Genomic DNA, 56,671 nt, shown 5'->3' with positions numbered 1-56,671 from the left:
TGCCGAGGATCTCGCCGCGGCGCAATTCCAGGCTGACCTGTTGGAAGGAGCGCGGGTCGGGCGAGCTGAGTGCGCTCACCTTCAGGCGTGTCGCGCCTGGCACACTGTCGAGCGGGGGAAAGCGCTGACTCGACTCGCGCCCGACCATCAGTTGGATCAATTGCTCCTCGTCGATCACGCCAGCGTCGTAGGTGCCGAGCATGCGCCCGTCGCGCATCACCGACACCTCGTCGGCGATCTGGAAAATTTCGTGCATCTTGTGTGAAATGTAGACCACCGCCACGCCGCGCTGGGTCAGCTCGCCAATGATGCGGAACAGCTGCGCGGCCTCCTTGTCGGTGAGCGACGAGGTCGGCTCGTCCATGACGACGACGGCGGCGTCGTAGGCGACCGCCTTGGCGATCTCGCACGCCTGCTGGTGTGAAATCGAGAGCTCGCCGATGATGGCGTCCGGATCGATGTCCATGCCTAGCTTGTGCATCAGCGCGGCGGTGTCCGAGCGCATCTTGCGGTGGTCCAGCAGGCGCAGCGGCCCGACCCGGCGGGTCGGTTCGCGGCCCAGCCACAGATTGCTGCGCACCGAGCGCGCCGGAGCGTTGGCCAGCTCCTGATGGATCATCGCCACCCCGGCGTCGAGGGCGTCGCGGGAATGCTGGAACTGCCGCACCTGGCCACGCAAGCGCACCTCGCCCTGATCCGGCCGATACATGCCGAACAGGCATTTCATCAGCGTCGACTTGCCGGCGCCGTTCTCCCCCATCAGCGCGTGCACCTTGCCCGGGCGCAGCCGCAGCGTAACGCCGTCGAGCGCCTGCACGCCGGGAAAGCGCTTGCTGATGTTGTTCATTTCAATAACGTAAGGCGTGCCATCCATGTTCGTCCCCTCCAGTGACACAGCGCGCGGCCGGCGTCGCGGCGCGCGCTGCTGGTCCGCATCACTTCTTCGTGAAGCTCTTGTAATTTTCCTGCGTCACGGCCTTGAAGGGCACCAGATAGACCTGCCCGACGATTGCCGCGTTGTTGGCGGGCGCTTCGTCGATGGCGACGGCCAGCGGCTTGTAGCCGCGCACCGTGGCGCCGCCGACGGCGCCCTTGGTGGCCATCAGGTAGGCAAGTTCAAAGGCCGTCGCCGACTGCTCGCCGGCGTCCTGCAACACGGTGGCGTAGAGTTTTTTCTCGGCCATCGAGCGCAGCGCCACCGGGGTGGCATCAACGCCGATCACCGGTACCTTCAGCGAGGTGCCGTCGCCGTCGACGTCCACGCCCGGCCGGGCCGGGTCATCGACATACTTGGCGGTGACCAGCGACTCGACCGCGCCCAGCGCCATCGAATCGTTATTGGCCAGCACCAGGTTGAACTTGCCGCGGTAGGCATTGAGCCAGGCGTCCATCTTTTGCTGCGCCTCCTCCGGCTGCCAGTTGGCGGTGTCCTTGGCCAGCACATTGACCTTGTAGCCCTTCTGCTGCAGCGACGCCAGCACCGCCTGGGTGCGGTAGATCTGCGCCGGATGCCCCAGCTGGCCGAGCAGCATCAGCAGGTTGATCGACTTGCCGGGACCCAGCTTGGCGGGAAACTTCTTGAAGTAGTCGTCGACGATGCCGGCCTGAATCTGCCCAGCCACCGATTCGGGCGAGGATGCGAGGAAGAAGTTGCGCCCCGTCTTGAGCGCCTTCACCGTCGGCGCCGTGTTGGAAAATGCTGCACCACCGCCCTTGGCCGCGATCGCCTGGGCGATCTGGTCGCTGCCTTCGGTCACCACCGGCACCACCACGAAATACTTGACGCCCTGACTAAGCAAGGTGTTGAGCTGGTCGAGCTGGGTCGCCATGTCGCCGTGGGCGTCCATCAGTTTCAGCTCTGCACCTTTGGCGGCAGCGATCTTTTTCAGGTTGCTGCCGTAGTCGCCGAGGAACTGGTCGTCGAGGTTGCGAATCAGGGCGCCGATCACCGGCTGGGCGGCCGCAGCGTTGCCGCCGAGCGCGGCCATTCCGGCCAGCGCCAAGGCGCTAAACAATGTTTTCATCTGTCTTGTCTCCATATAGGTAGTACTGGTCCGCCAAGTCGGCTGGTGCGGAGGCCGCGTCTGCGCGCGGTGCAATAAAACGGGCTCGCCGCGGTGCCGGCGGCCTTCCTCATTTCAAGCTCCGAATAGATAGTACGATACATACAAGCGCTTGCGCAAGCGCTTGCGCGGTGAAAAAACCACTATTTTTTGACACTTTGCAATTTTCCCCATCTCTACGCGCAAGCGCTTGCGCCTGGCCGTGCTATCCTGCACGACTGAACACAAAACAATGGAAGGGCCGCTCTTTGGCTAACATGAACGACGTCGCCCGGGTTGCCGGCGTATCCGTGTCCACCGTTTCCCACGTCATCAACGGGACCCGGCGGGTCGACCCGGAGACCGAGCAGGTGGTACGTCTGGCCATCGCCTCGGCCGGCTACATCCCCAACTCGCTGGCGCGCTCGCTGGCGCGCTCGACCACGAGCACGATAGGCGTGGCCATCTCGACGTTCGCCAACCACTATTTTTCGGAAATCGTCCGGGCCATCGACACCGCCTGCGGCAAGGCCGGCCTGATGATGCTGTTTGCAGACACCCACGACGACCCCGAGCAGGAACTGCGCGTGGTCCAGGCCTTCCACCAGCGACGGGTCGACGGCATCCTGATGGCGCCGACCAACGACGGCGCGCTGCGCTCGCTGAAGTATTTGGAGGCCAACCAGATCCCGGCGGTGCTGGTCGACCACCTGCTGCCGACACCATTCGACCAGGTCGGCGTCGAGAACACCGAGGCGATGCAGTCGCTGGTGGCGCACTTGACCGGACACGGCCACACCCGCATCGGCTACTTGTCCGGGGCGCAGTGGAACTCGACCAGCGGCGAGCGGCTGGAGGGCTACCGCAGGGCGCTGGCGGCGGCCGGGGTGGCCATTGACGAGCGCCTGGTGGCGTGCGGCGAATCGAGCGTCGAACCGGCGCGCCTGGCCGTGCACGCGCTGCTGGCCCTGCCCGACCGGCCCAGCGCCATCGTCTCCGGCAACAACCTGATGACGCTGGGTGCGATGCGCGCGCTGAAGGAAGCAGGCGTGGCGATACCGGGGGAAATAGCTTTCGCCGGTTTCGATGACCTCGACTGGGCCGACCTGTACAGCCCCAGCCTAACCGTCACCGCCCAGCCGCTGGAAGACATCGGCGCGCGCGCGGTGAGCTTGCTGATCCGGCGCATGAGGGAGCCGGACGCGGCGCGCAGCGTGGTGCGCATGCCCGCGGCCATGCGCATCCGCCGCTCATGCGGCTGCCCTTAGGGTGCGCCTGTAGCGGGACGGCCAGGCACCAGCACGTCGGCATCGCCCGTGCACTCATCGCCAACTCCAATATGCGGCTGATGGAGGGCTTCTTCAGGGCCGACGAGACCAAGCACGTGCGCGAGGTGGCGCTCGACCGGGGACGAAGCACTATCGACGACCTCTCACCCGCCAGCGTCACACGCTGGACGAACAGTGGGTAAGCCCTACAAGATTTTCTACGAAGCTTCGCGGCCGGTAGAGACGTATGCGATGCGCCAACAGCAGGGAGTGATATCAATGATCCCACGGCGCTTGCTGCCAGCGATCGAACAGAAAATCGCTGAACGCCGTCAGCCGACGCGGCACAGGCTCTCGCCGCGCCCGAACAATGCTGAATTTCGAGAGCGAGGCTTCCCATTCCGGCAACACGCGCACCAGTCGCCCATCGCGTAATTCCTCGTGAATGTCCCAGGTTTCGCGCAACGAGATGCCCAGCCCTGCCAGGCACCACGCATGCAGTACGTCGCCGCTGTCGCTGCACAGCGTACCGCTGACCGAGATAGGCATCTCCCGGCGGCCCTTGCGCAGCGGCCAGGTGCTTTGCAGCAGCCCCGGATAGGCGAATACCAGGCAGTTGTGCTGTTCCAGCTCTTCCGGCTGCGCGGGCTGTCCATGCAATTCTAGATAGGCAGGAGATGCCGCCAGGATGCGTCGATTGTCGGCTATGCGCCGCGCCACCAATCGCGAATCGGTCAGCTCACCCATGCGGATCGCCAGGTCCAGATCGTCGCTGTACAGATCCTGCACCTGGTCGGACAAGCGCAGGTCGAAGCCGACCCGGGGATGCAGGCGGCAGAAGTCGTGGATCGCCGGCGCCACGAACTTGCGGCCGAACGGCATGGGCGCCGTCAATCGGATGATGCCAATCAGTTCCTGGCTGGCGCCGGTCGCCAGTTCCTGCATTTCTTCCAGCACCGCCAAGGCGACCCGCGCCCGCTCGGCGATGGCGCGGCCTTCGCCGGTGACGCGCAGGTTACGCGTATTGCGCTCGAACAGTGTGGTACCCAGTGCTCGCTCCAGGCGGGCGATCTGCTTGCTGACCGTCTTGGGTGCGAGGTGCAAGTCGCGTGCGGCAGCAGAAAAACCGTGGCGTTCTACCACACGCACGAACACCGCGAGGTCATCCAGATTGCGCAAAGCCATTTGGGTCATTCCGTAGAAAGTGTTTGTCTATTTTGCTCATTTCAAGGATATATCAAAATCATCAGAATGACACTCCCAGCACTTCATGTCGCAATGCGCGCTCCCTCAGGAAGCCCATGACGACGTGCTCAATCCGCTTGCAGGAGCCTATGATGACTCAACGTATTCTTTTCGTCCCGATCGACCACGACCGCAGAGGACCGTCCTGCGCCCCCGGCACCGCACAGAGCGGCGTCTATCTCTCCGAAGCCACGCATCCATACCGGGTGCAGGCCCATGCCGGCGATGCAGTCGATTTCTTCACCCCCAAGGGCGTGACCGAAACGATGCTGTCACGGCTGGCGGCTACCTCAACGGATTGGGCCTGAGCCATGAACGAGCGCATGCCTTTCGTCATCTATGTGTTCGCACTCTGTGCGTTTGCTCTGGGTTTCACCGAGTTCGTCACCATCGGCCTGCTGTCCACCATTTCCGCTGACCTGCATGCCAGCGTCAGCCAGGTCGGCACGGCGGTCACGGCCTATGCACTTGGCGCGGTGATCGGTGCGCCGGGTCTGACGGCACTGGCCACACGCTGGCCGCGCAAGAGATTATTGTTGCTTGCAATGGCGCTGTTTACGCTGGGCAACATGGTGGTCAGCCAATCCGATGCACTAACGCCCATGTTGATCGCTCGCTTTGCGTCAGGACTGGGGCATGGCGTGTTCCTCGCCGTGGCCTCCAGCGTTGCCACGCAACTGGCGGGCCGGCAGCGTTCCGGCGCGGCGATTGCGGTGGTATTCGGTGGCCTGACCCTGGCTCTGGCGCTGGGCGTTCCGCTCGGCACCTACCTGGGCAGCACGTTGAGCTGGCAGGTCGTCTTCATGGCCGTGGCGGCGAGTGGCACTATCGGATTCATCGGCTTGCTAGCCCTGATGCCGACGGATCGCGACGATGGCTCAGTGCAGGCCAACGCGATGGATGGCCTCAACGCCATGTTCAATCCCCGCCTGCTGGCCGGGGCTGGCATCACGGTGCTGGCCTATGCAGGGTCTTTCACGCTCTACACCTACATCTCGCCGGTCCTGCTGCAAGTCACACGGATCAGCGAAAGCAACAGCAGCCTGCTGATGCTGGGTTACGGCGTGATGGCTGCGATCGGCAACGTGTGGGGCGGACGCTTGGCCGACCGCAAGGGCGCGGACTTTGCTGTGATGATTGTGTTGACAGGCCTGACCGCGGTACTGCTGCTGGTATGGTTTTCGGCGTCATCGCTGCCGTTGATGGTACTTCTGACAGGCCTGCTTGGTGCACTGACCTATGCAGCGGTGCCTGCTTTGCAAGCACGGGTAATCGGGCTGTCACACGTCCACGCGCCACAAGCGCCGGCAGTCGCGGCTGGCCTAAATATCGCAGGCTTCAATGGCGGCATCGCGCTGGGTTCGCTGCTGGGAGGCGCCAGCCTGGAAGCGATGGGCCTGACGAGTACGGCTTGGGTCGGCGCTATTGCGGTAGGTCTCGGTATCGTCTGGATGCTTTGGCAGATGCGAAAGGCATCCACGTATCGCGTCGAATTGTCGGGATAACCTCGCAGCCTGTCGCCTTTGTGAAGTCTTCTGTCCGCATTACGGCCGGAGATGTAACCTTAGCGCGCTACATCCGGCAGGTTGTGAAGAGAACGTTGCCAAGTCTGCTTTGAGGTTGGGTATTCCGGTAGCCTGACTGCGGTGCGCAGATTGCCCCGCTGCCGCTCTGAGTTGCTTGGCTCGTTACATTGGGGGCGAAACTGCCGGCCGAAATTGCCGCGGCGTCACTCCTGTCACTTTGCGCATCAGGCGCCGGAGTGCGCTCGTATCGACATAGCCCACGCGTTCAGCCACCTGCTCGACCGTCAACTTGCTCGTTTCGAGCAGCATGCGTGCCTTGTTGAGCCGTACGCTCTGCAGTAAGGCCGACGTACTGCGCCCCGTGGCGGCTCGTACGTGCCGAGAGAGCGTGCGTTCGGACATGCAAAATTCCGCCGCCAACGCTGAAACCCCGGGTGGATCAGGCAAGGCGGACTCGAAACGCGACACCAGCTTCGCGATCAATTCGTTGCCATTGGCGAGCATGGCGGGAACGATGAATTGTGCCTGGGATTGCCTGCCATCGATCAACAACGCGCGCGATACGGCGTCGGCGAGCGCCGGACTGAACTGGGTACTCAACAGGTGCAGCATCAAATCGGTCTGCGCGAGCGCCGCTCCGGCGGTCACGAGCGCTCCATCGCGTATCACCATGCGGTCGGCATCGACCACGCAGCCCGGCTCCAGCTGCTGCAATAGCGGCGCCAGCCACCATGACGTGGTGACCCGTCGCCCAGCCAGAAGGCCGGCGGACTGCAGCAGAAAAACGGCCGAGCATGACGCCGCCACGCTCCCCCCTGCTTGCGCATGCGCTTGCAAGGCCTGCACGGCGCGCAGCGCGTCGGGCTGCGCCAGGCGCTCCTTGATGGCGCGCGGACTCTCCATGCCGAGGCCGGGCACGACCCAGGTAGTACCATCCGGGCGGGCGGTTTTCGGCAGAATTTGGACGTCGATGCTCATGCCGTGCTTAAGCTGGACACTGCCCTGCATGGCAACCACGCGCCAACGCGGCGTGGCGCAAGCGACCGTTGCAGCCAGCGACGCCGCAGCCGATAAAATATCCAGGGTCAACGCGACACTCGACGCAAAAGCGCCTGGCAGGACAAGAACCGTGAAATCATGCATTGGCTGAAAAAGCTCGAAATATGTCAAAACAGACACTGTCATTCTGCATCAATCGAGGTTGTAATACAAGCTCCGATTCATACACAGAAAAGCTGACCATGCCTAACATTCTCGTCAAGATACCGAAAGATGCATTTCCAACCGAACATCGCGCCGCCTTGGTAAAAAAGCTGAACGACGCCGCCGCCGCCGCGGAGCAAATTCCCGACGACCCGCGGAAGCGGTCGATGTGCTGGGTGATCATCGACGAAGTGGAGCCAGGATCTTGGACCTGCGGCGCAAGCGACATGAGCGCAAAGCTACTGCCCTGCCTTGCCGTGATCTACGTTCCGGCTGGCGTCCTGGACGGTGCGTCCCAGGCCATGTACGTCGACCTGGTGCACACGGCCTTCAAGCAGTCTCTGCCAGAGACCGAGCAACGGCCGTTGGCGACGTCCGTCATCCTGCATCATGTGGCCGATGGCAGCTGGGGTGCCAACGGCGCCATCTGGCGGCTTCCCGACTTCGCGCAGGCTGCAGGCTTCGCGCATCTTCAAGCATTGCTTCCCCGCGCCTGACGCAGTCAACGCGTGCCGCCTTGACTGCGCCGGCACCATCCCGACGGCAGCTAGCTGCCACAGCGCGTGCCGGCTGTATGCCGGACATGCCATACTACCCACCCGATCGATCACGGTTCACTCAACATGCGTTTACTTTCCTTGTCCGGCAGCTTGCGCGCTGCATCGTCCAACACGCAGACACTCATCGCGGCTGCCCTGCTGGCGCCGCCAGGCGTCGTCATCGAACACTACGATGCGATTGGCGAGCTGCCTCACTTTACTCCAGACCTCGATGCCAACCTCCCCCAGAGCATCGTTGACTTGCGCAGCCGCGTATGTCAGGCGGACGGCCTCCTGATTGCCTGCCCCGAATACGCGCGCGGCATACCCGGATCGTTCAAGAACATGCTCGATTGGCTGGTAGGCAGTCCGGATTTTCCGGGCAAGCCCGTCGCGCTGTTCAATACCTCGCCGAGAGCATCCGCGGCGCAAGCCGCCTTGAAGCTGGTCCTGGAAACGATGTCGGCAACGATCATCCACGATGCTTGCGCCACGCTCCACTTGCCGGGCAAGCAGGCAGACCCGCTTGCCATCGCACATGATCCCGTGAGCGGCGCAACACTGCGGCATGCGATTCAGGCACTCATAGAACATCTTCAGGTAGAGGCAGCGCCAATTTGTACTCCATGGGCAGAGCAATAATACGCCACGTCAATTTTTCACTTTTGATCATGGGTTTAGAGATCATACTGTCTGCATTAACGCGTCAACGTCGTTGATGTCAACTTCAGGTTCGATAGGCGGGGCAAAACAAGCATGGAAAAGACCGAACAGCGTTTCACGATGCAGACCGTCCAATATGGCGCGTCCGCCGACCAGCAAGCGGATCTGTACCTTCCCGCTACACCACGGCCGCCCGTTGTTTGCCTGCTGCACGGTGGGTTTTGGCGGATGCCTTATGGTCGTGATCAGATGACCGCCATCGCTAGCGACTTGGTAGCCCACGGCCTTGCCGTCTGGAATATGGAATACCGCCGGCTGGGTGCGCCTCAGGCCGGGTGGGCGGCAACAATGGACGATGTTGCCGCTGGCATCGACTACCTGGCGGACCTTTGTGTCGGAGGCGTTGACGTCGATCTTGACCGCGTCATCGTGATCGGCCACTCTGCCGGTGGCCATCTCGCATTGTGGGGTGCTGGGCGCAGTCACGCTCGAAACACCTCATTGCCAGGAGTTCATATACGGGCTGTCGTCGGATTGGCACCTGTTGCTGACCTTGCCGAGGCTTACGTCCGAAAGGTTGGAGGTGAAGCAGTGGTAGAACTGCTTGGTGGCCCTCCGGGACTGTATCCGGACCGACTTCGTGCAGCATCGCCGATGGAGATGCTCCCCTTGCGCGTCAGACAGCTCATTCTTCATGGCACTGCCGATGATGCGGTCCCCATCGAGCTTTCACGAGGCTACGCAAGGGCAGCAGAGGCAGCAGGTGACACTGTAGAGATCCTCGAATTGCCGGGTACGGGTCACATGGAATACCTTGATCCAGATAGCGATGCCCATGCGATCCTTCGTCGCTGGCTGTTGGCGTCCATGAGCGAGGCCTGATCGCGGGTAAGCGCTGTCGAACAACAGCTTTCAGCGGACGGCGTCCACGCCGCCACTGAACAGGAACGTTAGACCTCATCTACGGATTTTCCGCGACTCTAGATTTATCCCCTGCGCTCGGACGGGAATTGGGCGAACACCCCATACGCAAGTTTAACGTACATTACAAGCCGAATTCTGAGACGCGCCCTGCCTAAATTGCTCGGCTAGCAGTTCTGCCGCCTCGGCAGCGAAAGCTGTCTTGAAGACTTGAGGGACAAGCAAATTGAATTCGACGTCGGGCATTATCGGCAATTCTTTACGACCACGAAAAGTCGTTACGTTCGCCGGCACTGCCGAAGCATTGAGGCACGCCACGCCAAGCCCCGCTGATAGCGCCGATTGGAGTCCTCCGACTCCTGATGCGGAATGCGCAACGAAATGGGTCACACTACTATCCCTAAGCTTCGCAAGCATGTACCGCTGAAGCGAACAGGTGTCAGGCAGCGCAATCAATGGTAGCGGCTCGGGTTCTCGCAATGCAAACGAAGGCGCCGCGACCCATGCCAGGCGCTCACGTCGAATCGGAATACATTTATAAGGACTATCGCGCCTAGCCGAATCGATCATCGGTTGCCCGACAATCCGCATCGACAGACCGATATCAAATTCCCCAGAACCCGATTCCTGTTCGATCTGCACGCTCTTACGTACTGAAACATGCAACCGCAACGCTGGATATTGATCATGGAGCCGCTTTAAAATCGTCGCGAGCCCTGCTGGTTCAAAATAATCGGTGATTGCCAACCTAAGCTCACCGGCTAACGAGATGCCTTGCATGTCCAGGTAGGCGGCATCGCTTAGTGACAATATTCCGCGGGCATGACCGAGAAGGCGCTCCCCCACTGGGGTCAAGGTCGTACCATTTTTTCCGCGCAAGAAAAGTGTTAGCCCGCAGGATTCTTCGAGCTTGCGGATTTGTTCGCTCACTGCCGACTGTGAGCGGGACAAACGCACGGCAGCCGCGGATAGGCTCCCGGCTTCGGCAACCGTTGCCAAAGTGTGCAAAAGCTCGAGGTCAAAGCGGCGCATGTCTATCCATTTGTTTTATCGATGGATGCCATCATATCTTCCCGCTTTTCAGCTGGAAAGCTTTATTGCAAACTCAAGGTCCCTTCACAACAGCTTCGAGGTTGACATGCCAGGCATTATGCTCAGAGTATCAGGTCGTGAGAATCACGATCAAACCGAACGTTTCGCAAAAGAACTGACCAGCCTAACGTGCTCAGTGCTTGACAAGGAGCCAAGCCAGACGATGGTGATGATCCAGTACTTTCCTCACGAACATTGGTTTATTGGCCGGCGTTCATTGGCAGAACTGGGCAAAAATTCATTCCGGCTTGAAGTGACGATTACTGACGAAACCAACACAAAATCGCAGAAGGCCGTGTTCCATCGAGCTGCATTCGAGCTGTTGTCACGGATGATAGGAAACATTCACCCGCATTCCAATGTGCACATCATCGATTGCCGGGCCACTGCCTATGGGTATGGCGGCGTGACGCAAGAGTATCGGCATCAGCGTGCGATGATCGCTAGTGTCCGCGCCGATGCCAACGCCGGCGCCTTTCATGGCGCAGATAGCAACGCGAATGTCGATAGCGTCACAATGAGCGAAGCAGTTGCCGATCGGAGCGTTCAGCGATGATCACCGTACTCGTATCGTTTAACCTTGCGCCTGGTACGACTCGTGTCCGCGCACTCGACATGTACCGCAAGAGCGCGAACAAATGGGCAAAAAATGTTGATCTTATCGAGAAGTATTATTACTTTGATCAGAAAAGCCTACTGGGTGGCGGCGTCTTCATTTGGAAGAGTTTCGAGGCAGCGCATCGGTGGCATGGACCTGATTACGTGGCGATGGTCGAGTCGGTGTATGGCAATCCGCCACTGATCCAGATACTTGACACACTCATTCACATCGAGCCGGACACCAAGCAAATTGTCGATTTTTGAGACTGAAGCGAACACGCGGCCAACTGTCGCCATCAAAAGAGTGGTGTGCTTGAACTTAGATTTGAAGGCCCGCTTTCGGGGCGGACTGTGTCAGAACGCGCTCCCGATATCAAAGAGAGTTTTTCTGAAGCGTGAATACTTCATCAGGCGCGCCCGGGAGATCAAGGCTCTGCGTTGCCATAGTTGGCCGCATACAGTAGCGCCTTTGCTGGGTTTGTCTTCAACACGCTAAGAGAGAGTGTCGCACCTGCGGCAGTCGCCTCGGCGACACGGCGCTGCCGAGATCAGTCAGCGCCACACCGGCTATCTGCAGGCCCACCACGCGCGCGGGCTGGTCCCCGCCGCCGACCTGACCCTGGCGGCCAACCAGTCGCGCGAATCGGTGGTCGCCGTGATCGCCGAGCGCTATCCCCGCGACGGCGGGTTCGACGGGATCTTCGCATCCACCGACCCGATGGCGATGAACGCGATCGGCGCGCTGGCGGCGCTCGGCAAAAAAGTGCCGGACGACGTGCGCGTCATCGGCTACGACGACATCATCACCGCCTCCAATTTTCAGCCTCCACTTAGCTCCGTGCGCACGCCGATGATCGACGCAGGCAAAGCGCTGGTCGACAGTTTGCTCGCGCAATTGTCGGGTGCGCCGCCGCGGCAGCGGCAGCTTGCATCGTCGCTGGTGGTAAGGGAGAGCAGCGGCACTGGTCCCCCCGCTGCAAGGTAACCGTTCGCGGCCGCTTGCATCACGATTTTCCCGCAGCTTCGCTTGGGTTTCTATCGCATTGGCGACGCGGCCGCTGCCTCGGGTAGTCACGTCTTACCATCCATCGATGCCACCTGAGCTTAGGGTACCGGAGCAGTCCAAGGAACTGATTTACCGCCGTGTGGGGAAACTACTGGATCGACTGCTACTGGAGGTGTGCACTGAAAAGGCGCGAGCCACCATCCGGAATGAAGGAACTTCAGGCTTGGCTGCGGCGTTACATGCTTTTTGAACATCCGGAACCATAGAACTCAATCAGAGCAAGGAAACCACCTCTGCGTTCGGGGAAGTCTGACGTTATGCGGACGGGAAGAAAATCTCAGGCACCCTGCAGGGAAAGTAGCTGCTCGCCAGCCACGATGATGGCCGATGCCGGCCAGAAGCAGACGTACAGAAAGTGAATCTATGGGAATAACTGAAATCGATGTGCTACGAGCGCTAGAGTCTGACGGCTCCGTATGGACTGAGTATTTCGTGCTGAACTCGCTAGTGATAGCGCGAAGAAACGCAAAAGGAGCGCTGATGGCAAGGCTCATCGACGACAACGAACTCTACGCCGCTACAAAAGCTTTTCTCGTCTCACGTGGGCACGCGGTCGCAAAGGCTGAGGACTTGCCGCCAGCTGGAGTAGTCGCGATGGTCTAGACTTCTTTCGGCCAAATGCAGGCCTTCACAAAAGTGAGCAGAACGCCCATCAAGATGTTGTACACTTTCCTAAAAACTATTAAACGCTATAGGCTTATATGATGACTCAGGTTCCCGTTGCACTTGTTACCGGCTCGACTTCGGGCATCGGTGTGGCAATTGCCCGCAGGCTTGCGAGTGAAGGATATTCAATCGTATTGCATTCGCGCAATTCGGTAGAGGCCGGACAGCTACTAGCACTCGAACTCGGATCGGCAATTTATGTGCAAGCTGATTTGGCCGATGATGATGACAGAGTGCGACTGATCCGCGAGGCGATTGGGGCATGGGGGCGGCTGGATGTTCTGGTTAATAACGCAGGGATCTGCCGTGTTATTCCGCACGCAGATTTGGATGCCGCGACGCCCGATGTGTGGCATGAACTCTACGAAGTGAACGTGGTTGCTCCTTTCCGTTTGATAGCTGAGGCTGAAGCAGCATTGCGTGATTCGAAACGCCACGGTCGTCCCGGCTGCATAGTCAACATCAGCTCACATGCTGGCGTCCGCCCGAAGGGCGCATCGATTCCATATTCAGCCACGAAGGCGGCCTTAAATCATATGACACGGCTACTCGCTGTTTCACTTGCGCCCGACATCCGAGTAAATGCCGTCGCCCCCGGTTTGGTCGATACACCACTTACCGCAGATTGGACTCAGGCGCAGCAACTTTGGAAGGATCGCTCGCCGATGCGACGAGCTGCTAGCCCAGCGGACATTGCGCAAGCCGTTGCGATGTTGGTTGCATCGGACTATCTCACTGGTGAAATCCTGCTATCAGATGGTGGATTGAATCTTACGTAGTGTGCTCGTTAGGAGTGCTCCGCCGTGTCAAGTTTAATTATTAGTCCGCTTTTAAGACGACAACAATCGGCTAGAAGAGGAAGTACAGTTCTTGAAAAATGCTGTTTGAACCTATACCCACAATGAACATTCGTAAAGCTGCAACCGACGACCTGGAACGTATCGTCGAGCTATTGGCACAACTAGGATATGCAAACGAAGTCGAGCAAGTCGAAAGATACTTACATGAACTACGTCAAAGTTCGTCGGGCGAGGTATTTGTAGCGCAGGATGGCGGAAATGTTGTCGGAGTTGCGGTAGTGCATACCATAAAGCCGTTACATGTTCGAGGCACCTGGGGTCTCCTATCCGCTTTGGTAGTGGACGACGAACGCAGGAGTTCAGGCGTCGGAGCAAGCCTATTAATTGCTGCGGAAGCGTTTGCGTTGCAGCATGGTTGTTCACAGCTTGAATTGTCCAGCAGCAGTGCTCGTACCCGAGCGCATCTGTTTTATGAGCGTAACGGCTACCAAGAAAAACGCCTGCGTTTCGTTAAAATCTTGGTATAGCCTGCAATGGCCGCTTTGGGGCCAGGCTATGTGAAAACGCAGAAAAATTCTGGTCCTTCAAAAAAATCGGCCTCTCAAAACGCACGCAACGCCGTTTTCTCGGTGCTGGGAATGGTAATCCTAGCCACGAATATTTTAAGATTTGGAGTTTTCACACAGCCTGGGGCGATAGCGGTCGGCATCGGAGGTCTGGAGAGTCGTGCAGATTGTGTCAAACTTTATTGTTAGCCCACAGCAATCAAACTCGTCCGCATCCAAATCAACGTCATGCGCGCTTTCAACCTGATCCGATATGAATTGCACTGGGCCGCTCTCGTACGTTCTTGCGGCAAGTTGCCAGCCCTGCTGCAACGACTGCGTCAATCCGTTTAGCCGAGATCGCCAATGAAGAACGGTCTGATTGACATTTGGGATCGGGCCGTGCAGGTATTGCATCAACGTTTCGGTGTTCGAGTCTTGAAACGAAACTTTCGCTGAACGGCATTAGCCCAGAATGGTAATTTTTCAGGTGTTTTTTGCGGCACGGGGGATTCGCACTTTGCTGCCATTGAATCGAAGTCCGGTACCTAGAGGTAACATGCAGAGCGCTCGATGCCTGGCTGAAAAGTATCACTCTATGGACTTATGCAATAGACGCATTGTCCGTTGTCCGGCCTCGTCCAGGCAGGTCCGAAGCGGATTTTTCATACTTTTTTCATACCAAACAAAAAAGGCCTACACTAGATTAGTGTAAGCCTTTGATATCAAACGAATTCTTGGTGGGAAGTGCAAGTTTCGAACTTGCGACCCCTGCAGTGTGAATGCAGTGCTCTACCCCTGAGCTAACCTCCCGAAGCGAGGCGAATTATCGCATAGGTGTTGCGGCATCCGCAAGGGCTGGCAAGAGGAAATTTGCCGTGCCCCGCTTTTTTCTCAGGCGGCCGCTGGCGGCGACGTGACGGCAGTCCAGATGCACTGGCCTTTGGCGGCCTTGTCGAGGCCGGCGATGGTGGCTGCGTGGGCGGCGAGCTCGTCGGCCGTAGCGCTCTGGAAGATGACTTCGGCCAAGGGCACGATTTCCAGCACGGCGCCGTCGGCGGCCACTTCCACTTCTTCTTCCATGCTCAGGCTGTTTTGCCCGCGCGTCATGGCCAGGTAGACGTCGGCCAGCAATTCGGAGTCGAGCAGCGCGCCGTGCAGCTTGCGGTGGGCGTTCGAGACGCCGTAGCGGTCGCACAGGGCATCGAGCGAGTTGCGCTTGCCCGGATGCATTTCCTTCGCCTGCACCAGGGTATCGATCACGCCGGCGACTTGTTCGTGCACGGGCGGCAGGTTCAGGCGCTTGAATTCCGCGTTGAGGAAGCCGATATCGAAGGGGGCGTTGTGGATAATCAGTTCGGCGCCGGCGATGTAGGCGCGGAATTCGTCGGCGATTTCCGCGAATTTCGGCTTGTCGCTGAGAAATTCCGTCGTCAATCCGTGGACGGCCAGCGCGCCCTCTTCCGAATCGCGCTCGGGATTGATGTAATGGTGGAAATTATTCCCCGTCAACATGCGGTTGTTCAGTTCGACCGCCCCGATCTCCAGGATGCGGTCGCCCGTGCGCGGGTTCAGGCCGGTGGTTTCAGTATCGAGAACAATTTGACGCATGGCGGATTCATTCGTAAAAGCAAAAAGCGAAGGGCACAGTATAGCAAACCTGTGCCCTGCGATGACAACTGGCGACGTTGGTGGTGCTTACGCGCGCACGGTTTCCACGCCCAGGTTGGCTAGCTGATCGGCCCGCTCATTGCCCGGATGGCCATTATGGCCCCGTACCCAGCGCCATTCCACTTCATGCACGGCCTGGGCCGTGTCGAGGGCCTGCCACAGGTCGACGTTTTTTACGGGTGCCTTGGCCGCCGTTTTCCAGCCACGTGCCTTCCAGCCGTGGATCCATTCGCTGATGCCCTTCTGGACGTACTGGCTATCGGTATACATCACCACCTGGCAGGGACGTTTGAGCGCCGTCAAGGCCTCGATCACGGCCTTCAATTCCATGCGGTTATTTGTCGTATTCAGTTCCCCGCCGTAAATTTCTTTCTTGGCGCCATCGGCCACCATCAGCGCGCCCCAGCCACCCGTGCCGGGATTGCCCTTGCATGCGCCATCGGCGTAAATTTCTACCTTATCCATCTTGCTGTTCCCGCCTTTTATTCGTGACCGGTGCGCCTGCGGGCGCCGTCGCCGGTTTCTTGGTCCACGCCGGACCGATCAAACGCATCCCTTTGACGCGCTTGATCGCCTGCACTATATACACTGCGCCCAGATATGGCCACCAGCGCGCCCCCGCCTTGTCCATGAAGGCGTTGCGGCGCAGCCATTTTTCTGTCCTGCAGGCAGGTGCGTAGCAGCCGAAGTGGCTTTGGCTGACGCCCATGTTCAGCAATTTTAACCAGTCTTTCATGCGCGGCATAGAGATCAGCTCGCCTGCCTGCGGCAGATAGTGGCGTCCCGTGATCCGCCCCAGGCCCTGGCGCATGCCCCACAGGCTGGCCGGGTTGAAGCCGCAGACGATCACGCGCCCCTCGGGGATCAGCACGCGCTCGACTTCGCGCAAGACCTGGTGCGGCTCGGCGGCAAATTCAAGCACGTGCGGCAAGACCACGAGGTCCAGGCTTTGCGAGTCGAACGGCAACTCGTCGAAGGCCGACACCAGGGTCAAACGGCTCTCTTGCGGTGGACGCGTCGGCAGGCGCGAATCGAGCAGCCATTTGTTCGGCATGCGGTTGGCCGCCAGCGCATCGAGCTGCGGCAAGCCGATTTGCACGGCGTTGTAACCGAAGATGTCGACGGTCAGGCTGTCGAGGCATTGCTGTTCCCAGGCGCGCACGTAGAGACCGGCCGGGGTCTGCAACCAGCCGTCAAGCGCTATAATGGATTTTTCGGATGCCACACTGTCCATTCAGTTTTCTCTTTTGCTCATGACACACTCCCCTGAACACGCTTTATCGGTACTTGCCGTGCCCGCCTTCGCCGACAATTACCTGTGGCTGATCCATGACGGCCGCCACGCCGCCGTGGTCGACCCCGGCGATGCGATGGCCATCCTCGATGCGCTGCAAGCCCATCAGTTGACCTTGTCCGCCATTTTACTCACGCATCACCACGCCGACCACACAGGTGGCGTACCTGAATTGTTGCAGCATTTCGCCGTGCCCGTCTTCGGCCCGCGCAATGAGGCTATCACAGCCATCACGGAACCGCTTGCCGAAGGCGATGTCGCCTATGTGGCCGAGCTGGGCCTGCAGATGACCGTCATCGACGTGCCCGGCCATACCAAGGGCCATATCGCCTATGTGCGCCAGCGCGACGAGCGCAGCGGCGCACCATGGCTGTTTTCCGGCGATACCCTGTTTGCCGGCGGCTGCGGCCGCCTGTTCGAAGGCACGCCGGGCCAGATGGCCGATTCGCTGGGCAAGCTGGCCGCCCTGCCCGACGATACCGAGGTATTTTGCGCGCATGAGTACACCTTGTCCAATCTGCGCTTCGCCAACGCCGTCGAGCCGGGCAACGTGGCCTTGCAGGAACGCATCGCCATCGACACGGAAAAGCGCCAGCAGGGTTTGTCGACCGTGCCGTCGACCATTGCCCTTGAGAAAGCCACGAACCCCTTCCTGCGCTACCGCGAACCGGCAATTTTGACGAGCCTGAAGGTCGAGGGCAAACTGGCCAGCGACGCTTCGCCCGTGGAGGCATTTGCGGCCTTGCGGATGTGGAAGAATAATTTTTAAACGCATCCCTTTGCAATAAAAAATCCCGGCAGATGCTGATGGCATCGCCGGGATTTTTTTATGCTGTTATTTGATCAGGATCAGATTTCTTCATACAGCGGCAAGGTCAGGAATTCGGCGAACGATTCCGACGTCGACATTTCCTCGAAGATTTGGCCGGCGCGCACATAGGTCGGGCCGTTGCCGCCTGGCGCATCGCGCTGCACCTTGGCCAGCTCTTCCGGAATCATGGCGCGTACCATGTCTGCCGTCACCTTGCGGCCATCTTCCAGCACGCCCTTGCTGGAGCGTATCCACTGCCATACTTGCGAGCGGCTGATCTCGGCCGTGGCCGCATCTTCCATCAGGTTGTGGATGGGTACGCAACCATTGCCGGCCAGCCAGCTGCCCAGGTAGTGGATGCCCACGTTGATGTTGTAACGCAAGCCCGCTTCCGTGATCGGCGCTTCCGGCTGGAAGTTCAGCAAGTCCGATGCCTTGACGTCGATGTCGGGACGCTGCTTGTCGATCTGATTCGGCTTGTCGCCCAACACTTTGGTGAACTCGCCCATGGCCAGCTCGACCAAGCCCGGATGGGCAACCCAGCCGCCGTCATAGCCGTCGGTGGCATCGCGCGCCTTGTCGTTGCGCACGCCGCCCATGGCGATGTCGTTCTTTTCCGGATCGTTCTTGATCGGGATCAAGGCTGCCATGCCGCCGATCGCTGGCGCGCCGCGTTTGTGGCAGGTTTTCAGCAGCAGCAAGGCGTAGGCGCGCATGAAGGGCGCCGTCATCGTGACTTTGGCGCGGTCGGCCAGGCAGAAATCCTTGTCCAGCTTGAATTTCTTGATGCACGAGAAGATGTAATCCCAGCGGCCCGCGTTCAGGCCCGAGCTGTGCTCCTTCAGTTCATACAGGATTTCATCCATTTCAAACGCGGCAAGGATGGTTTCGATCAGCACGGTCGCCTTGATCGTGCCTTGTGGCAAGCCCAGCTCGTTTTGCGTCATGACGAAGATGTCGTTCCACAGGCGCGCTTCCAGGTGCGATTCCATCTTCGGCAGATAGAAATACGGGCCGGCGCCGCGCGCCAGCTGTTCCTTGGCGTTATGGAACATGAACAGGGCGAAATCGAAAATGCCGCCGGAAATGCGCTTGCCGTCGACCAGCACGTGCTTTTCATCGAGGTGCCAGCCGCGCGGACGCACGACCAGGGTGGCAATCTTGTCGTTCAGCTTGTACGACTTGCCATTTTGCTCCAGCGAAATCGTCTTGCGGACGGCGTCGAACATATTGATCTGGCCCGTGATCTGGTTATCCCAGTTCGGCGTGTTCGAATCCTCGAAGTCCGTCATGTAGCTGTCCGCGCCCGAGTTGAAGGCGTTGATGACCATCTTGCGCTCGACGGGACCCGTGATTTCCACGCGGCGGCATTCCAGCGCCTTCGGGATCGGTGCGATCTTCCAGTCGCCATCGCGGATGTGTGCGGTTTCTGGCAGGAAATCAGGACGCTCGCCCGCGTCGAGGCGCTTGGCCCGCTCCACGCGCACGGCCAGCAATTGCTGGCGGCGCGGTTCGAATGCACGCGTCAGCTTGGCCACCAGCGCCAGCGCTGCCGGCGTCAAAATCTGTTCGTAGCCGGGGGCGATGTCACCCGTGATTTGCATGCCTTCGGGAAGTGCGATCGTGTTTTGCGTCATGAAGTTCTCCGGTTTTTAATAAATATAAGCAAAAGTAATCTGATGATCCAAGTATAAGCCGAACGACTGCGCGGGCAAGCTGGACAGAGGCGCAAAAACACTCTGCCGGGCGGCGCGTTTGTTCTATAGTATTGCACTATAAGGCATGGAAACGAGATTAAAAATCACTTCATCTATGCGTTTTTATCACAAGTAACAAGATAGCGAGCACAGCATATGGGCCAGTTCAGACAAATATCGACCTTCGTGGAAGTGGTCGCCAGGGGCAGCCTGTCGGCCGCCGCGCGCGCGGAAGGCATCGCGCCGGCCATGATAGGCCGGCGCCTCGATGCGCTGGAGCAGCGCCTGGGCGTGAAACTGTTGCAGCGGACGACGCGCAAGCTGGCGCTGACGAACGAAGGCGCCGCCTTCCTCGAGGATTGCCAGCGCATCCTCGGTGAGCTGGAAGAGGCGGAAGCGGCGGTGGCCGTGCGCAGCGTAAAGGCCAGCGGCCATCTGCTCATTTCCGCGCCGGCCGGCTTCGGACGCCAGCACGTGGCGCCCTTGATTCCCTCTTTCGTGGCCGAGCACCGCGACGTGACGGTCTCGCTGAACCTGAACGACCGCCTCGTCGACCTGATCGGCGAAGGCATCGACGTGGCCATCCGCATCGCCAGCCTGTCCGATTCCTCGCTCGTGAGCACCAAGCTGGCCGACAACCAGCGCGTGCTGGTCGGCTCGCCCGCCTATCTGAAACGGGCCGGCACGCCGCGCATCCCGGCCGACCTGGCCAAGCACAATTGCCTGGCCATCAGCAGCGAGGGCAGCCAGCGGGGCTGGACCTTCCGCGAAAACGGCAAGAATGTAATTCTAAAGGTCGCGGGGAATATGGTGTGCAACGACGGCGAAGTGCTGCACGACTGGGCCCTGGCCGGCAAGGGCCTGGCGTGGCGCTCGATGTGGGAAGTGGGTGCGGAGATCGAATCGGGCCAATTGGTGACGGTACTGGACCAGTTCGCCGCGCCGGGCAATGATATTTATGCCGTGTTCGCCCAGCGCCGCCATCTGCCGCTGCGCATACGGGCGTTCGTGGATTTTTTACGGCATGCGTATTCCCAACCCGACTACTGGCGCGAGAGAGCAATCTAGTCACCGCCGGCCGCACTGGTAGAGCGTAGCTTGACGCAGGTCGGCGCAGGCCGGTGTAGGTCGGCGTAGGTCGGCGTAGGTCGGCTTAGGTCGGCTTAGCGCAGCGTAAGCCGACACCAGCCCATACATTTTGCCAACACCGCCCTTGTCGGCTTACGCGCAAGCGCCAAGCCGACCTGCACGGCGACGCAAGCATGCCAAACAGAGCACGCAGCCCACGCAAAACACCTACCTCACGGAAATTCAGGCGAAAAAAAATCCTCGGAGACCGAGGATTTCTTTATTTCGTTTGATCCAGCGTATTAGATTGGCTGAATGTTCGAAGCTTGCTTGCCTTTAGGGCCAGCGGTCACTTCAAAAGAAACGCGTTGGTTCTCTTGCAGGGACTTGAAGCCGTTCGACTGGATAGCCGAGAAGTGAGCGAACAGATCTTCGCCGCCTTCGTCAGGGGTAATAAAGCCGAAACCCTTCGAATCATTGAACCATTTTACGATGCCAGTTGCCATTACAATTTCCTATTTCAGTTAAGTTGGGCTTGCGCCCGTTATATCGTTTGAAGCAAGAAAGAAATGACAGACAAACTGCACTACTACCTCGAATCCAACGATGCCCAATTATACCAACAAAACTGAGAAAAACCATTCTTTCGCAAAATAAACTTACGAACACTACTTTAATAGCCAAATCCCCGTCTTGCGGCGCCCTGTACCAGCGGCATGGACACACTATATCCTAATCTGCGACGCTGGTGCTTTGCGTTGCATCAAATGAATCATTGCAACCACATCTCTGTAGCGCTGTCGCTCACGCGGTGAAATGGGTGGCGCCCGCATCGCGCGCCGCCCAATGCAAGAGCACTTCCACTTGCGTCCGCACCGCGGGCCATTCCGCCGCCACTTGCGCGGGAGCATTGAGCATGGCGCGCACCAGTTGTTCGATGCGCCGGCATTCCTGCCCCAGCGCGGCAAAGCCGAAGGTGGCGGCCGAGCCGGCCACCGCGTGCAGCGCGCGGTGCAGCTCCGTCAACGGTTCCAAACGGGGGCCTTCGCTGTCGCAGCGGCCGCTTGCCTGCGCGATCGCTTGCATCAGGGCCGGCACGCCAGCCGCATATTTTTCGTTCAGGGCACGCAAACGCGCGCGGAAATCGGGGTCGATCAAGGTTGCCATCGCAATACTCGCCTGAATGGCTTACTTGGTGCCGAAGATGCGGTCGCCGGCATCGCCCAGGCCCGGCACGATGTAGGCGTGGTCATCCAGGTGCGAATCGAGCGAGGCGCAGAACATCTTGACGTTCGGATGCGCGTTCTGGAACACGGTCACGCCTTCCGGTGCAGCCACCAGCGCCAGGAAGATGATCTGCTCGTCCGTCACGCCCCGCTTCTTCAGCACGTCGACGGCGTACACGGCCGAATTGCCGGTCGCTACCATCGGATCGCACAGGATGAAGGTGCGCTCGTTCAGGTCGGGCAGGCGCACCAGGTATTCCACCGGCATGTGGGTGGCGGGATCGCGGTACACGCCGATGTGGCCGACCCTGGCCGATGGCACCAGGTTCAGCAAGCCATCGCTCATGCCGATGCCGGCGCGCAGGATGGGCACGATGGCCAGTTTCTTGCCAGCAATGACTGGCGCGTCAATCGTCACCAGCGGCGTCCTGATTTCGCGCGTCGTCAGCGGCAGGTCGCGCGTGATTTCATAGCCCATCAGCAAAGTGATTTCCTTGAGCAATTCGCGGAAGGTGCGCGTCGACGTGTCGTGCTCGCGCATGTGGCTCAGTTTGTGCTGGATCAACGGGTGATCGGTAATGAACAAATTCGGGAAGCGTGGATCTTGTTTCATATTGTTTTTCTTTCTCTACTCTCTGGCGCGGCGGCAGGCATGCACCGCAAGCGCGCTGTGTGTCGATAAAATCATGGATTGCAGCATTATCCCAGCCCGCAGCCCGCCTGTGGACGGAATTTTCGAAATAATCGGTTTTATTGAAATCAATACTCGCGCAGCGCGCGCGCCAGGATGGCCGCACAATCGGTGCCGGCCGGCAAGCGGCCATACGCCCCACCCGGCGCCTGTACCAGCCGCGACTGCAGGAAGGCTTGCGCGACGAACGGCGGCGCGTGGCGCAGCAGCAAGGCCGCCTGCACGGCCAGCACGATGCGTTCGGACAATTGCCTGGCGCCAAACTCGTCTGTCTGCGGCCCGTCCAGGTCGGCCAGCAGGCGCGCGCGGTAGCCGGCAAAAATGGCATCGCCATCGCCGGCCAGCGCCAGCTCGGCCGCCAGGGCGTCGCGCGCGGCCGGCGACTTGCCGAAGGCGCGCAAGACGTCGAGGCACATGACGTTGCCCGAGCCTTCCCAGATCGAGTTGACGGGCAACTCGCGGTACAGGCGCGCCAGCGGCGCCTCTTCCACGTAGCCCGTGCCGCCCAGCACTTCCATCGCCTCGAAGCCGAAGCCGGGCCCCCGCTTGCAGATCCAGTACTTGCCGGCCGGCGTGAGCACGCGCGCCAGCATCGCCTGCTGCGCATCGTTTTTTTCATCGAAGCAGCGGGCCAGGCGCAGGGCGAACGCCGTGGCGGCCTCGGATTCGAGCGCCAGGTCGGCCAGCACGTTCTGCATCAGCGGCTGCTCGACGAGCGGCTTGCCGAACACAGCCCGCTGGCGCGCATGGTGCAGCGCCTGCGTCAGGGCGGCGCGCATGATGCCGGCGCTGCCCAGCACGCAATCGAGGCGCGTGTGGCTAGCCATTTCCAGGATGGTGGGAATGCCGCGCCCCGGCTGCCCCACGAGCCAGCCGTAGGCATTGGCAAATTCCACTTCCGACGAGGCATTCGAGCGGTTGCCCAGTTTATCTTTCAGTCGCTGCACGCGGATGGCGTTGCGGCTGCCGTCGGGCAGGTAGCGGGGCAGGAAAAAGCACGACAGTCCGCCCTCGTCCGCCTGCGCCAGGATCAGGTGCGCGTCGCACTGCGGCGCCGAGAAAAACCATTTATGGCCGACGATGCGCCAGGCGCCGCCGGCCTCTTCGCCGAACATAGCCCGCGCCTCATCCTGCGGCACGGGGGTCGCGCGCGTGGTATTGCTGCGCACATCGGAGCCGCCCTGCTTTTCCGTCATGCCCATGCCGACCAGGGCGCCGCGTTTCTGTTCCACCGGCAAGGAGCGGGGATCGTACTCGCGCGCGAGGATCTTCGGCAGCCAGCGCTCGGCGATTTGCGGCAGATCAAGGGCCTGGCGCAAGGCCGGCACCGAGGCATACGTCATCGTCACGGGACACTGCGTGCCGTTTTCCACCTGCCCTACTAATAGATAAGCGGCCGCGCGCGCCACCTGGGCACCTGGGCCGGGCGACGCCCAGGGCGACGCGTGCGCGCCCGCGCCCACGAGGATGGTCATCAGTTCATGCCAGGCCGGATGGAACAGCACTTCGTCGATGCGCCGGCCGGCCCGGTCGAACTGCTGCAGTTCGGGCGTGTGGATATTGGCCAGGCGCGCCAGCGCATACGTCTCGGCCCGGCCCAGTCTTTCGCCCAGCGCGTCGAGCTCCTGCAGCGCCGCGCCGCCGCCCTCGCGCAGCAGCGCTTCGATCAGCGCCGGGTCGCAGGCGAACAGGTTGACGTTTTCAAACGGCGTGGCCTGGTTGAAAACTTCATGCGTGTCAAAAGCATTCATGGGGGTCTCCCGCGATTTGTTATCATGGCGCCCTTGCCTGCCGCGGGCGCGCCGTCAACACCGTCTGCCAGCCAGACTAGCGTAAAGCGCATGGCGGGGCAAGCGCGCCAGTGGAAGCAAGTGCAGATAAATGTTTCCACGTGGAATGAAAATACCTGTGTGTGTCGCGTAGCATGATTTTTTTCATGGAAGGCAGGAATATTTACAAAACCTGAAGCAATGTTGCTCTATTTCATGTAATCGAATGCTTTTCAATGATACATTTCGTGTGGATCGCGTTCCGATAGCCGCCCTTCCGGCCCCTATGGCGCGCGTCACGCACGACGCACTCTTTCCGTTGGCGCCCTGCCCTGCAGCGAGCGCCGGCACTGATAACAAAAAGGTAAAAGCCAGCACGATGTTTTCCAGTACCCCATCCGCCGCCCACCGCGAGGCCCGCCACGAGTTGGACAACCTCATGGAAGAGGCAGGCGACGTCGTGTTCCGGCTCGATATGGACGGCCTGATCCTGTTCGCCAGCAAGCGCGCGGCCACGCTGTTTGGCGCGCCGTCGGGCCTGTCCGGCCATTTGCTGCTGCCGCTGGCCGCCGAAGCGTCGCGCGCGGCGCTGCAGGCGGCGCTGGAAGACGCCCTGGAAGAACCGGGCCGCCTGGAAGTGCGCCTGCAAACGCCGGACCAGGAAATCTGGTTCGAGCTGCGCCTGTCTTCTTATATGAACGCGGCCGGCGTGGCCGAATTGCTGGTGGTCGGGCGCGACACGTCGGCACAGCACAATACGGAAGAACGCCTGCGCCACATGGCCACGCACGATGCGCTGACCGGCCTGCCGAACCGCCTGCTGCTGTCGGACCGCATCCGCATGGTGATCGCCCAGGCCGCCCGTTCGGGCCAGGGTTTTTCGGTCGCCACCATCGGCCTCGACGGCTTTAAAAAGGTCAACGATGGCCTGGGCCACCCCGTCGGCGACGCCGTGCTGCGCCTGGCCGCGGCGCGCCTGCGCAAGACCCTGCGCGACAGCGACACCCTGGCGCGCGTGGGCGGCGATGAATTCGTCGCCGTGCTGCCCGGCAGCGCCACCGACGCGCAGATCAAGCTGGTGACGGGCCGCCTGCTGGCCACCCTGCAGGCGCCGTTCGAAGTCGATGGCCACACGATCTACGTGGGGGCGTCCGTCGGCGTTTCGATCTATCCGCTGCATGCGGAAGATGAAGTGCGCCTGGTGGCGCTGGCCGATGCGGCCATGTCGCGCGCCAAGGAAACGGGCAAGGCCCGCTGCCTGGTCTACAGCCCGCGCCTGAACGGCCCTTCGGAACACGATATCTCGCTGGAAGCGGCCATGTTCCACGCCGTGCGCGAAGGCGAATTCCTGCTGTTTTACCAGCCCATCGTCGATGCGCACACGCGGCAGATCCAGGGTTTCGAAACCCTGATGCGCTGGAAGCACCCGACCCTGGGCCTGGTGCCGCCCGTGCGTTTCATCCCGATCGCCGAAGCCAATGGCCTGATCAACCTGCTCGGCGCCTGGGCGCTGAAGGCGGCCTGCGTGCAGCTCAAGCAGTTCCAGGAAGTGGCCAGGCGGCCGCTGTACATCTCCGTCAACATCAGCCCGCGCCAGTTCCGCAACGACAAATTCCTCGACGTGCTCGATGACGCCATCGCCTTTTCCGGACTCTCGGGCGAACACCTGGTGCTGGAAATTACGGAAGGCACGCTGATGATCGACCCCGTGCATGCGGAAACCATCCTCGTCAAGATGACGGAGCGCCGCGCGCGCATCGCCATCGACGATTTCGGCACCGGCTACTCGTCGCTCGCGTATCTGAAGCGCTTCCCCATTTCCGTGCTGAAGATCGACCGCACCTTCATCAAGGACTTGCCCGAGTCGAGCAAGGATGCGGCCATCTGCAACACCATTCTCGACCTGGCCAAGCATTTGAATTTGTCCGTCGTGGCCGAGGGCGTGGAAACCGAGGAGCAGATGCACTTCATGGAGTCGCGCGGCTGCCAGTACGTGCAAGGCTACCTGACGGGAAAACCGATGCCGGCCCATGCCGCGCTATCGGCTTTGAGCGAGAAAACCTATGCGGCGCTGGTGCCCACGCCGTCTGCCAATGAGTTGCGCGGAGGTGTGCAATGAATCCAGGTCATTTCACGGTGCCGACACAGCTCGGCAAAAACACTCTGGAACTGCTGTGGGCCCGCACGCGACAGCAAGGCGACATGCCCGGCTTCGCGAAAGCCATCAGCGCCATCCTGGGCGCCATGCGCGGCGAGGACGACCACGAATTCGACATCACGCAAACGGTGCTGTCCGACCCTGTCCTCACGCACAAGGTGCTGCGGCTGGCCAACAGCGGCATGTATTCGGCCTTCGGCCAGCGCGTCAACACGGTCTCGAAGGCCGTGCTGGTGCTGGGCATCGATGCCATCGGCCATCTGGCGCTGGGCCTGAAACTGATCGAGGAACTGTCGCAGGCGTCGCCCGATTCCGTCAGCGCCCACGTGGAAATGGAAAAGGCCGTGCTGGCGGGGATGGTGGCGCAGCAGGTGGCCACCAGCGCCGGCAGCCTGCAGGCGGAGCAAGCCGTCGTCTGCTCGATGCTGCACACGCTGGGCCGCATGATGGTGACGTTCTACATGACGGACTTCTGGGCGCGCATGCAAGCGCATGCGGGTCCGGGCAACGAGGCGGCCGCCGCGCGCGAAATCCTCGGCCTGTCGCTGCCGGAAGTGGGCTATGCCACGGCCGCCCACTGGGGCTTGCCGCAGCACCTGATCAACGGCATGCGTCCGATGGACCCGTCACCCGACAACGCGCCCGTCAGCGGCGCCGACTGGATGGCGGGATTGTCGACGATGGCGGCGCGCTGCGCCGACTCGCTGTGGCATGACGATGCGGCCGGCGCGGCGCAGGTGCATGCGCTGATCGACGACTATGCTGGCACCCTGGGCATCACGGCGACGGATCTGGTGGTGGCCGTGGACAAGGCCAAGGCGATGGCGGCGGCCGACCTGTCGATCGCACCGCTGTCGAAACCGGCCGAACGGCGCGCGCGCCAGCTGGCCTCGACACGCATGCGCGCCGAGGGCAACCGCGTGCTGATCAGCGGCCTGGCCGACCTGCGCGGCGCCATCGGCAGCGCCAGCCCTGGCCAGATGGTCTCGATGGCGCTCGAAACGCTGCACCAGGGCTTTGATTTTTCGCGCTCGGTGGCGTTCGTGCGCAACCACAGGGATCATTTGTATTCGGCGCGCATCTGCATGGGCGATGGCATGGCCGACCTGCAGGACCTGATGGTGTTTGGCGACGCGTATGAACCGAACGTGTTCCACGCGGCCCTCAACAGCGACCGCGTGATCTTCATCGACAATGCGCGCGACCCGAAATTCGCCGCCAAGCTGCCGCAATGGTGGAAAGCGACCCTGTCGGAAGCGCGCAGCTTCGTCGTGCTGCCCCTGTCGGCCAACGGCCACCCCACGGGATTTTTGTATGGCGACTGGGACGACAGTTTCCCGCCAATCCAATTGAATCAGACGGAATTCAACCTGATCAACGATATCCGGGCGTTATTGGTGCAGTCGGTGGAGATGCGGCACCAGTTGGAGCTGGTGGCGAACAAGGTAGCATGAGAACACCTGACCAAACCTACTGCGCGTCGGTATAGGCGGCCTGCGATGCTCACCGTACCAGAGTACGGTTGCGCTTCTCAGCCACCTCTCCCTTCCGCTCGCTACGGTTTTGTCAGGTGTCGCAAGCGTCGTTGTTAAACGAGAAAACGACCATCCAGGTCGTAGGTCGGATCAGGGCCGCAGGCCCGTAATCCGACAAACTTCAGCTTACTTCAGCTTCGGCGTATTCACCGACACATCGCCGCACTGCGCGCGGTGCATCAGGGCGTGGTCGATCAGTACCAGCGCCAGCATGGCTTCGGCGATCGGCGTGGCGCGGATGCCCACGCACGGGTCGTGGCGGCCGAACGTTTCCACCATCACGGGATTGCCCTCTTTATCGATCGAACGGCGCGGCGTGCGGATCGACGAGGTCGGTTTGATGGCGATCGACACGCTGATATCCTGCCCCGTCGAAATGCCGCCCAGTACGCCACCGGCGTTATTGCCGATAAAGCCTTCCGGCGTCAGTTCGTCGCCGTGCTCGGAACCTTTTTGCGCCACCGAATCGAAGCCGGCGCCGATTTCCACGCCCTTGACGGCATTGACGCCCATCATGGCGTAGGCGATGTCGGCGTCGAGCTTGTCGTAGATGGGCTGGCCCAGGCCGACGGGCACGTTTTGCGCGATCACGTCGATGCGCGCGCCGATGGAATCGCCGTCGCGGCGCAACTGGTCCATGGCCGCTTCCATGCGCGCGATCAGGTCCGCGTCTGCGCTGGCGGCAAAGAACGGGTTCGCATGCACGTGCTCCCACGACTGGAACGGCACGGGAATGTCGCCCAGCTGGCTCATGCAACCCTTGAACGTGGTGCCGTACTGCTGCAGCAGCCATTTCTTGGCGATCGCCGCCGCGCCCACGACGGGCGCCGTCAGGCGCGCCGAGGAACGCCCGCCGCCGCGCGGATCGCGCACGCCGTATTTATGCCAGTAGGTATAGTCGGCATGGCCGGGGCGGAAGCTTTCCGCGATGTTGCCGTAATCCTTGCTGCGCTGGTCTTCATTGCGGATCAGCAGCGCGATAGGCGTACCCGTCGTCACGCCCTGGTACACGCCCGAAAGAATCTCGACCGTATCGGATTCCTGGCGCTGCGTCACGTGGCGCGAGGTGCCCGGCTTGCGGCGGTCCAGCTCGGGCTGGATATCGGCTTCCGACAGGATCAGGCCCGGCGGGCAGCCATCGATCACGCAGCCGATGGCCGGACCGTGCGATTCGCCGAAAGTGGTAACAGTAAACAGCTTGCCAAAAGAATTACCGGACATAGTAGGAAGTGTGAGGACTGGAAAACTCAATTCTACCAGCCTGCGGGGCATGCCATGCCGCTAATGCCGCGGCCAGGCCCGATATCGCCCCACTCATCTCGCCATTTTAAAATCCCGCGTATTTTTTCATATAAAAAATACCAAATAAGAGTCGCAATCATGCAATACAAGAAATATTGCTCTACAGAATAGACTTAAAAAAACATTTTCCTTATTAAATAGCTATATACTTGGATCAAAGCGCGCCACACAATGCAGGTTCAAGGCTGCGCCAAGAGCACGTCACAAATGCCCAGGGCTAGGCGTCGTTGCCGAAGACAGTACGCAAGTACGGCGAGGCAACGCAACAACGCCATGGGCTTTTTTGACGCGCTCGTAAAAAATGTCGAGTCATCCTGGAGAAGCTATACATGCCCGCACCGATCATCCCCCTTGACGCCAACAAGGACGATCACGACGACCTGGTATTCCTCGATGAGCAACCAGCGGCGCCGCTGGCCGTCGCGCCGCGCAGCGTCTGGCGGGTGATGATCATCGACGACGATGAAGACGTCCACTCCACCACCACTTTCGCCCTGGGCAACCTGGAAATGCAGCACCGTCCGCTGGAATTCGTGCATGCGTATTCGGCCGGCCAGGCGCGCGAACTGCTCAAGCATGAAGACGACATCGCCGTCATCCTGCTCGACGTGGTGATGGAACAGGATGACGCGGGCCTGCACCTGGTGCGCTACATCCGCGAAACCCTGAAAATGACGGATGTGCGCATCATCCTGCGCACGGGCCAGCCCGGCTATGCGCCGGAAATCGACGCCATCCGCGATTTCGACATCAACGACTACAAGACCAAATCCGAACTGACGCGCATCAAGCTGTTTACCACGGTGACGGCCGCCATCCGCTCGTACGAGCAGATCCGTTCGATCAGCAACAGCCGGCGCGGCCTGGACCAGATCGTCCACGCCAGCACACAGCTGATGGCGCTGCACGGCGTGCAGAACTTCTCGGCCGGCGTGCTGGCGCAGATCGCCGACCTGCTGGGCATCCGCGCCGACGGCGTGCTGTGCGTGCAGGATTTGCAGGACAATGGCAGCAAGGAGCTGCTCGTCGCGGCCTGCACGGGCAGCTTTTCCGGCTTGCCGCACAGCGCCCTGTGCGGCCTGCAAAACCCGCGCGTGATGGCCGCCATCGAGCATACGCTGGCGCAGCGGCGCAATGTCTACGCGCACGACTACGCCACGCTGTACTTCGCGGGCAAGGCCGGCCGCGATGCGGCCGCCTACCTGATCCTGCCGCGCCCCCTGTCCGCCATCGATGAAAGCCTGCTGGAAGTATTCTGCAGCAACGTGGCCGTGGGCCTGGACAATGTCGAGCTGGTATCGCACCTGCACAACGCCGCCTTCTACGACCAGTTGTCGAAGCTGCCGAACCGCACGCGCCTGGTGGAAATCCTCGACGCCACCCTGGCCGGCCCCGCGCGCGACGACGCCACCCTGTCCCTGGTCGACCTCGACCACTTTGCCGAAACCAACGACGCGCTGGGGCACCAGTTCGGCGACACCCTGCTGATCGCCGTGGCGGGCCGATTGCAAACCCAGCTGGGACCGCAGCTGACGGTGGCGCGCCTGGGCGGCGACATCTTTTGCGTGCTGGGCGACTCGTCGCAAGTCAACCCAAGCAAGATCCTGGCCCTGTTCCAGCCGCCGTTCTGCATCGATGGCCAGGACGTGCAGCTGTCCGCCACCCTGGGCCTGGTGCGCCTGGGCGAGCATGCGGGCACGGGCGCCGATGCGCTGAAGGATGCCGACATCGCCCTGAAACGGGCAAAAAGCCAGCAGCGCGCCGGGCACTTCTATTTTTCGCGCAGCATGGGCATCGAAATCCGTGAACGGGTCCGCATGATGCACGCGCTGCGCACGGCCTTCAGCCAGGACCAGCTGTTTGTCGTGTACCAGCCGCAGATCGACCTGACCACGCGCCGCCCCGTGGGCGCGGAAGCGCTGCTGCGCTGGCAGACGCCGGACGGCAAGTTTATCTCGCCCGACCGCTTCATCCCGATCGCCGAATATTCGGGCATCATCATCGACCTGGGCGAATGGGTGCTGCGCACGGCATGCCGCGAACTGGTGCTGCTGCGCGAGCAGGGCCACCGCAACTTCGTCATGTCCGTCAACGTGTCGCAGGTGCAGTTCCGCCACCCCCTGTTTTTGGAAATGCTGCGCGCGGCGCTGGAAGAGACGCAGGCGCCGCCCGAGTTCATCGAACTGGAAATCACGGAATCGATGGCCATGGAAGAGCCGGACATGCTGATCAAGATGCTGTGGCAGATCAAGCAGACGGGCGTGAGCATCGCCATCGACGACTTCGGCACGGGCTTCTCGTCGCTGTCCTACCTGCAGCGCCTGCAGGTCGACCGCCTGAAGATCGACCGCGCCTTCGTCACCGAGATCACGGGATCGGCGCGCGGCAGCAGCATCGCGGAAATGGTCATCCAGCTGGGCCGCAACCTGGGCCTGGCCGTGATCGCCGAAGGCGTGGAAGACGAGCGGCAAGCACAGATCTTGCAGGCGCTGGGCTGCCCGATGGCGCAAGGCTTCCTGTTCGCCCGCCCCATGACGGCCACGGCGCTGGGCACCTGGCTGAACAACGAGGCGCTGCAGGGGGCGGCGTAGGCGTCAGCCTGAATTCACAAATGCAAAACGCCGGCGGTGCCGGCGTTGTTTTTACTGCATGAGCGACGCTTAGTCCGCCGTTTCGGCCGGCCAGTCGCGGATGTACGCCTTGAGCATCTGGTTTTCAAAGCTTTGCGCTTCGAGCACGGCGCGTGCCACGTCGTAGAAGGAAATGACGCCCAGCAGGGTCTTGGCGTTCATGACGGGCAGGTAGCGCGCGTGCTTTTCCAGCATGATGCGGCGCACTTCATTGACTTCCGTATCCGGGGTCACGGTGATCGGGTGGTCATCCATGTGCTTGCGCACGGTGCCGCCGCCGATCTGTCCCGCGTTTTCATGCAAGGCGTTCAGCACTTCGCGGAAGGTCAGCATGCCGACCAGGTCGCCAAATTCCATGACCACCAGCGAACCGATGTCTTTTTCAGCCATGGTATTGGCCGCGTCAAGCAGGGGCTGGTCAGGCGTGACCGTGTAGAGGATATTGCCCTTGACTTGGAGAATTTCAGATACTTTCATATTGGCCGTCCTGTCCGCGTGATTGGTATTTTAGTTATTCTAAGCCCTTACTGCGACTGTAGCCTATGCCTGCGGAAAAATCCAGCCTTGCGCGCAATCAAATCGAGGGGGATTGTCAGGCAGGAAAAACGTAGCGAGCGGATGCGCGGCGCGGCCGAGAAGCGCAGCGGTACGCGAGTACCGTGAGCTTTTCTCATGCCCGGCGGCGGAACCAGCCGGCGATGGACAGGCGCTCGCGCGCCGTCGGCAGCACTTCGTGCAGCATCTCGCCCGACAAAAACATGGCCATGCGGCCCGCCTGCGGCAAGATATCCACCGGACCGCCGTCCTGCGGATGCAGACGCAGCGCGCCGCCGTGCCCGGGCAGCCAGTCGTCGTTCAGGTACAGCACAACGGACACGGTGCGCTTGTCGTCGTCGCGGAAACGGTCCAGATGGGCCCGGTAAAAGGCGCCCGGCGCATACAGGGCGAAATGGCTTTCGTACTCTTCCAGCCCCAGGAACAGCTCGCGGTTGAGCACGAGGCGCAGCGCTTCCATGTGTGCCAGGTAGCGGTCGCACGCTTCTGAACGGCCCGTTTCCAGCCATTCGATATGGTCGCCGCGGATGTCCGGCTGCAGCAGCGGCGCATGGCCGCTGCCCACGCCGGCGCCCTTCATCTTGCCGCTGAGCATGGATTGCACGCATTCGGCGGCCAGCTGGCGGCTCAGTTCAGGCGAGATGAATTGCTCTTGCATGAGCCAGCCTGCCTGGCACAGGCCGTCGACGATAGAGGGTCCGGGAACGGCAAGGGAGCCGTCGAACGATGTTACGGGCATAAAATCTTTCTTGGTGGACATGCATGAGAGTGCGCCTGAAGCCCAGGATTTCGTTCGCTTGCAACTGTTTTCCTGCGGCGCGGCGCACGCGCACAGGTAAGACAGCCCGAATATCGCTGATACGATATCGTACCACCGCCGCACCGCGCCGGTCACTTTTTTTACACTGCAGGTTACACGCGCGGCCCGCCGGCACGGCCCCATGCGCCCTGCACAGAAGCCCTTTTGCTCAGATGCAAATCAGGTTACGATCTTGCCACTATAAAACTTGGCGGAGACACCATGAGCGGCCCGAAATACCCCGGTTTCGATACCTTATCCCTGCATGCGGGCGCGGCGCCCGACCCGGCCACGGGCGCGCGCGCCACGCCCATCCATTTCACGTCCTCGTTTGCCTTCAAGAGTTCGGAGCATGCGGCTTCGCTGTTCAATATGGAGCGGGCCGGCCACGTGTATTCGCGCATATCGAATCCCACCAACGCCGTGCTCGAAGAACGCATCGCCGCGCTCGAAGGGGGCGTGGCCGGCATCGCCACGGCCAGCGGCCAGGCCGCCATGCACCTGGGCCTGTCCACCATCGCCGGCGCCGGCTCGCACATCGTGGCCTCGCGCGCCCTGTATGGCGGCTCGCACAACCTGCTCGCCTATACATTAAAACGCTTCGGCATCGAGACGACCTTCGTCGACCCGCGCGACGTGGATGCCTGGCGCGCCGCCATCCGGCCGAATACAAAAGTGCTGTTTGCCGAAACCCTGGGCAATCCCGGCCTCGACGTGCTCGATATCCCCCGGATTGCCGCCCTGGCGCACGAGCACCAGCTGCCGCTGATGCTCGATTCGACGTTCACCACGCCCTATTTGCTGCGCCCCTTCGAGCATGGGGCCGACCTGGTGTTCCACTCGGCCACCAAGTTTTTATGCGGCCACGGCACGGCCATTGGCGGCTTGCTCGTCGACGGCGGCACGTTCGACTGGCAGGCGGCCTACGACAAGACGGGCCGTTTCGCCGAACTGTGCGAACCGTATGAGGGCTTTCACGGCATGGTCTTCGCCGAGGAATCGACGGTGGCGCCGTTCGCCCTGCGGGCGCGGCGGGAAGGCTTGCGCGACTTCGGCGCCGTCATGAGCCCGCACAACGCTTTCGCCATCCTGCAGGGCATCGAAACCCTGGGCTTGCGCATGGACCGCCACGTGGTCAATACGCGCAAGATCATCGACTTTTTGCTGGCCAATCCGGCCGTGGAATCCGTGTCCTACCCGGAACTGCCATCGCATCCCGATTACGCACTGGCCAAGACCCTGCTGCCGAAAGGCGCGGGCGGCGTATTCACCTTCCGTCTGCGCGGCGACCGCGCGGCGGGCCAGCGCTTTGTCGACAGCCTCAAGATTTTCTCGCACCTGGCCAACGTGGGCGACGCCAAGTCGCTCGTCATCCACCCCGCCTCCACCACGCACTTCCGCGTGCCCGACGATCAACTGGCGCAGGCCGGCATCACGCAGGGCACCATGCGCCTGTCGGTGGGCCTGGAAGACGCCGACGATTTAATCGAAGACCTGGCCCGTGGCCTGAAACTGTCGCAGAAAGGCGCCTGACATGCTGCTCACCATCGAGAACACCACGGCTTACTGCTACACGGGCGGCAAGGCTTTCAACCCGAATCAGCCGACGGCCGTCTTCATCCACGGCGCGCAGAACGATCATTCCGTATGGGCCCTGCAGACGCGCTACTTCGCCCACCACGGCTGGAACGTGCTGGCCGTCGATTTGCCGGGCCACGGCCGCAGCGGCGGCGCGGCGAAAACCAGGGTCGAGGAACTGGCGCGCTGGATACTCGCCGTGCTGGACGGGGCCGGCGCCCCCAGGGCCATGCTGGTCGGCCACAGCATGGGCTCACTGATCGCGCTGGAAGCGGCATACCTGGCGCCCGAGCGCGTCAGCCACCTGGCCATGCTCGGTTCCACCTACCCGATGAAAGTCTCGCCGGCGCTGCTGGAGACGTCGCTCAACGATGAACAGGCGGCCATCGACATGGTCAATATCTGGTCGCACTCGTCGATCGCGCAAAAGCCGTCGTTTCCCGGCCCCGGCTTCTATGCCATGGGCGGCGCGCGGCGCCTGAAACAGCGCATCGCCGCCCTCAACCCCGATCACGTGTTTCACACGGATTTTTATGCCTGCAATGCCTATGCGAACGGCGAAATCGCCGCCGCTTCGGTACACTGCCCCACTTTATTCATTGTCGGCGCGCGCGACATGATGACGCCGCCCAAATCGACCCGCTTGCTGACGTCTGCCATCGCGCATGGCAAGGTGGTGCAGGTCGACAGCGGGCACGAATTGATGGCCGAGCAGCCCGACGCCGTGCTCGACGCGCTGTTTGCGTTTGCCCAAACAGCAGCGGCATGAACGCTTTTTTAGGATAGATGCACATGTTGTTGAATACCCTGTTTGACGAATTGACTGGCCGCGGCAGCGGCACGGAAGCGGAGCGGCACGAACGCTATAAATGGCTGGAGCAGCTGCGTTTCAATAACCCGCAGGCGGAAGAAGGCGGCCCGATGGCCGGCATTCCGTACTACCAATGGTGCCGGCTGCCGCAAGCGCTGGTCGTCGCGGGCCAGCACACGGACCTGCTGGTCGGCACCACGAGCGCCCTGTACCTGGTCTTCGAGGGCCGCCACGCGGCAGCCTTCGCGGCGGAACTGGGCCTGCAATACGACGCCAACAACCGCATCGACCGCCCCGGCAGCCTCGACGAGCTGCTCGATGCCTATGAAGAGCAGGCCGACGGCAGCTGGGCCATCCTGCCGAATGAAACGCCAGCACCTCCGCTGGCGGGCTGGGACGACGTGTACTTCCGCGTGCGCGACATGAGCGACGGCAAGGCCATCCAGAGCGTGACCACCATCGCCTACGAGAGCAGCCGCTTCCCCGGCTACACCCTGCTGGGCACGACCATGGTGGGCGTCGGCGCTATCGCCCACGACGACGAGACGGCGGCATATCTGCAGCAGATCTTCGCCGACTGGTCCATCCAGCGCGATTGCGCCACCACCTGTCCGCCTTCGTCCGCGCCCTGGCCCCACGCGCCGCGCCAGGCGCCGCCCCTGCCTTCCGGCACCCCGTTCGATTTTGCGCGCAACCTGGCCTATCTTGACACCCTGCTGGCCGCCTACGAACGCGCGCAGGCGCAGGCGGAAATCGATGGCGGCGATAGCGCCTACTGGGCCTGCGCGGCCGCCAGCACGGCTTACCAGGCATTCTCGCTGCGCTACACGGCAGGCCTGCCCTTGCCGGCAGTGGAAACGGCGCTGGAGGCGGCCATCGCCGCCTGCGAAACGGCGCGCGCGGCCCTGGCCGCAGCCTACGATGACGATGCCTTGCCCGCCTTTGATTTCGAACAATTGACGGATTACGCACGCACCCTGCAGCTGCTGGGCGCGGCCCTGCTGTTCGGCCGCCACGACCTGGCCGCCCGCCTGGCCGCCCTGCAGACGGCCTTCGACGGCGAAGACGGCGTGTACGAAGCGCTGCTGGCGACCATCGACCCGACGCGACCCGCCGTCGACGAATGGTATTTCGCCGAGCCCTATTCGGCCCTGTTCGAGTGCCTGGACGCGGACGATCCCGCGCAACAGTTGGAGCACCTGCGGCACTACCTGGCCAGCTGGCATGGCGCGCTGGTGCACGAAGACTGGTTCAACGGCCATTTGCGCGCGCACGGCCTGGGCGGCTACTACGGCCTGTGGGCCTTCGAGGCGGCCGCCGTGGCCAAACACCTGGGCCTGGAGCGCGGCGCGCTGGCGCATTGGCTCATGCCACCCACACCCTGAGCACACCCCCTTATTCTTTCAGATAGCATTCATGATCAACACCGCAGCCCTGTTCAGCACCGCATTTTTACCCGGCCAGGCCGGTTTCGACACCGACGCCATCACCGGCCTGGCCGAATGGCGGCTGGACGTACCTGCGCTGTTCAAGCTGCTCATCGGCGCCGGCACGCAAGCCGTCGCCTGGCCCATCTACGGCGATGGCGAAGACTGCCCCTGCGTGCTGGCCGCACCGATGGCGCAGGCACAGGCCAGCTGGCAAACGTTGTCCGCGCTGATGGACAAGCCGCGCGACGCGGCCGCCATCGTCGCGCGCAGCGCCATCAGCGCCCTGCTGGCCGGTGGCCAGCCATGGCTGATCCTCGATTGCGTGCAGCTGATCGCGCACGATATCGGCACGCCGGAATACGCCGCCGGGCTCGAGGCCCTGCGCGCTGCAGGGCAAGCCTTGCACCTTGCCCTGCAGCGCGGCGAGCGCGAAGCGCTGGCGCCCCTGCTGGCCGCCGGTGCCGCATCGCCCGCCACCGGCTACTGGTCGGCCACGGCCAGCGCGCAGCTGGCCGAAGTCGAGGAACTCGATACGCAAGATGTACCGTTCCTGCAAGTCCTGGAAGTGGTGGGATGGGAGGAAGACGCGCTGTGCTATGAAGTGAGCGCCGGCGGCGAACCGGACGTCGCCGGCCTGGTCACGCCGTATGGCCGCTGGATCGTGCCGCTGTCGCAGCGCTATGTCGACCTGGGCGTTTACTACGCGGACGATGGCTGGATCTCCTTTGCCACGGCGGATGCCCCCGATGCGCACGGCGTGCTGGACCTGAACGGCACGGTGGTGCTGCCGCCGTCCCCCGGCGCCCTGTATGTGATCAGCCCCCATCTGGTGCAGAGAATCACGCCGGACGGCGCCAGCAGCCTGCTGCGCCTGCCCGACGGCGCGCTGCTCATCGACAGGGTGGACAACATCTGCCAGCGCGACGATGGCTTGATCGACATCGAACGCCAGACAGACCAGACAGACGATGACGACAGGCGCAATGTCTGCGGCGTGATCGACGCCACGGGCAAGGTGGTGGTGCCGGCCGCCTACAGCTCCGTGCACGATTTCGGCACGAAAAAGAAAATCGCCATCGTCAGCCAGCGCATCGCCGGGCGCTTTCTGTTTGGCCTGGTTAATAGCCAGGGCGAGCTGCTGGCGCCATGCCAGTACGAAGCCATCGATAGCGCCACCACCTCGTCGCCGCCCAGGCTGCGCAAGAACCTGATCTTCGCCATCGATGCGCAGGGCCTCGCGTGCATGTTGACGCTGGGCGGCAAGCAGGCGTTTACGCCGCTGTACCCGCCCGCCCACCATCTGCGCGGCGTGGCCGTGCAAAGCGACTTTTTATATGTGGTCAACGATGGCATGGTCTGGAGCATGGATTTCACGGGCCAGCTGCTCGAGCAGTTCGACACCGTGGAGAACTTCAAGGCTGCCATCACGGCGCAATTGAGCGAGTCCATCGGCCTGGGCAAGAAAAAGCCCGCCAGGCGCCGCAGTTTTACGCCGGCGCAGATCCTGGCGAAGGCCGACCGCGAGCAGTTGCGCGCCCTGGCCGCGATGCTCCTGCTGGGCGATGCGGCACTGGCCGCGCGCTGCGTGGACATCACGCTGGAAGAACTGGCCGAGGACGACCCGGAAGAGGAATACGACGGCGATACGCCCGAAGCGGCGTGTTTCTTCCTGCTCTGGTCCACTGCCGCCGATGCGCTGGGCCACGGCACCACCTTGGACTGGAAATCCGTCGATGAAGTGCCACGCATCGCCCAGCATATCGGCCTGCCCGCGCTGCAGGACTTCCGCTGGACGGAGCGCGAAGACGGCGACGCGATGGCCGAAGGCCTGGCCGCCATCGCCGCCCACCTGGCGCCGCATCAGCTGCGCCTGGTGAACCTGCACGGCGGCGAGGACACATATTATCTGGGCGTGGTGCGCGCGCAGGATGCGGCCGCGTTCAGCAAGGTGGCGCTGCAGGCTACCTTGCGGCCCGTGGTGTATTAAGGCTTGCTAAGGGCCGCTCAATTGCATTTGACGGCCCCGAAATGCTGCGCCAGACTCATGCCCAGACCTTCTTCCACGGCGTTTTCCACCTGCGCGGCCAGCGCGGCCGCTTCTTCCGCCGCCTTGATGTCGCGCTCGTTGGTGGAACCGGCCGGATAGCCGGAGTTCACGCGCATGCCGCCGAAGACAAATAAGCGGTAGACATCGGCCAGGCTGATGCGGTTGACGTTGCCCAGCAAGACCCAGTGATCGGAACTGTCGGCCACGCGCTTGCCCCACTGCACCCGCACGGCGCCTTCCACGTTGACGCGTCCCACCCAACCCTGCTGCACCATCTTGTCGAGCAGGGTTTCCATCTCTTCGAAGCCCAGACGCGTGCTGCGGCGGATCTCGGCCGCGCCCACGAGGGCCGAATCGGCGCAGTGGCAGGCCTGGTGCAGCACCTTCAGGATGGCGACGGCATCGACGAATTCGCTGCCCGGCGCCGCCTCGTACCACCAGCGCTCGTATTTCACGACGGGCAAGGCGGCCACCAGCAAGGCGCCCACCAGGGTGATCATCCAGCTCAGGTATATCCACACGAGGAACAGCGGCAAGGCGGCCAGCGCGCCATAGATGCGCGAATACGTGGGGAATTCCTGGATGAATTCGCCGAAACCGCGCTTGGCCACCTCGAACGCCAGCGCCGCCAGCAAGCCGCCCCAGGCCGCGTCGCGCCAGTCCACGTCGCGGTTCGGCACGGCGATGTAAAGCAGAGTAAACGCCAGCATGGTCAGGCCGATCGACACCAGCGTGTAAAACACGGCGCCGAGGAACGGCACGGCTCCCACCACGCCGCTGGTGGCCATGAAGAGGCGCGACGTTACCGTCAGCGACACGCCCACCAGCAGCGGCCCGAGAGTCACGATGGCCCAGTAAACAAGTAAACGCTTGGTCCAGCGGCGCTCCTGGCGCACGCGCCAGATGCGGTTGAAGACGCGCTCGATCAAGCCCATCATGCCTACCGAGGTGACGATCAGGGCGCCCGCGCCGATGGCGGACAATCGCGTGGCCTTCGAGGCGAACGTCGTCAGGTAGTCGAGGATGGTGTTCGATATGCCCTTGGGCATCACGCTTTGCACGAAATAATCTTCCAGCGCGTGGCGGAAGGTATTAAACAGGGGGAAAGTGGTGAAGATGGCCAAGGCCAGAGTGAGCAGCGGCACCAGCGCGAACACGGTGGCGAACGTCAGGCTGCCGGCCACTTGCGGCAGGCTTTCCTCGCGCACGCGGCGGCGCGCGAACTGCAGCAGGTCGCGCGTTTCGGACCAGGTCAGGCCGCGCACGACGTCCAGCCCCATGCTCAGGGTGCGCCACAGGTATTGGAAGAACGGGAATATATATTTTGAAAACATGTGCAAAATCAGAACGGCGCCATGACAGCAGTCGTATCAGGCTGTAAAGCGCCCTATAATACCAATGATGAAGCCAACCAATCTGATTATTCTCGTATTGTTTTATTCACGCCATGGCGCCACGCGCCAGTTGGCCGAGCTGATAGCCCAGGGAGTGGAAAGCGTGCCTGGCTGCGATGCGCGCCTGCGCACCGTGCCCGCCGTCTCCACCGTAACGGAAGCGACCGCGCCGGAAGTCCCGCCTGATGGCGCTCCTTATGTGGAACTGGACGACCTGCAGGAATGCGCGGGCCTGGCCCTGGGCTCGCCCACGCGCTTCGGCAACATGGCCGCCGCCATGAAGTACTTCTGGGATGGCACGGCCAGCGACTGGCTGGCCGGCAGCCTGTCCGGCAAGCCCGCCTGCGTGTTCACGTCCACGGGCAGCCTGCACGGCGGCCAGGAATCGACCCTGCTGTCGATGATGATCCCCCTTTTCCACCACGGCATGCTGGTCATGGGCCTGCCCTACACGCATCCGGAACTGATGACGACGTCCACGGGCGGCTCGCCGTATGGCGCCACGCACTGGTCGGGCATAGACGGCGACAAGGCCTTGAGCGACGATGAAAAACGCCTGGCCATCGCCCTGGGCCGGCGTCTGGCGGAAAACGCCGTGAAACTGGCAGGCGCATGATGCACGGCACACTGCACAAGTATTTTCACTGGGGCGCCATCGCCAGCCTCGTCACCCTGATCGTCTGGTGCCTGCTGTGGGAAACCGTCGTCGCGCCGCTGCAGCCGGGCGGCTCCTGGGTCGTGCTGAAGGCGGCGCCCCTGCTCATTCCCCTGTACGGCGTCATCAAGCGCGACGTCTACACCCTGCAATGGTCGTCGATGGTGATCCTGCTGTACTTTACGGAAGGCGTGGTGCGCGGTTACAGCGACACGAACCCCACCTCGGCCCTGATGGCCTGGGGCGAAGCGGCCATCGTCTGCATCTATTTTGTCTGCGCCGTGCTGTATCTGCGCCCGTATAAAAAGGCGGCCAAGCGCATGGCCAAAGAGCTTCTGGAAAAAGTGAATAAAGTGAGCATCAAGAAATGACCGAACAGCCAGTGCATGACCAAGCCGACTTCCTCGCCGCCTGCCGCGACCTGCTGGGCGACACCTACGTACTCACCTCCGATGCCGATACGGCGCCCTTCCTCACCGACTGGCGCGACAGGTTTACGGGCAAGGCCCTGGCCGTGCTGCGCCCCGCCACCGTGGAGCAGGTAGCAGGCGTGCTGCGCGCCTGCGCGCAATGGCAGGTGCCCGTCGTGCCGCAGGGCGGCAACACGGGCCTGGTACTGGGCAGTATCCCCGATGCCGCCGGCACGGCCGTCGTGCTGTCGCTGGCGCGCCTGAACAGCATCCGCGCGCTCGATCCCGTCAACCGTACCATCACGGTCGATGCCGGCTGCATCCTGCAAACCATCCAGGAAGCGGCCAGCGCCGCCGGCTGTTTGTTTCCCCTGTCGCTGGCGGCCGAAGGCAGCTGCACCATCGGGGGGAATCTGGCGACGAACGCGGGCGGCACGGCCGTGCTGCGCTACGGCAATACGCGCGAGCTGTGCCTGGGCCTGGAAGTGGTCACGCCGCAGGGCGAGATCTGGAGCGGCTTGCGCGGCCTGCGCAAGGACAATACCGGTTACGATTTGCGCGACCTGTACATCGGCGCCGAGGGCACCCTGGGGGTCATTACCGGCGCGGTCATGAAACTGTATCCGCAGCCGAAGGCCTGCATCACGGCGCTGGCCGCCATGCCCTCGCCCGCCCACGCCCTGCGCTTGTTAAGCCTGATGCAGGACCATTGCGGCGCCAGCCTGACGGGCTTTGAATTGATGTCGCGGTATTGCTTGCAACTGGTGGCCGAGCAGTTCCCGCAACTGCCGCGCCCGTTCGCCGACGCGCACGGGCAGTACGTGTTGCTGGAACTGTCCAGCAGCCAGTCCGAGGCGCATGCCGTGGAATTGCTGGAAGCGAGCATCGGCGCGGCCCTGGAAAACGAATTGATCGAAGACGCCGTCGTCGCCAGTTCCGTGGCGCAGTCCGAAGGCCTGTGGCAGCTGCGCGAACATATTCCGCTGGCGCAGGCGCAGGCGGGCAAGAACATCAAGCACGATATCTCGCTGCCGATTTCCCGCATCGCCGACTTCATCGCCGTCACGGATGCAGCCCTTGAATCAGCCTTCCCCGGCTGCCAGCTCGTGTGCTTCGGCCACCTGGGCGACGGCAACCTGCATTACAACGTGGCGCCCCCAAGCGGCATGACGGACCGGGATTTCCTGGCCAACCAGGACGCCATCAACCGCATCGTGCACGACCAGGTCCACGGTTTTGGCGGCTCGATATCGGCCGAACACGGCATCGGCGCGCTGAAGAAGGACGACCTGGCGCGCTACAAGTCGCCGCTGGAACTGCAGCTGATGCGCGCCGTGAAACAGGCGCTGGACCCGCAAAACATCATGAATCCGGGAAAGATATTGTGAAGCCGTCGTCCCTCCTGCTCATGGCCTTGCTGGCCGGTTCCGCCAGCGCGCAGGACGTCTACAAGTGCGTGCAGGATGGCCGGACCAGCTACAGCGCCACGCCCTGCGCGGGCGGCCAACTGCAGATCCTGGAACTTCCCTCGCCTCCGCCTGCCGTCGACAAGGGCGCGGCCACGCGCCAGGAACGGGTGGCCAGCCAGATGGAAGCGGCGCGCAAGCAACGCGAGAAGCTGGAAGACCAGGCGCGCGAACGGGCCGCCAAACAGAAGGAAATGCGCGACAAGCATTGCGCCCAGTTGCGGCTGGAGCAGAAATGGACGGCGCAGGACGCCGTCGGCGCGGGCGATAAAAACCGCGATGCGGCGCAACTGAAAGCGCGGCGCGCCGGCGAACGCCTGGCCGTCGAATGTCTGAATTGAGTGCGCCGGCAGCCAATCCCGCGGGTATGCGCCTGTTGTCGCGCTGGCTGCTGCTGGGCGAATGGCGCGCGCATCCCGTGCGCGCCTTTGTCGCCATCCTCGCCATCGCCATCGGTGTGTCGCTGGGCTTTGCCATCCACCTGATCAACGCGGCCGCCTTCAATGAATTTTCCACGGCCGTCAAAAGCCTGTCCGGCCAGGCCGACGTGCAGGTGGCCGGACGCGAAGCGCTGTTCGACGAAGCCATCTACCCGTGGCTGGCGCAGCGCGACGGCGTGGCTGTGGCTTCGCCCGTGCTGGAACTGCAGGCCGGGGTCGCCGGCAAGAATGAGGGCGGCCCGCTGCACATCCTGGCGCTCGACGTCTTCCGCGCCGGCTTCATCTCGCCCGACCTGATCGGCGCACCGGCCGAAGGCCAGCCTTTCGACACCCTGGCCGACGACGCCATCTTCCTGTCACCGGCCGCCTTGCGCTGGCTCGATGTGGCGCAAGGCGGCACGATTGCCCTGCGATCGGGCACGGGCAGCGTCTCCCTGCGCGTGGCCGGCTCGCTGCAGCGGGCACGCGCCGGCCAGCGCATCGCCGTGATGGATATCGGCGCGGCGCAGTGGCGATTCAACAAGCTGGGCAAGCTGTCGCGCATCGATTTGAAACTGCGCCAGGGCATCAACCGCGACGCCTTCCTGGCCGCGCTGAGCAGCGCGCTGGAAGCGCAGTACCCGGGGCGCTTCCACGTGGGCCAGCCCAATGACGAGAACCAGAACAGCCGCAACAATAACCTGAGCCGCGCCTACCGCGTCAACCTGACGGTGCTGGCCCTGGTCGCCCTGTTTACGGGGGCGTTCCTCGTGTTTTCCACGCAGGCCCTGTCCGTCATCCGACGCCGCGGCCAGTTCGCGCTGCTGCGCGTGCTGGGCATGGAACGCGGGCCATTGCTGCGCCAGGTGCTGTTAGAGGGCGCCAGCCTCGGTATCGTCGGCGCCGCGCTGGGCATCGCCGGCGGCTACGCCATGGCGGCCGTCGCCCTGCGCTTTTTCGGCGGCGACCTCGGCGCCGGCTATTTCGCGGGCGTGCAGCCGCAGGTGCAATTCACGCCCGTCGCCGCCTTCGTGTATTTCGCGCTGGGCCTCGGCGTGGCCTTGCTGGGCTGCGCGGCGCCCGCGCTGGAAGCGGCGCGCGCCGCCCCCGCCATCGCCCTGAAATCGGGCAGCGAGGAAGTCGTGACGACGCGCCTGGCCAAGACCTGGCCCGCGCTGGCGTGTCTGCTGCTGGCCGGTGCCTTGACGTTCCTGCCACCCGTCTTCGAGCTGCCCCTGTTCGGCTACCTGTCCATCGCCCTGCTGCTGATCGGCGCCATCGCCCTAATGCCGCAGCTGGCGGCCGTCGTCTTCCGCGCCCTGCAAGCCGCCTGGCTGCGCACGGATACGAGCAAGCATGCGCCCGTGCGCAGCCTGACCCTGGCCCGCCTGGCGAACGCCTCGGGCCAGGCCGGCATCGCGCTCGGTGGCGTGCTGTCGAGCTTTAGCCTGATGGTGGCGATGGCCATCATGGTGTCGAGTTTCCGCGTCTCCGTCGACGACTGGCTGCTGCAGATCTTGCCGGCCGACCTGTACACGCGCCCGGCCGCCAGCGGCGGCACGGCGGGCCTGAATCCGCGCGAACAGGCAAGCATCACCGCTTTGCCCGGCGTGGCCAGGGTGGATTTCCAGCGCCTGCGCTCGCTGTCGCTGGCGCCCGACCGCCCGAATGTCATGCTGCTGGCGCGCCCCATCAACTTGCAGGACCCGGGCAAGAGTATGGTGCTGGTGGGCGAGACATTAGCCGTGCCGGCAGGCAGCCGGCCCGTGTGGCTGTCCGAGGCGGCGGCCGACCTGTACAACGTCAAGCCTGGCCAGCAGATAGCCCTGCCGCTGGCGGGCGGCCTGCACAAGTTCTTCGTCGCCGGCATCTGGCGCGACTATGCGCGTTCTTCCGGCGCCATCCAGATGCCGCTGGCCGACTACCGCGCCCTGACCGGTGACATGGACGTCAGCGACGCGGCCCTGTGGCTGGCCAAGGACGCCACGGGCGACGAACTGCAGCAGCGCCTGAAAGCCCTGCCCTTCGGCGCCAGCCTGGAAGTATCGAACCCGTCGGCCATCCGCGCCCTGAGCCTGCAAATCTTCGACCGCAGCTTCGCCGTCACGTATTTATTGGAAGCCATCGCCATCGTCATCGGCCTGTTCGGCGTGGCCGCCACGTTCTCGGCCCAGACGCTGGCGCGCGCGCGCGAATTCGGCATGCTGCGCCACGTGGGCGTGACGCGCGGCCAGATCCTGTCCATCCTGGCGCTCGAGGGCGGCGCGCTGACGGCGCTGGGCATCGCCACCGGTTTTGTCCTGGGCCTGTTGATCAGCTTTGTACTGGTCTTCATCGTCAATCCGCAATCGTTTCACTGGACCATGCAGCTGCACCTGCCGTGGCCCTTGATCGCCACCGTGGCCGGCGCCCTGCTGACGGCGGCCGCCCTCACTGCCCTCATCGCGGGGCGCCAGGCGCTGTCCGCTGGCCCCATCCGCGCCGTCAGGGAGGACTGGTAATGCGCCGTTTGACTTGTTTATTATTGTTTTGCAGCGCCGCCGCCATCGCCGCGCCGCCCGCCTTCGCCCCCGTCACGCCGCTGCCGGCCGGCCAGACCCTGCGCATGCCGCACGATTTCGGCGCCCATCCCGCCTATAAAACGGAATGGTGGTATGCCACGGGCTGGGTAAAAACCGCCGGCGGCGAGCAGCTGGGCTACCAGGTGACCTTCTTTCGCAGCGCCACGGCCGCCGACGCGGACAACCCCAGCGCCTTCGCGCCGAAACAGCTGATCATCGGCCACGCGGCCCTGTCCGACCCGAAAGTGGGCAAGCTGCTGCACGACGAGAAAAGCGCGCGCGAAGGTTTCGGCCTGGCCTACGCCAAGGTGGGCGACACGGACGTCAAACTCGACGACTGGCGCATGCAGCGCCAGACCGACGGCAGCTACAAGGTCAGCCTGGCCGCGCGCGACTTCAGCCTGCAGCTGACCCTGGCCCCTAGCCAGCCCGTGCTGCTGCAGGGCGTTGGCGGCTATTCGCGCAAGGGCGCGCGGCCCGCGCAATCGAGTTATTACTACAGCGAGCCGCAGTTGCGTACCACGGGCACGATCGCCCGCGCGGGCGGCAAGCCGGAAGCGGTGACGGGCGCCACCTGGCTCGATCACGAGTGGTCGAGCCAGGTGCTCGACGCGGATGCCAGCGGCTGGAACTGGATAGGCGCCAATCTCGCTGACGGCGGCGCCCTGATGGCCTTCCAGATCCGCAGCAAGACAGGTGCTAAACTATGGGCGCACGCGACATGGCGCGATGCGTCCGGTAAGATGACGCAGTACGCGCCCGGCGACGTCGATTTCACGCCCACGCAGCTGTGGCGCTCACCCCGCACGCAGGCCGAATACCCGGTCGCCACCGAGATCCGCACGGGTGCCACGCGCTGGCAGATCAAGCCCTTGCAGGCGGATCAGGAGCTCGATTCGCGCCGCTCGACGGGGGCAGTGTACTGGGAAGGCGCCGTGACGGTGGAGCGCGACGGCCAGCCCGTGGGCCGCGCCTACCTGGAAATGACGGGCTATGTCCAGCCGATGAAGTTGTAAGCGTAATCAGCACCATCGAATATGTAAATCAAAGCGAAAAACAATGACAACCAGCACAGAAACAGGCAGCACCAGCAAAGCAACCGCAGCAACCGCCGCAAGCACCGCACCGACTCCCGACACCGGCAGCAGCCGCGAACTGAAAAAAGGCAGCCTGGCCGCCTTCAAGGGTTTGATGCCCTTTCTGACGCCGTACCGCAAGCAGTTCTTCCTGGCCGGGATCGCGCTGGTGGTGGCCGCCGCCTCGACCCTGGCCATTCCCGCCGCCTTCAAGCAGATGATCGATCTGGGTTTCGGCGGCGCGGCCGGCTCGAAAAGCATCCAGCACGTCGACCTGGTCTTCCTCGCCCTGTTCGGCGTGGCCTCCATCCTGGCCTTGGCCACGGCGGCGCGCTTTTATACCGTGTCGTGGCTGGGCGAGCGCGTCACGGCCGACATCCGCAGCGCCGTGTACCGCCACGTCGTCACGCAAAGCCCGGAATTCTTTGAAACCACGCAGACGGGAGAAGTCCTGTCGCGCATTACCACCGACACGACCCTGATCCAGGCCGTCGTCGGCACCAGCATCTCGATGGCGCTGCGCAATGTGCTGCTGTTCCTGGGCGGCCTGGTGATGCTGTTCGTCACCAGCGCCAAGCTGGCGGGCATCATCATCGGCCTATTGATTCTCGTCGTCGTGCCCATCATCGTGTTTGGCCGCAAGGTGCGCAAGCTGTCGCGCGATTCGCAGGACCGCATCGCCGACGCGTCGGCCATGGCCGGCGAAATCCTCAACGCCATGCCCACCGTGCAAGCGTTTACCCACGAGAAAATTGAATCGAAGCGCTTCGGCGACTCCGTCGAAGGCGCCTTCATGACGGCCATGCGCCGCATCCGCGCCCGCGCCCTGCTCACCATGATCGCGATTTTGCTGGTCTTCGGCACCATCGTCTTCGTGCTGTGGCTGGGCGCGCGCGCCGTGCTGGAAGGCGCGATGACGGGCGGCGACCTGGGCCAGTTCATCCTGTACGCCTCCATCGTGGCCGGCGCCATCGGCGCCCTGTCCGAAGTCATGGGCGAAGCGCAGCGCGCCGCCGGCGCCACCGAGCGCCTGCTGGAACTGATGGCCGTCAAATCGGAAATCGAGTCGCCCGTCACGCCGCTGCCGCTGCCAGCGCGCGCCGCGAATGGCGCCGCGCTGTCGCTGGACGATGTCATGTTCTCGTATCCGTCGCGCCCCGATACCCACGCCCTGAACCACGTCAGCCTCGACATCCGCGCCGGCGAAACGGTGGCCGTTGTCGGCCCTTCCGGCGCCGGCAAGACCACGCTATTCCAGCTGTTTTTACGTTTTTATGACCCGCAGAGCGGCAGCATCCGCCTCGATGGCGTCGATATCAAGCAGCTCGACCTGCACACCCTGCGCGACGCCATCGGCATCGTGCCGCAGGATACCGTGATCTTCTCGGCCGACGCCATGGAAAACATCCGCTACGGCCGCGCCGGCGCCAGCGACGAGGAAGTCATCGCCGCCGCGAAGATGGCGGCCGCCCACGAATTCATCGAACGCCTGCCGAACGGCTACAAATCCTTCCTCGGCGAACGGGGCGTGCGCCTGTCCGGCGGCCAGCGCCAGCGCATCGCCATCGCCCGCGCCCTGCTGAAAAACCCGCCCCTGCTGCTGCTCGACGAAGCGACCAGCGCGCTGGACGCGGAATCGGAACGCCTGGTACAAAAGGCGCTGGAAGCGGCCATGGTGGGCCGCACCACCGTCATCATCGCGCACCGCCTGGCCACCGTGCAGCGGGCCGACCGCATCATCGTCATGGAAGACGGCAGAATCGTCGAGACGGGCACGCATGCGTCGCTGGTCGCCCTTGGCGGCATCTACGCGAATCTCGCCGCACTGCAATTCCATCACGTACAGCTCAATCCAGCGGAATTATCATGAACGCACTTTTCCACGCCAACCTGGGCATCACCGATTTCTGGACCTTTTTACTGGGGACCATCTTCATCGTCATCCTGCCCGGCCCCAATTCCATGTACGTGCTGTCGGTCGCCGCCCAGCGCGGCGTGCGGCCCGCCTACCAGGGCGCCTTCGGCATCTTCGCCGGCGACCTGATTCTGATGGTGCTGTCGGCCTGCGGCGTCGCTTCGCTGCTGAAAGCCAGCCCGGCCCTGTTTTATGTGGTGAAATACATCGGCGCGGCTTACCTGGGCTGGATCGGCCTGCAGATGCTGATAGGCTGCTGGCGCAAGCTGCGCGCGCCCAGCGCCGCTGAAGGCGAAGCGGCAGCCGTGCCTGCCCCCGTCAAGGAAAGCGACCCGTTCCGCAAGGCCCTGATCATCAGCCTGATGAACCCGAAAGCGATTTTGTTCTTCATCTCGTTCTTCATCCAGTTCGTCGATCCGGCCTTCCCGAACCCCGTGCTGTCCTTCATCGGCCTGGGCCTGATTTGCCAGGTGATCAGCTTTACCTACCTGACGGCCATCATCTTTGTCGGCGTCCGCCTGGCCGAAACCTTCCGCCGCCGTCGCCGCCTGTCGGCCGGCATGGGCGGCGGCGTGGGCGCCATGTTCATCGGCTTTGGCGCGAAACTGGCCACGGCCACACTGTAAGGAACCGCCGTGAACGAGCTTGAACTGCGCCAGCGCTGCCATACCGTCCTGCCGGGCCACCGCCAGCCCGCCCCAAGCGCCACCTTCGCCGCCATGGCCGCCTGGTGCGGCGCCAACGATGTTGCGCACGATACCTATGGCGAGGGCGCGCTGATCGAACAGTTCGAAAACAAGATCGCCAGCCTGCTCGGCTTCGAGGCGGCCGTATTCTGCATCACGGGCACCATGACGCAAGTCACGGCCCTGCGCCTGGCGTGCCAGGACCGGGGCTCGCGCCTGGTGGCGCTGCATCCGACCTCGCACATCCTGCGCCACGAGCGGGGCAACCATGAATTGCTCGATCACTTCAAGGGCTTGATGATCGGCGACCCGCACCGCCCGTGGACGGTGGACGAGCTGCGCGCCGTGCCCGATGCGCTGGGCGCCGCGCAGGTCGAACTGCCGATGCGCGAAATCGGCGGCCAGTGCCCGTCATGGGATGCATTGAATGACATCAAGCGGCACTGCCGCGAACGCAATATCCATTTGCACATGGATGGCGCGCGCCTGTGGGAAGCGCAGGCCGGCTTCAAGCAGCCCCTGCCCGCCATCTGCGACGGTTTTGATTCCGTCTACGTGTCGCTGTACAAGGGCATCGGCGGCCTCGGTGGCGCCATGCTGGCCGGCAGCCGCAGCTTTGTCGAACGGGCGCGCGAGTGGTTCCGCCGCCAGGGCGGCAACATCGTCCACCGCACGCCCTACGTGGTGGCCGCCGCCATGCAGTTCGACGCGCGCCTCGCCGCCATGCCACAGTATTTTGCGCGCACGCAGTGGCTGTATGCGCTGCTGCGCGATTTTCCATCGATCGCCGTCAATCCCGCCCAGCCGCAAGCGAACATGCTGCACCTGCACCTGCCCGTGTCGCGCGAACGGGCCATCGCCATCCGCAACCAGGTGGCCGAAGACCACGGCATCTGGCTGTTCGGCCGCGCCAGCCACGCGGCCCTGCCCGGGCACAGCGTGGTGGAGTGGTATGTGGGAGAGAACTTGCTGGAACTGCCGGACGACACCGTGCGGCTGGCCCTGACCCTGCTGGACCAGGCCATGCGCGCCAGGACATGAGCAACGCAGCTCGGCGTAGGTCGGGTTGGCGCACAGCGCGTAACCCGACAACACCACAGTCATCGCCAACAATACCGTCGGATTACGCGCGGCTTCGCCACGCTAATCCGACCTACACCCTACCGTGCACAACAGCGCACACCGCTGGGGTCTGACCCCGAAAAAAAAAGCGCCCGAAGGCGCTTTTTTCATTTCATGGCGGCCGGGTTGGCCGCCACTACCTGCTTAGAACTTGTAGTTGTAAGCGAGACCGATCAACTGCATGCGGGTCTTGAACAGGCCCTTGGTGGTTTCACCGTTGCCGGTGCAGCCAGTCATGACGGGCGAGCAGTCATTCTTGTAGTTGACTTCAGCATCCTTGAAGTCGATATAGCTGTAGGCCAGGTCGATCGAGGAATTGGCGTTCAGCTTCCAGTTCGCGCCGATCGAATACTGCATGCGGTCGCTGTCCGGCAAGGCCGGGTGGCGCAGTTCGGCGCTGCGGACCGGCGCCTGGTCGTGGGCGATACCGGCGCGCAGCATCAGGCTTTCGCTGTACTTGTAGTTGGTACCCAGCGACACGCGGTAGGTGTCTTTCCACTGCTGGCGGATGCGCTCGGCGCCTTCGGCCGTCGGCGGGAACTGGATGTCCAGGTTCTGCAGGCGCGAAGTGCGGGTCCAGGTGACGTCGCCCATCAAGGCCCATTTATCATCCATCTGATGGAAGGCGTTGATCGACAGGGTTTCCGGCGTGCGCAATTCCACCAGCGCTTCCGAATTGACCTTGTTCGACGCCTTGGCGATGAAGGCGTTCACGGCCGGGTTGCCCGTCACTTGCGAGAAGTCCCAGATGGTGCTGCCCTTGAGCTTGTGCGAAATCGACGAGCGGTAGGCGATACCGAAACGCGTGCCTTCGTTCAGCTGGTACAGATAGCCCAGGTTGAAGCCGAAGCCCCAGTCATGGCCGTCCATCGAGGCGTGGCCATCCTTGATCGGGCCCTGCAGTGCTGCGCCCGCAGCTTGCGCCGCTGCCAGGCCTTGCGTCTTGGCGATATTGGCCAGGAAGGCCTGCGATGCGCCAGGCGCAAACTTGCCCAGGTAGGCAACCGAACCCGGCACGTCCACGCCCTGGCCCAGTTCCGCCTTCATGTATTCGGCCGTCACGCCGAAGCCGAACGAGTGGTGCTGGTCCAGCTTGAACGACACGGAAGGATTCAGGGCGATGGCTTCGAGCTTGATATTGGTGATTGCATAGCGGCCAAACCAGTCGTTGCCGTAGTCGAGCTTGGCGCCATACGGCACGAACAGGCCAGCGCCGACGGTCCACTGCTCATTGATTTTCTTGCTGGCGTACAGGGCCGGTGCGAAGACGGCGTCCGGCGCGTAGTCCTTGGTTTCCGCGTAAGGCGTGCGGTTACCCGGGAAGAAAGGCTTCGAGCCCGAATCCTGGTAGGTCGAATGCGGTACCACGAGGGTGCCGCCGCCCACGAATTGCGTGCCTTCCAGGCGCGACATGCCGGCCGGGTTATAGAAAATGGTCGACGCGTCGGCCGCTTCGGCGCCGCTGGCATCGGCCGTGCCCTGGGCGGAAACGCTTTGCGAGCCGAAACGGTAGCCCGATGCTTGTGCGGTGGAGGAGATGCCGGCGAACGCGGCAACGATCAAAAGGGGCAGATATTTATGTTTCAAGTTAGTCTCTCTTTATTATATGAAATTGTCTTCGGCACACTATCGCGGGCGTCTCAAGCTGCCCCGTCTTGCACTTTTCTTGCCGCCGTGAACTCCAATTCACTGACGGCATGAGCGAAGCATATAATATTTTTTAGAAAAAAGCGAACGTTCGCTCTTTTTATGAAACGGCGTTGTTTTCCACGCCAATCACGACGTTCTACAGTGCCGGCGCCGGGGCTGGCAACGGTATCAGGAAGCGCTGGTGCATCAGCGCCAGCATCTGTTCGGCCGGCACGGGACGCGAGATGAAATAGCCCTGCACTTCATTGCACTGCAGCGTGCGCAGGATGTCGAGCTGCTCACGCGTCTCCACCCCTTCGGCCACCACGCTCATGCCCAGCGCATGGGCCATCGACAGGATGGCGCGCACGAAGACCTCGCCCTGCTCCGAGCGGCCCAGTTCCATGGTGAAGGCGCGGTCGATCTTCAATCCATCCATGGCGAACTTCTGCAGCTGCGACAGCGAGGAGTAACCGGTGCCGAAATCGTCGACCAGCAGGCGCACGCCCAGCGCGCGGATGGCCGAGAGCTGCTCCACGGCGCGGTTCTGTTCATCCATCATCGCCGATTCCGTGATTTCCACCTCGATCAGCCGCGCATCGATGCGGTGGCGCGTCAGCGCGGACGCCAGCACCTGGTGCACGTCGCCGCGGCCGAACTGGCGCGCCGAGACGTTGATGGACACGGGCACCAGTTCCAGCCCGCTGGCCTGCCAGCGCGCCATCTGCAGGCATACCTTCTCGATGACGACTTCGCCTAGCTGCGAAATGAGGCCGCTGCTCTCGGCCACGGGGATGAATTCCAGCGGCGGCACCATGCCATGCTGCGGGTGCTGCCAGCGCATCAGCGCTTCCATGCTGCACAGCTGTCCGCTCATGGCGTCGACGCGCGGCTGGTAGACGACGAGGAACTGGTCCTGCTCCAGCGCCGCCACCAGGCTTTGCTCCAGTTCGCGGCGGTTGCGGATGGTTTCGAACAATTCCGGCTGGAAGAAGCGGTGATGGCCCTTGCCCGCCACTTTCACGGCGTACATGGCGATATCGGCGTTCTTCAGCAGCACTTCCGTCTCGGCCCCATCGCGCGGATACAGGCTGATGCCGATCGAGGCGCCCATCTTGTGGCGCTCGCTGCCCAGGTAAAACGGTTCATCGAAGGCGATGGCGATGCGCTGCGCCACCTGCTCGGCGCGGCTGTCGTCCTCCACTGGGTCGAGCACGACGACGAATTCATCGCCGCCCAGGCGCACCACGTGGTCGCCCGGCCGCAGCACGGCCTTCAGGCGCAGCGAGGCGGCGCGCAGCACCTTGTCGCCCTCGGCATGGCCCTGCGTGTCGTTGATATCCTTGAACCCGTCGAGGTCGATGAACAGCAGCGCCAGCATCTGTCGCGCGATGGCGGCGCGGCCCAGGGCGCCGGGCAAGAATTGCTGCAGCCAGTAGCGGTTGGGCAGCCCCGTCAAGCCGTCCTCGTTGGCCAGGCGGCGCAAGTCGCGCTCGTGCTCCTTGGCCGTGCTGATGTCTTGCAGGGTGACGGCCAGGCGGTCGCCGCTGCGCACGAGGCGCCGGCGTATCCAGCGCAGCTTGAACGGGTTACCTTCCGGCAGCTCGATCTCTTCCTCGGAAAAGCCGGACTCCATGGCGGCCCGGTAGTTGTGGATCAGGTCGCGGAAATACGGCTCGTGGGCGCGCGATTGCAGGCGCATGCCCAGCAATTGTTCACGGCGCACGCCGAAGTAGCCGGCGCCCGGCTCGTTGCAGTCGACGATCTCGAAGTCGAGGATGCTGCCATCGCTGCCGCGCAGGGCGGCGATGATATAGAAGCCGTCGCTCGTGCCTTCGGTGGCCATGCGGTAGGCATTGCGCACGCCTTCGGACTGGTGGTGGCGCCACGCCAGGCGCAGCGAGAGCATGGTGGCGACGGCGGCAAAAGCCAGCAGCAGCACGGTGACGGCCAGCGCGATACCGATATAAATGGTGCGCGTTTCCTCGTAGGGATGCAGCATCTCGCCGTCCGACAGCCCGACCACGGCCGTAAACGGATAGGCTTTCAGCGCCTGCCAGCCCACATAGCGGCTTTGCTTGTCGGAAAAAGCGATCCTGCCGCCCGAATGCAGGGCGCCGCTCTCCGTTTCCAGAAAGCTCGTGTCGAGAAACGGCGTGCCCTCGCCGCTCTGGCTCGGCAGCACGCGCGCACCGAGGCGCGTGCTGAACAGCTCGCCCTCCTCGCCCACCATGGCGGACATGCCGAACTTGCCGAAATTGACGCTGTTATAGAATTCGGAAAAATAGCTGGAATGAATCGAGATGAGCAGCACGCCATCGAAATTGCCATCCTCGTCTTCCAGCCGGCGCGTGAAATGCACGAGGCTTTCGCCCGCGCCCGGGGTCATCGCAGCCTCGCCGGGCGCATTGGCCCGCCCCAGCGCGATGCGCAGGGCGCTGGAATTGCTGCGCCAGTGGCGCAGCAGGAAATCGCTGCGCTCGTTGACGCGCAAGCGCTGCAGCGGCGCCGTGGCCGTCACGGGATGGCCCTTGCGGTCGAGGATGGCGACGATGGCAAATTGCGGCAAGGCATACATGCCCTGCGTCTTCAACTGGTCGAGGCGCAAGCGGCCGCGCGAATTTTCCCACTCATACTTGAGCTGCAAGGTCAGCTGATCCATCTGCTCCAGGGTGCGCAGCAGGTACTGGCTGTAAGCCTTGGCCTGCGAAGACACACTGTCGAGCGCCTGCTGCTGCGCCACCTTCTTTTCCGCCTCCAGCTGCAGCAGGGTGGCCGTCCACAGCACCGCGCACAGGACCAGGCCCAGCAAGGGCCAGGCCAGGATCAGGCGCAGGTTAGCCTTGAAAAAATCGGCCCTGCTCATCTCCACCACGGCGGCGTTATTATTATTTACAAATTGTCGCAAGAACATGGTGCAGCATCTGCCGTTTCTGTGTATTTCTTCAAGGACACACAAATTACCACAGAGTCATGTTTGCAGGTAAGCCGGCCGCGTAATTATGTGTGCGGGCCGCAGCCCGCCTGTCGCGCCTGCGTTACAATCACCATCCTTACCGTTGGAGAAATACATGCAGCAATATCAAGATTTGATCAAGACCGTGCTCGAAACAGGCAGCTGGCAAGACAACCGCACGGGCATCCGCACCCTGAGCGTGCCGGGCGCCATGATGCGTTTCGACTTGGCCAACGGCAACTTCCCAGCCGTGACGACCAAGAAACTGGCTTTCAAATCCGTGATCGGCGAATTGTGCGCCTTCCTGCGCGCCTCGCGCAACGCGGCCGAATTCCGCGCGCTGGGCTGCAAGGTCTGGGACCAGAACGCCAATGAAAATGCGCAATGGCTGGCCAATCCCTACCGCGAAGGCGAGGATGACCTCGGTCCCGTGTATGGCGTGCAATGGCGTCAATGGCCTGCGTACAAGCTGCTCGACGCCGACCAGCCCGCGCAAATCGCCGACGCGCAAGCGAACGGTTTTACCCTGGTCGCCCCCATCGTCGAAGACGGCGTGCAAAAAGTGCTGCTGTACAAGGCCGTCGACCAGCTGCGCGAGTGCCTGGACACCATCATGACGAACCCGGGCAGCCGGCGCATCCTGTTCCACGGCTGGAATCCGGCCGTGCTCGATGCCGTCGCCCTGCCCGCCTGCCACTTGCTGTACCAGTTCATCCCGAACGCCAGCACGCGCGAAATCTCGCTGTGTTTATATGTGCGCAGCAACGATATCGGCCTGGGCACGCCGTTCAACATCGCCGAAGGCGCGGCCCTGCTGCACCTGGTGGCGCGCCTGACGGGCTACACGCCGCGCTGGTTCACCTATTTCATCGGCGACGCGCACATCTATGAAAACCACCTCGACATGGTGGAAGAGCAACTCAAGCGCACGCCGTTTCCCGCGCCGAAGTTCATCATTTCCGACCGCGTGCCCGATTACGCCAAGACGGGCAAGTACGAGCCGGAATGGCTGGAAAAGATCGAACCGTCGGATTTCTCGCTGGAAGGCTATGAACACCATGCGCCCATCAAGGCGGCGATGGCCGTCTGATGGCGGTCGCACCGCTGGCGGCGCTGCACCGCAAGCTGTTTGAC

Annotated in this window: 50 protein-coding genes and 1 tRNA gene (2 of these 51 only partly in view); 31 read left to right on the top strand and 20 right to left on the bottom strand. The window is 62.7% G+C overall.

Features of this window, described 5'->3' with window-relative positions; genetic code table 11:
• Positions 1 to 874, bottom strand: the 5' portion of a protein-coding gene (locus ACQ4WQ_RS07385; protein WP_436495763.1) for a sugar ABC transporter ATP-binding protein. 641 nt of this gene lie to the left of the window's left edge; the window shows 874 of its 1,515 coding nt (coding positions 1–874); the start codon lies at positions 872 to 874; the stop codon falls past the left edge of the window.
• Between the two features lie 61 nt (positions 875 to 935).
• Positions 936 to 2,024: a substrate-binding domain-containing protein gene (locus tag ACQ4WQ_RS07380; protein ID WP_436495761.1), complete on the bottom strand. Its 1,089-nt coding sequence runs from the start codon at positions 2,022 to 2,024 to the stop codon at positions 936 to 938.
• A gap of 296 nt (positions 2,025 to 2,320) precedes the next feature.
• Here ACQ4WQ_RS07380 and ACQ4WQ_RS07375 point away from each other — a divergent pair, with 296 nt between their 5' ends.
• Entirely contained in the window at positions 2,321 to 3,310 is a 990-nt protein-coding gene (locus tag ACQ4WQ_RS07375; protein WP_436495759.1) for a LacI family DNA-binding transcriptional regulator, read from the top strand.
• A gap of 276 nt (positions 3,311 to 3,586) precedes the next feature.
• On the opposite strand, the gene ACQ4WQ_RS07370 is transcribed toward ACQ4WQ_RS07375, so the two are convergent.
• On the bottom strand, positions 3,587 to 4,495 hold the full coding sequence (locus ACQ4WQ_RS07370) for a LysR family transcriptional regulator (protein WP_436495757.1): 909 nt from the start codon (positions 4,493 to 4,495) through the stop codon (positions 3,587 to 3,589).
• A 149-nt stretch (positions 4,496 to 4,644) separates the two neighbouring features.
• Here ACQ4WQ_RS07370 and ACQ4WQ_RS07365 point away from each other — a divergent pair, with 149 nt between their 5' ends.
• Both ACQ4WQ_RS07365 and ACQ4WQ_RS07360 read left to right on the top strand, forming a co-directional pair.
• Complete coding sequence (locus ACQ4WQ_RS07365; protein WP_436495755.1) at positions 4,645 to 4,863, top strand: type 1 glutamine amidotransferase family protein; 219 nt, start codon at positions 4,645 to 4,647, stop codon at positions 4,861 to 4,863.
• 3 nt (positions 4,864 to 4,866) lie between these two features.
• On the top strand, positions 4,867 to 6,060 hold the full coding sequence (locus ACQ4WQ_RS07360) for an MFS transporter (protein ID WP_436495753.1): 1,194 nt from the start codon (positions 4,867 to 4,869) through the stop codon (positions 6,058 to 6,060).
• Positions 6,061 to 6,243: 183 nt separating this feature from the next.
• Here ACQ4WQ_RS07360 and ACQ4WQ_RS07355 read toward each other — a convergent pair whose 3' ends face one another.
• A complete protein-coding gene (locus ACQ4WQ_RS07355; RefSeq protein ID WP_436495751.1) occupies positions 6,244 to 7,266 on the bottom strand; it encodes a GlxA family transcriptional regulator in 1,023 nt (340 codons plus the stop codon).
• A gap of 56 nt (positions 7,267 to 7,322) precedes the next feature.
• On the opposite strand from ACQ4WQ_RS07355, the gene ACQ4WQ_RS07350 reads away from it, so the two are divergent.
• The 3 genes from ACQ4WQ_RS07350 to ACQ4WQ_RS07340 all read left to right on the top strand — a co-directional run bounded on the left by ACQ4WQ_RS07350 (position 7,323) and on the right by ACQ4WQ_RS07340 (position 9,368).
• Positions 7,323 to 7,781 carry a tautomerase family protein gene (locus ACQ4WQ_RS07350; protein ID WP_436495749.1) on the top strand — a complete coding sequence of 153 codons (459 nt, stop codon included), beginning with the start codon at positions 7,323 to 7,325 and terminating at the stop codon, positions 7,779 to 7,781.
• A 126-nt stretch (positions 7,782 to 7,907) separates the two neighbouring features.
• A complete protein-coding gene (locus tag ACQ4WQ_RS07345) occupies positions 7,908 to 8,465 on the top strand; it encodes an NADPH-dependent FMN reductase (RefSeq protein ID WP_436495747.1) in 558 nt (185 codons plus the stop codon).
• 114 nt (positions 8,466 to 8,579) lie between these two features.
• Complete coding sequence (locus tag ACQ4WQ_RS07340; RefSeq protein ID WP_436495745.1) at positions 8,580 to 9,368, top strand: alpha/beta hydrolase family protein; 789 nt, start codon at positions 8,580 to 8,582, stop codon at positions 9,366 to 9,368.
• 153 nt (positions 9,369 to 9,521) lie between these two features.
• On the opposite strand, the gene ACQ4WQ_RS07335 is transcribed toward ACQ4WQ_RS07340, so the two are convergent.
• Positions 9,522 to 10,439, bottom strand: a complete 918-nt coding sequence (locus ACQ4WQ_RS07335) for a LysR family transcriptional regulator (RefSeq protein WP_436495743.1) — start codon at positions 10,437 to 10,439, stop codon at positions 9,522 to 9,524.
• On the opposite strand from ACQ4WQ_RS07335, the gene ACQ4WQ_RS07330 reads away from it, so the two are divergent.
• The 5 genes from ACQ4WQ_RS07330 to ACQ4WQ_RS07310 all read left to right on the top strand — a co-directional run bounded on the left by ACQ4WQ_RS07330 (position 10,438) and on the right by ACQ4WQ_RS07310 (position 14,158).
• Positions 10,438 to 11,055: a tautomerase family protein gene (locus ACQ4WQ_RS07330; protein WP_436495741.1), complete on the top strand. Its 618-nt coding sequence runs from the start codon at positions 10,438 to 10,440 to the stop codon at positions 11,053 to 11,055. The genes ACQ4WQ_RS07335 and ACQ4WQ_RS07330 overlap by 2 nt on opposite strands.
• Complete coding sequence (locus tag ACQ4WQ_RS07325) at positions 11,052 to 11,363, top strand: hypothetical protein (RefSeq protein ID WP_436495739.1); 312 nt, start codon at positions 11,052 to 11,054, stop codon at positions 11,361 to 11,363. Before ACQ4WQ_RS07330 ends, ACQ4WQ_RS07325 begins: the two co-directional genes overlap by 4 nt.
• Before the next feature lie 238 nt (positions 11,364 to 11,601).
• A complete protein-coding gene (locus ACQ4WQ_RS07320; protein ID WP_436495737.1) occupies positions 11,602 to 12,084 on the top strand; it encodes a substrate-binding domain-containing protein in 483 nt (160 codons plus the stop codon).
• Positions 12,085 to 12,866: 782 nt separating this feature from the next.
• On the top strand, positions 12,867 to 13,610 hold the full coding sequence (locus tag ACQ4WQ_RS07315) for an SDR family NAD(P)-dependent oxidoreductase (protein ID WP_436495735.1): 744 nt from the start codon (positions 12,867 to 12,869) through the stop codon (positions 13,608 to 13,610).
• 98 nt (positions 13,611 to 13,708) lie between these two features.
• Positions 13,709 to 14,158, top strand: a complete 450-nt coding sequence (locus ACQ4WQ_RS07310) for a GNAT family N-acetyltransferase (RefSeq protein WP_436495733.1) — start codon at positions 13,709 to 13,711, stop codon at positions 14,156 to 14,158.
• Between the two features lie 756 nt (positions 14,159 to 14,914).
• Here the strand turns inward: ACQ4WQ_RS07310 and ACQ4WQ_RS07305 are convergent.
• The 4 genes from ACQ4WQ_RS07305 to ACQ4WQ_RS07290 form a co-directional block, all read right to left on the bottom strand.
• Positions 14,915 to 14,989: transfer RNA gene (locus ACQ4WQ_RS07305), tRNA-Val, on the bottom strand.
• Between the two features lie 81 nt (positions 14,990 to 15,070).
• Complete coding sequence (dnaQ, locus tag ACQ4WQ_RS07300) at positions 15,071 to 15,787, bottom strand: DNA polymerase III subunit epsilon (protein WP_326458522.1); 717 nt, start codon at positions 15,785 to 15,787, stop codon at positions 15,071 to 15,073.
• An 87-nt stretch (positions 15,788 to 15,874) separates the two neighbouring features.
• Positions 15,875 to 16,312 (bottom strand): ribonuclease HI, encoded by a 438-nt coding sequence (rnhA, locus tag ACQ4WQ_RS07295; protein ID WP_326458523.1) that lies wholly within the window; start codon positions 16,310 to 16,312, stop codon positions 15,875 to 15,877.
• A complete protein-coding gene (locus ACQ4WQ_RS07290; RefSeq protein WP_326458524.1) occupies positions 16,305 to 17,081 on the bottom strand; it encodes a class I SAM-dependent methyltransferase in 777 nt (258 codons plus the stop codon). Before ACQ4WQ_RS07290 ends, rnhA begins: the two co-directional genes overlap by 8 nt.
• A 19-nt stretch (positions 17,082 to 17,100) precedes the next feature.
• Here ACQ4WQ_RS07290 and gloB point away from each other — a divergent pair, with 19 nt between their 5' ends.
• Positions 17,101 to 17,910 (top strand): hydroxyacylglutathione hydrolase, encoded by an 810-nt coding sequence (gene gloB, locus ACQ4WQ_RS07285; RefSeq protein WP_326458525.1) that lies wholly within the window; start codon positions 17,101 to 17,103, stop codon positions 17,908 to 17,910.
• A gap of 80 nt (positions 17,911 to 17,990) precedes the next feature.
• On the opposite strand, the gene aceB is transcribed toward gloB, so the two are convergent.
• The gene (gene aceB, locus ACQ4WQ_RS07280; protein WP_436495730.1) at positions 17,991 to 19,589 is read right to left on the bottom strand and encodes a malate synthase A; all 1,599 of its coding nucleotides are present in this window, start codon (positions 19,587 to 19,589) and stop codon (positions 17,991 to 17,993) included.
• 216 nt (positions 19,590 to 19,805) lie between these two features.
• Between aceB and ACQ4WQ_RS07275 the strand changes: the two genes are divergently transcribed.
• Positions 19,806 to 20,717, top strand: a complete 912-nt coding sequence (locus ACQ4WQ_RS07275; RefSeq protein ID WP_436495728.1) for a LysR family transcriptional regulator — start codon at positions 19,806 to 19,808, stop codon at positions 20,715 to 20,717.
• A 302-nt stretch (positions 20,718 to 21,019) separates the two neighbouring features.
• On the opposite strand, the gene ACQ4WQ_RS07270 is transcribed toward ACQ4WQ_RS07275, so the two are convergent.
• The 4 genes from ACQ4WQ_RS07270 to ACQ4WQ_RS07255 all read right to left on the bottom strand — a co-directional run bounded on the left by ACQ4WQ_RS07270 (position 21,020) and on the right by ACQ4WQ_RS07255 (position 24,385).
• Positions 21,020 to 21,223, bottom strand: a complete 204-nt coding sequence (locus tag ACQ4WQ_RS07270) for a cold-shock protein (protein ID WP_010398811.1) — start codon at positions 21,221 to 21,223, stop codon at positions 21,020 to 21,022.
• Positions 21,224 to 21,521: 298 nt separating this feature from the next.
• Entirely contained in the window at positions 21,522 to 21,884 is a 363-nt protein-coding gene (locus tag ACQ4WQ_RS07265; protein WP_326458528.1) for an Hpt domain-containing protein, read from the bottom strand.
• A 21-nt stretch (positions 21,885 to 21,905) separates the two neighbouring features.
• A complete protein-coding gene (gene upp, locus ACQ4WQ_RS07260; protein ID WP_326458529.1) occupies positions 21,906 to 22,556 on the bottom strand; it encodes a uracil phosphoribosyltransferase in 651 nt (216 codons plus the stop codon).
• Between the two features lie 146 nt (positions 22,557 to 22,702).
• A complete protein-coding gene (locus tag ACQ4WQ_RS07255) occupies positions 22,703 to 24,385 on the bottom strand; it encodes an isovaleryl-CoA dehydrogenase (protein WP_436495725.1) in 1,683 nt (560 codons plus the stop codon).
• A gap of 397 nt (positions 24,386 to 24,782) precedes the next feature.
• Here ACQ4WQ_RS07255 and ACQ4WQ_RS07250 point away from each other — a divergent pair, with 397 nt between their 5' ends.
• Positions 24,783 to 26,522 carry a putative bifunctional diguanylate cyclase/phosphodiesterase gene (locus ACQ4WQ_RS07250; RefSeq protein ID WP_436495723.1) on the top strand — a complete coding sequence of 580 codons (1,740 nt, stop codon included), beginning with the start codon at positions 24,783 to 24,785 and terminating at the stop codon, positions 26,520 to 26,522.
• Positions 26,519 to 28,015, top strand: a complete 1,497-nt coding sequence (locus ACQ4WQ_RS07245) for an HDOD domain-containing protein (protein WP_326458532.1) — start codon at positions 26,519 to 26,521, stop codon at positions 28,013 to 28,015. Before ACQ4WQ_RS07250 ends, ACQ4WQ_RS07245 begins: the two co-directional genes overlap by 4 nt.
• A 207-nt stretch (positions 28,016 to 28,222) precedes the next feature.
• Here ACQ4WQ_RS07245 and aroC read toward each other — a convergent pair whose 3' ends face one another.
• The gene (gene aroC / locus ACQ4WQ_RS07240; protein ID WP_436495721.1) at positions 28,223 to 29,317 is read right to left on the bottom strand and encodes a chorismate synthase; all 1,095 of its coding nucleotides are present in this window, start codon (positions 29,315 to 29,317) and stop codon (positions 28,223 to 28,225) included.
• 410 nt (positions 29,318 to 29,727) lie between these two features.
• Here aroC and ACQ4WQ_RS07235 point away from each other — a divergent pair, with 410 nt between their 5' ends.
• Positions 29,728 to 31,989, top strand: a complete 2,262-nt coding sequence (locus ACQ4WQ_RS07235) for a putative bifunctional diguanylate cyclase/phosphodiesterase (RefSeq protein WP_326458534.1) — start codon at positions 29,728 to 29,730, stop codon at positions 31,987 to 31,989.
• 69 nt (positions 31,990 to 32,058) lie between these two features.
• Here ACQ4WQ_RS07235 and ACQ4WQ_RS07230 read toward each other — a convergent pair whose 3' ends face one another.
• Together ACQ4WQ_RS07230 and ACQ4WQ_RS07225 are read right to left on the bottom strand one after the other, a co-directional pair.
• Entirely contained in the window at positions 32,059 to 32,505 is a 447-nt protein-coding gene (locus tag ACQ4WQ_RS07230) for a CBS domain-containing protein (RefSeq protein ID WP_092709205.1), read from the bottom strand.
• Positions 32,506 to 32,698: 193 nt separating this feature from the next.
• Positions 32,699 to 33,343, bottom strand: a complete 645-nt coding sequence (locus ACQ4WQ_RS07225; RefSeq protein ID WP_436495718.1) for a 2OG-Fe(II) oxygenase — start codon at positions 33,341 to 33,343, stop codon at positions 32,699 to 32,701.
• A gap of 261 nt (positions 33,344 to 33,604) precedes the next feature.
• Between ACQ4WQ_RS07225 and ACQ4WQ_RS07220 the strand changes: the two genes are divergently transcribed.
• Genes ACQ4WQ_RS07220 through ACQ4WQ_RS07205 form a run of 4 tightly spaced genes read left to right on the top strand, consistent with a single transcriptional unit; the run spans position 33,605 to position 39,188 of the window.
• Positions 33,605 to 34,915: an O-acetylhomoserine aminocarboxypropyltransferase gene (locus ACQ4WQ_RS07220; RefSeq protein ID WP_436495716.1), complete on the top strand. Its 1,311-nt coding sequence runs from the start codon at positions 33,605 to 33,607 to the stop codon at positions 34,913 to 34,915.
• Position 34,916: 1 nt separating this feature from the next.
• Positions 34,917 to 35,729: an alpha/beta fold hydrolase gene (locus tag ACQ4WQ_RS07215; RefSeq protein ID WP_436495714.1), complete on the top strand. Its 813-nt coding sequence runs from the start codon at positions 34,917 to 34,919 to the stop codon at positions 35,727 to 35,729.
• Positions 35,730 to 35,752: 23 nt separating this feature from the next.
• Positions 35,753 to 37,156, top strand: a complete 1,404-nt coding sequence (locus ACQ4WQ_RS07210) for a PoNe immunity protein domain-containing protein (protein WP_436495712.1) — start codon at positions 35,753 to 35,755, stop codon at positions 37,154 to 37,156.
• A 31-nt stretch (positions 37,157 to 37,187) separates the two neighbouring features.
• Positions 37,188 to 39,188: a DUF6630 family protein gene (locus ACQ4WQ_RS07205; RefSeq protein WP_436495710.1), complete on the top strand. Its 2,001-nt coding sequence runs from the start codon at positions 37,188 to 37,190 to the stop codon at positions 39,186 to 39,188.
• Between the two features lie 17 nt (positions 39,189 to 39,205).
• On the opposite strand, the gene ACQ4WQ_RS07200 is transcribed toward ACQ4WQ_RS07205, so the two are convergent.
• Positions 39,206 to 40,582 carry a YihY family inner membrane protein gene (locus ACQ4WQ_RS07200; RefSeq protein WP_436495708.1) on the bottom strand — a complete coding sequence of 459 codons (1,377 nt, stop codon included), beginning with the start codon at positions 40,580 to 40,582 and terminating at the stop codon, positions 39,206 to 39,208.
• A 67-nt stretch (positions 40,583 to 40,649) separates the two neighbouring features.
• On the opposite strand from ACQ4WQ_RS07200, the gene wrbA reads away from it, so the two are divergent.
• The 9 genes from wrbA to ACQ4WQ_RS07155 are packed head-to-tail and all read left to right on the top strand — an operon-like array spanning position 40,650 to position 50,871.
• Positions 40,650 to 41,258: an NAD(P)H:quinone oxidoreductase gene (gene wrbA, locus ACQ4WQ_RS07195; protein WP_326458545.1), complete on the top strand. Its 609-nt coding sequence runs from the start codon at positions 40,650 to 40,652 to the stop codon at positions 41,256 to 41,258.
• On the top strand, positions 41,258 to 41,668 hold the full coding sequence (locus ACQ4WQ_RS07190; protein ID WP_326458546.1) for a DUF2069 domain-containing protein: 411 nt from the start codon (positions 41,258 to 41,260) through the stop codon (positions 41,666 to 41,668). The genes wrbA and ACQ4WQ_RS07190 overlap by 1 nt, the downstream gene beginning before the upstream one ends.
• Positions 41,665 to 43,095, top strand: a complete 1,431-nt coding sequence (locus ACQ4WQ_RS07185) for an FAD-binding oxidoreductase (protein ID WP_436495706.1) — start codon at positions 41,665 to 41,667, stop codon at positions 43,093 to 43,095. The genes ACQ4WQ_RS07190 and ACQ4WQ_RS07185 overlap by 4 nt, the downstream gene beginning before the upstream one ends.
• The gene (locus ACQ4WQ_RS07180; RefSeq protein WP_436495704.1) at positions 43,092 to 43,514 is read left to right on the top strand and encodes a DUF4124 domain-containing protein; all 423 of its coding nucleotides are present in this window, start codon (positions 43,092 to 43,094) and stop codon (positions 43,512 to 43,514) included. The genes ACQ4WQ_RS07185 and ACQ4WQ_RS07180 overlap by 4 nt, the downstream gene beginning before the upstream one ends.
• Entirely contained in the window at positions 43,502 to 46,093 is a 2,592-nt protein-coding gene (locus tag ACQ4WQ_RS07175; protein WP_436495702.1) for an FtsX-like permease family protein, read from the top strand. Before ACQ4WQ_RS07180 ends, ACQ4WQ_RS07175 begins: the two co-directional genes overlap by 13 nt.
• Entirely contained in the window at positions 46,093 to 47,169 is a 1,077-nt protein-coding gene (locus ACQ4WQ_RS07170; protein WP_436495700.1) for a lipocalin-like domain-containing protein, read from the top strand. The genes ACQ4WQ_RS07175 and ACQ4WQ_RS07170 overlap by 1 nt, the downstream gene beginning before the upstream one ends.
• Positions 47,170 to 47,212: 43 nt before the next feature.
• A complete protein-coding gene (locus tag ACQ4WQ_RS07165; protein WP_436495698.1) occupies positions 47,213 to 49,099 on the top strand; it encodes an ABC transporter transmembrane domain-containing protein in 1,887 nt (628 codons plus the stop codon).
• Entirely contained in the window at positions 49,096 to 49,770 is a 675-nt protein-coding gene (gene leuE, locus ACQ4WQ_RS07160) for a leucine efflux protein LeuE (protein WP_436495696.1), read from the top strand. Before ACQ4WQ_RS07165 ends, leuE begins: the two co-directional genes overlap by 4 nt.
• 9 nt (positions 49,771 to 49,779) lie before the next feature.
• On the top strand, positions 49,780 to 50,871 hold the full coding sequence (locus ACQ4WQ_RS07155; protein WP_436495694.1) for a threonine aldolase family protein: 1,092 nt from the start codon (positions 49,780 to 49,782) through the stop codon (positions 50,869 to 50,871).
• 225 nt (positions 50,872 to 51,096) lie between these two features.
• Here ACQ4WQ_RS07155 and ACQ4WQ_RS07150 read toward each other — a convergent pair whose 3' ends face one another.
• Positions 51,097 to 52,539, bottom strand: a complete 1,443-nt coding sequence (locus ACQ4WQ_RS07150; RefSeq protein WP_436495692.1) for an OmpP1/FadL family transporter — start codon at positions 52,537 to 52,539, stop codon at positions 51,097 to 51,099.
• A 199-nt stretch (positions 52,540 to 52,738) separates the two neighbouring features.
• Positions 52,739 to 55,447, bottom strand: a complete 2,709-nt coding sequence (locus tag ACQ4WQ_RS07145; protein ID WP_436495690.1) for a bifunctional diguanylate cyclase/phosphodiesterase — start codon at positions 55,445 to 55,447, stop codon at positions 52,739 to 52,741.
• Between the two features lie 205 nt (positions 55,448 to 55,652).
• Between ACQ4WQ_RS07145 and ACQ4WQ_RS07140 the strand changes: the two genes are divergently transcribed.
• Complete coding sequence (locus ACQ4WQ_RS07140; protein ID WP_436495688.1) at positions 55,653 to 56,627, top strand: thymidylate synthase; 975 nt, start codon at positions 55,653 to 55,655, stop codon at positions 56,625 to 56,627.
• A protein-coding gene (locus tag ACQ4WQ_RS07135) for an SMI1/KNR4 family protein (protein ID WP_436495686.1) crosses the window boundary here: on the top strand, positions 56,627 to 56,671 show its start. Its footprint extends 996 nt past the window's final position; only the first 45 of its 1,041 coding nucleotides appear in the window; it begins with the start codon at positions 56,627 to 56,629; the stop codon falls past the right edge of the window. The genes ACQ4WQ_RS07140 and ACQ4WQ_RS07135 overlap by 1 nt, the downstream gene beginning before the upstream one ends.

The organism is Janthinobacterium goodfellowi (genome assembly GCF_051380695.1).
Taxonomy (GTDB): Bacteria; Pseudomonadota; Gammaproteobacteria; order Burkholderiales; family Burkholderiaceae_D; genus Janthinobacterium.
This window is presented reverse-complemented; position numbering and strand designations above follow the sequence as displayed.

Bases quoted from the DNA above. Each gene is read 5' to 3' on its own strand.
- ACQ4WQ_RS07380 (WP_436495761.1), bottom strand. From the start codon at position 2,024: ATGAAAACATTGTTTAGCGCCTTGGCGCTGGCCGGAATGGCCGCGCTC.
- ACQ4WQ_RS07375 (WP_436495759.1), top strand. From the start codon at position 2,321: ATGAACGACGTCGCCCGGGTTGCCGGCGTATCCGTGTCCACCGTTTCC.
- ACQ4WQ_RS07370 (WP_436495757.1), bottom strand. From the start codon at position 4,495: ATGGCTTTGCGCAATCTGGATGACCTCGCGGTGTTCGTGCGTGTGGTA.
- ACQ4WQ_RS07365 (WP_436495755.1), top strand. From the start codon at position 4,645: ATGATGACTCAACGTATTCTTTTCGTCCCGATCGACCACGACCGCAGA.
- ACQ4WQ_RS07360 (WP_436495753.1), top strand. From the start codon at position 4,867: ATGAACGAGCGCATGCCTTTCGTCATCTATGTGTTCGCACTCTGTGCG.
- ACQ4WQ_RS07355 (WP_436495751.1), bottom strand. From the start codon at position 7,266: ATGACAGTGTCTGTTTTGACATATTTCGAGCTTTTTCAGCCAATGCAT.
- ACQ4WQ_RS07350 (WP_436495749.1), top strand. From the start codon at position 7,323: ATGCCTAACATTCTCGTCAAGATACCGAAAGATGCATTTCCAACCGAA.
- ACQ4WQ_RS07345 (WP_436495747.1), top strand. From the start codon at position 7,908: ATGCGTTTACTTTCCTTGTCCGGCAGCTTGCGCGCTGCATCGTCCAAC.
- ACQ4WQ_RS07340 (WP_436495745.1), top strand. From the start codon at position 8,580: ATGGAAAAGACCGAACAGCGTTTCACGATGCAGACCGTCCAATATGGC.
- ACQ4WQ_RS07330 (WP_436495741.1), top strand. From the start codon at position 10,438: ATGTCTATCCATTTGTTTTATCGATGGATGCCATCATATCTTCCCGCT.
- ACQ4WQ_RS07335 (WP_436495743.1), bottom strand. From the start codon at position 10,439: ATGCGCCGCTTTGACCTCGAGCTTTTGCACACTTTGGCAACGGTTGCC.
- ACQ4WQ_RS07325 (WP_436495739.1), top strand. From the start codon at position 11,052: ATGATCACCGTACTCGTATCGTTTAACCTTGCGCCTGGTACGACTCGT.
- ACQ4WQ_RS07315 (WP_436495735.1), top strand. From the start codon at position 12,867: ATGATGACTCAGGTTCCCGTTGCACTTGTTACCGGCTCGACTTCGGGC.
- ACQ4WQ_RS07310 (WP_436495733.1), top strand. From the start codon at position 13,709: ATGCTGTTTGAACCTATACCCACAATGAACATTCGTAAAGCTGCAACC.
- dnaQ (WP_326458522.1), bottom strand. From the start codon at position 15,787: ATGCGTCAAATTGTTCTCGATACTGAAACCACCGGCCTGAACCCGCGC.
- rnhA (WP_326458523.1), bottom strand. From the start codon at position 16,312: ATGGATAAGGTAGAAATTTACGCCGATGGCGCATGCAAGGGCAATCCC.
- ACQ4WQ_RS07290 (WP_326458524.1), bottom strand. From the start codon at position 17,081: ATGGACAGTGTGGCATCCGAAAAATCCATTATAGCGCTTGACGGCTGG.
- gloB (WP_326458525.1), top strand. From the start codon at position 17,101: ATGACACACTCCCCTGAACACGCTTTATCGGTACTTGCCGTGCCCGCC.
- aceB (WP_436495730.1), bottom strand. From the start codon at position 19,589: ATGACGCAAAACACGATCGCACTTCCCGAAGGCATGCAAATCACGGGT.
- ACQ4WQ_RS07275 (WP_436495728.1), top strand. From the start codon at position 19,806: ATGGGCCAGTTCAGACAAATATCGACCTTCGTGGAAGTGGTCGCCAGG.
- ACQ4WQ_RS07270 (WP_010398811.1), bottom strand. From the start codon at position 21,223: ATGGCAACTGGCATCGTAAAATGGTTCAATGATTCGAAGGGTTTCGGC.
- ACQ4WQ_RS07265 (WP_326458528.1), bottom strand. From the start codon at position 21,884: ATGGCAACCTTGATCGACCCCGATTTCCGCGCGCGTTTGCGTGCCCTG.
- upp (WP_326458529.1), bottom strand. From the start codon at position 22,556: ATGAAACAAGATCCACGCTTCCCGAATTTGTTCATTACCGATCACCCG.
- ACQ4WQ_RS07255 (WP_436495725.1), bottom strand. From the start codon at position 24,385: ATGAATGCTTTTGACACGCATGAAGTTTTCAACCAGGCCACGCCGTTT.
- ACQ4WQ_RS07250 (WP_436495723.1), top strand. From the start codon at position 24,783: ATGTTTTCCAGTACCCCATCCGCCGCCCACCGCGAGGCCCGCCACGAG.
- ACQ4WQ_RS07245 (WP_326458532.1), top strand. From the start codon at position 26,519: ATGAATCCAGGTCATTTCACGGTGCCGACACAGCTCGGCAAAAACACT.
- aroC (WP_436495721.1), bottom strand. From the start codon at position 29,317: ATGTCCGGTAATTCTTTTGGCAAGCTGTTTACTGTTACCACTTTCGGC.
- ACQ4WQ_RS07235 (WP_326458534.1), top strand. From the start codon at position 29,728: ATGCCCGCACCGATCATCCCCCTTGACGCCAACAAGGACGATCACGAC.
- ACQ4WQ_RS07230 (WP_092709205.1), bottom strand. From the start codon at position 32,505: ATGAAAGTATCTGAAATTCTCCAAGTCAAGGGCAATATCCTCTACACG.
- ACQ4WQ_RS07225 (WP_436495718.1), bottom strand. From the start codon at position 33,343: ATGTCCACCAAGAAAGATTTTATGCCCGTAACATCGTTCGACGGCTCC.
- ACQ4WQ_RS07220 (WP_436495716.1), top strand. From the start codon at position 33,605: ATGAGCGGCCCGAAATACCCCGGTTTCGATACCTTATCCCTGCATGCG.
- ACQ4WQ_RS07215 (WP_436495714.1), top strand. From the start codon at position 34,917: ATGCTGCTCACCATCGAGAACACCACGGCTTACTGCTACACGGGCGGC.
- ACQ4WQ_RS07210 (WP_436495712.1), top strand. From the start codon at position 35,753: ATGTTGTTGAATACCCTGTTTGACGAATTGACTGGCCGCGGCAGCGGC.
- ACQ4WQ_RS07205 (WP_436495710.1), top strand. From the start codon at position 37,188: ATGATCAACACCGCAGCCCTGTTCAGCACCGCATTTTTACCCGGCCAG.
- ACQ4WQ_RS07200 (WP_436495708.1), bottom strand. From the start codon at position 40,582: ATGTTTTCAAAATATATATTCCCGTTCTTCCAATACCTGTGGCGCACC.
- wrbA (WP_326458545.1), top strand. From the start codon at position 40,650: ATGAAGCCAACCAATCTGATTATTCTCGTATTGTTTTATTCACGCCAT.
- ACQ4WQ_RS07190 (WP_326458546.1), top strand. From the start codon at position 41,258: ATGCACGGCACACTGCACAAGTATTTTCACTGGGGCGCCATCGCCAGC.
- ACQ4WQ_RS07185 (WP_436495706.1), top strand. From the start codon at position 41,665: ATGACCGAACAGCCAGTGCATGACCAAGCCGACTTCCTCGCCGCCTGC.
- ACQ4WQ_RS07175 (WP_436495702.1), top strand. From the start codon at position 43,502: ATGTCTGAATTGAGTGCGCCGGCAGCCAATCCCGCGGGTATGCGCCTG.
- ACQ4WQ_RS07170 (WP_436495700.1), top strand. From the start codon at position 46,093: ATGCGCCGTTTGACTTGTTTATTATTGTTTTGCAGCGCCGCCGCCATC.
- ACQ4WQ_RS07165 (WP_436495698.1), top strand. From the start codon at position 47,213: ATGACAACCAGCACAGAAACAGGCAGCACCAGCAAAGCAACCGCAGCA.
- leuE (WP_436495696.1), top strand. From the start codon at position 49,096: ATGAACGCACTTTTCCACGCCAACCTGGGCATCACCGATTTCTGGACC.
- ACQ4WQ_RS07145 (WP_436495690.1), bottom strand. From the start codon at position 55,447: ATGAGCAGGGCCGATTTTTTCAAGGCTAACCTGCGCCTGATCCTGGCC.
- ACQ4WQ_RS07140 (WP_436495688.1), top strand. From the start codon at position 55,653: ATGCAGCAATATCAAGATTTGATCAAGACCGTGCTCGAAACAGGCAGC.